Origin of the sequence: Parapedobacter sp. SGR-10 (genome assembly GCF_011030405.1) — a bacterium.
Classification (GTDB): domain Bacteria; phylum Bacteroidota; class Bacteroidia; order Sphingobacteriales; family Sphingobacteriaceae; genus Sphingobacterium.
The window spans coordinates 1-57671 of sequence record NZ_JAAJTJ010000016.1; the positions used below are offsets into that span (position 1 = coordinate 1).

The 57671-nt window shown below is 42.7% G+C and carries 53 protein-coding genes and 1 pseudogene; 10 read left to right on the forward strand and 44 right to left on the reverse strand.

Features of this window, described 5'->3' with window-relative positions:
• Nucleotides 1-82: 82 nt before the first annotated feature.
• The 8 genes from G5B00_RS11830 to G5B00_RS11865 all read right to left on the reverse strand — a co-directional run bounded on the left by G5B00_RS11830 (nt 83) and on the right by G5B00_RS11865 (nt 7897).
• The gene (locus G5B00_RS11830; RefSeq protein WP_240894475.1) at nt 83-1867 is read right to left on the reverse strand and encodes a tetratricopeptide repeat protein; all 1785 of its coding nucleotides are present in this window, start codon (nt 1865-1867) and stop codon (nt 83-85) included.
• Between the two features lie 22 nt (nt 1868-1889).
• The gene (locus G5B00_RS11835; protein WP_163875420.1) at nt 1890-2801 is read right to left on the reverse strand and encodes a PstS family phosphate ABC transporter substrate-binding protein; all 912 of its coding nucleotides are present in this window, start codon (nt 2799-2801) and stop codon (nt 1890-1892) included.
• Nucleotides 2802-3093: 292 nt separating this feature from the next.
• Entirely contained in the window at nt 3094-3972 is an 879-nt protein-coding gene (locus G5B00_RS11840) for an energy transducer TonB (protein WP_163875423.1), read from the reverse strand.
• Between the two features lie 33 nt (nt 3973-4005).
• Nucleotides 4006-4563 (reverse strand): ExbD/TolR family protein, encoded by a 558-nt coding sequence (locus G5B00_RS11845; RefSeq protein WP_163875426.1) that lies wholly within the window; start codon nt 4561-4563, stop codon nt 4006-4008.
• Nucleotides 4564-4575: 12 nt separating this feature from the next.
• Nucleotides 4576-5235 carry an ExbD/TolR family protein gene (locus G5B00_RS11850; protein ID WP_163875428.1) on the reverse strand — a complete coding sequence of 220 codons (660 nt, stop codon included), beginning with the start codon at nt 5233-5235 and terminating at the stop codon, nt 4576-4578.
• Nucleotides 5236-5343: 108 nt separating this feature from the next.
• Nucleotides 5344-6174: a MotA/TolQ/ExbB proton channel family protein gene (locus G5B00_RS11855; RefSeq protein WP_163875432.1), complete on the reverse strand. Its 831-nt coding sequence runs from the start codon at nt 6172-6174 to the stop codon at nt 5344-5346.
• Nucleotides 6175-6585: 411 nt separating this feature from the next.
• Nucleotides 6586-6933 carry a translation initiation factor gene (locus G5B00_RS11860; protein WP_163875434.1) on the reverse strand — a complete coding sequence of 116 codons (348 nt, stop codon included), beginning with the start codon at nt 6931-6933 and terminating at the stop codon, nt 6586-6588.
• Nucleotides 6934-7018: 85 nt separating this feature from the next.
• The gene (locus tag G5B00_RS11865; protein ID WP_163875437.1) at nt 7019-7897 is read right to left on the reverse strand and encodes a diacylglycerol/lipid kinase family protein; all 879 of its coding nucleotides are present in this window, start codon (nt 7895-7897) and stop codon (nt 7019-7021) included.
• 227 nt (nt 7898-8124) lie between these two features.
• On the opposite strand from G5B00_RS11865, the gene metK reads away from it, so the two are divergent.
• Nucleotides 8125-9378, forward strand: coding sequence for a methionine adenosyltransferase (gene metK, locus G5B00_RS11870; protein ID WP_163875441.1), 1254 nt, complete (start codon nt 8125-8127; stop codon nt 9376-9378).
• 73 nt (nt 9379-9451) lie between these two features.
• Here metK and G5B00_RS11875 read toward each other — a convergent pair whose 3' ends face one another.
• From G5B00_RS11875 to G5B00_RS11905, 7 genes are all read right to left on the reverse strand, one after another.
• Nucleotides 9452-10384 carry an N-acetylmuramoyl-L-alanine amidase gene (locus tag G5B00_RS11875; protein WP_205966807.1) on the reverse strand — a complete coding sequence of 311 codons (933 nt, stop codon included), beginning with the start codon at nt 10382-10384 and terminating at the stop codon, nt 9452-9454.
• A 15-nt stretch (nt 10385-10399) separates the two neighbouring features.
• Nucleotides 10400-11500 carry a DUF3078 domain-containing protein gene (locus tag G5B00_RS11880; RefSeq protein ID WP_163875444.1) on the reverse strand — a complete coding sequence of 367 codons (1101 nt, stop codon included), beginning with the start codon at nt 11498-11500 and terminating at the stop codon, nt 10400-10402.
• Nucleotides 11490-12245, reverse strand: coding sequence for a hypothetical protein (locus G5B00_RS11885; RefSeq protein ID WP_163875447.1), 756 nt, complete (start codon nt 12243-12245; stop codon nt 11490-11492). The genes G5B00_RS11880 and G5B00_RS11885 overlap by 11 nt, the downstream gene beginning before the upstream one ends.
• 57 nt (nt 12246-12302) lie before the next feature.
• Nucleotides 12303-13121: a glucosaminidase domain-containing protein gene (locus tag G5B00_RS11890; protein ID WP_163875450.1), complete on the reverse strand. Its 819-nt coding sequence runs from the start codon at nt 13119-13121 to the stop codon at nt 12303-12305.
• A gap of 12 nt (nt 13122-13133) precedes the next feature.
• Nucleotides 13134-13640, reverse strand: coding sequence for a glucosaminidase domain-containing protein (locus G5B00_RS11895; protein ID WP_163875453.1), 507 nt, complete (start codon nt 13638-13640; stop codon nt 13134-13136).
• A gap of 21 nt (nt 13641-13661) precedes the next feature.
• Nucleotides 13662-14297, reverse strand: coding sequence for an O-methyltransferase (locus tag G5B00_RS11900; RefSeq protein ID WP_163875456.1), 636 nt, complete (start codon nt 14295-14297; stop codon nt 13662-13664).
• A gap of 107 nt (nt 14298-14404) precedes the next feature.
• Nucleotides 14405-15334, reverse strand: a complete 930-nt coding sequence (locus G5B00_RS11905; protein WP_163875459.1) for a GDP-L-fucose synthase family protein — start codon at nt 15332-15334, stop codon at nt 14405-14407.
• A 166-nt stretch (nt 15335-15500) separates the two neighbouring features.
• Here G5B00_RS11905 and trmB point away from each other — a divergent pair, with 166 nt between their 5' ends.
• Nucleotides 15501-16157 carry a tRNA (guanosine(46)-N7)-methyltransferase TrmB gene (trmB, locus tag G5B00_RS11910; RefSeq protein ID WP_163875462.1) on the forward strand — a complete coding sequence of 219 codons (657 nt, stop codon included), beginning with the start codon at nt 15501-15503 and terminating at the stop codon, nt 16155-16157.
• A 35-nt stretch (nt 16158-16192) separates the two neighbouring features.
• Here trmB and G5B00_RS11915 read toward each other — a convergent pair whose 3' ends face one another.
• From G5B00_RS11915 to G5B00_RS11945, 7 genes are all read right to left on the reverse strand, one after another.
• Entirely contained in the window at nt 16193-17665 is a 1473-nt protein-coding gene (locus G5B00_RS11915; RefSeq protein WP_163875464.1) for an efflux transporter outer membrane subunit, read from the reverse strand.
• Nucleotides 17666-20824 (reverse strand): efflux RND transporter permease subunit, encoded by a 3159-nt coding sequence (locus G5B00_RS11920; protein ID WP_163875466.1) that lies wholly within the window; start codon nt 20822-20824, stop codon nt 17666-17668.
• Between the two features lie 96 nt (nt 20825-20920).
• Nucleotides 20921-22081, reverse strand: coding sequence for an efflux RND transporter periplasmic adaptor subunit (locus G5B00_RS11925; RefSeq protein WP_163875469.1), 1161 nt, complete (start codon nt 22079-22081; stop codon nt 20921-20923).
• A 344-nt stretch (nt 22082-22425) separates the two neighbouring features.
• Nucleotides 22426-23394, reverse strand: a complete 969-nt coding sequence (locus tag G5B00_RS11930) for a rhodanese-related sulfurtransferase (protein ID WP_163875472.1) — start codon at nt 23392-23394, stop codon at nt 22426-22428.
• Between the two features lie 90 nt (nt 23395-23484).
• Nucleotides 23485-23721, reverse strand: coding sequence for a DUF3820 family protein (locus G5B00_RS11935; RefSeq protein ID WP_163875475.1), 237 nt, complete (start codon nt 23719-23721; stop codon nt 23485-23487).
• Entirely contained in the window at nt 23702-24454 is a 753-nt protein-coding gene (locus G5B00_RS11940; RefSeq protein ID WP_163875478.1) for a glycosyltransferase family 2 protein, read from the reverse strand. Before G5B00_RS11940 ends, G5B00_RS11935 begins: the two co-directional genes overlap by 20 nt.
• 2 nt (nt 24455-24456) lie before the next feature.
• Nucleotides 24457-25365, reverse strand: a complete 909-nt coding sequence (locus tag G5B00_RS11945) for a glycosyltransferase (RefSeq protein ID WP_163875481.1) — start codon at nt 25363-25365, stop codon at nt 24457-24459.
• A gap of 125 nt (nt 25366-25490) precedes the next feature.
• Here G5B00_RS11945 and G5B00_RS11950 point away from each other — a divergent pair, with 125 nt between their 5' ends.
• The 4 genes from G5B00_RS11950 (at nt 25491) to G5B00_RS11965 (ending at nt 30189) form a co-directional block, all read left to right on the forward strand.
• A complete protein-coding gene (locus tag G5B00_RS11950; protein ID WP_163875484.1) occupies nt 25491-26933 on the forward strand; it encodes a lipopolysaccharide biosynthesis protein in 1443 nt (480 codons plus the stop codon).
• A 12-nt stretch (nt 26934-26945) separates the two neighbouring features.
• Nucleotides 26946-28319 carry a hypothetical protein gene (locus G5B00_RS11955; protein WP_163875487.1) on the forward strand — a complete coding sequence of 458 codons (1374 nt, stop codon included), beginning with the start codon at nt 26946-26948 and terminating at the stop codon, nt 28317-28319.
• A complete protein-coding gene (locus G5B00_RS11960; protein ID WP_163875490.1) occupies nt 28303-29418 on the forward strand; it encodes a CapA family protein in 1116 nt (371 codons plus the stop codon). Before G5B00_RS11955 ends, G5B00_RS11960 begins: the two co-directional genes overlap by 17 nt.
• 66 nt (nt 29419-29484) lie before the next feature.
• Nucleotides 29485-30189, forward strand: a complete 705-nt coding sequence (locus G5B00_RS11965) for an FkbM family methyltransferase (RefSeq protein ID WP_163875493.1) — start codon at nt 29485-29487, stop codon at nt 30187-30189.
• Here G5B00_RS11965 and G5B00_RS11970 read toward each other — a convergent pair.
• From G5B00_RS11970 to G5B00_RS11990, 5 genes are all read right to left on the reverse strand, one after another.
• A complete protein-coding gene (locus G5B00_RS11970) occupies nt 30186-30929 on the reverse strand; it encodes a DeoR/GlpR family DNA-binding transcription regulator (protein WP_163875496.1) in 744 nt (247 codons plus the stop codon). The genes G5B00_RS11965 and G5B00_RS11970 overlap by 4 nt on opposite strands.
• 30 nt (nt 30930-30959) lie before the next feature.
• Entirely contained in the window at nt 30960-31724 is a 765-nt protein-coding gene (locus tag G5B00_RS11975) for a hypothetical protein (RefSeq protein WP_163875499.1), read from the reverse strand.
• Between the two features lie 61 nt (nt 31725-31785).
• Nucleotides 31786-32511 carry a YebC/PmpR family DNA-binding transcriptional regulator gene (locus G5B00_RS11980; protein ID WP_163875502.1) on the reverse strand — a complete coding sequence of 242 codons (726 nt, stop codon included), beginning with the start codon at nt 32509-32511 and terminating at the stop codon, nt 31786-31788.
• A 3-nt stretch (nt 32512-32514) separates the two neighbouring features.
• Entirely contained in the window at nt 32515-33462 is a 948-nt protein-coding gene (locus tag G5B00_RS11985) for an NAD-dependent epimerase/dehydratase family protein (protein WP_163875505.1), read from the reverse strand.
• A 32-nt stretch (nt 33463-33494) separates the two neighbouring features.
• Nucleotides 33495-35159: a lamin tail domain-containing protein gene (locus G5B00_RS11990; protein ID WP_163875507.1), complete on the reverse strand. Its 1665-nt coding sequence runs from the start codon at nt 35157-35159 to the stop codon at nt 33495-33497.
• Between the two features lie 639 nt (nt 35160-35798).
• Here G5B00_RS11990 and G5B00_RS11995 point away from each other — a divergent pair.
• The 4 genes from G5B00_RS11995 to G5B00_RS12010 all read left to right on the forward strand — a co-directional run bounded on the left by G5B00_RS11995 (nt 35799) and on the right by G5B00_RS12010 (nt 40747).
• A complete protein-coding gene (locus G5B00_RS11995; RefSeq protein ID WP_163875510.1) occupies nt 35799-36449 on the forward strand; it encodes a hypothetical protein in 651 nt (216 codons plus the stop codon).
• A gap of 271 nt (nt 36450-36720) precedes the next feature.
• Nucleotides 36721-37029: a helix-turn-helix domain-containing protein gene (locus G5B00_RS12000; protein WP_013632691.1), complete on the forward strand. Its 309-nt coding sequence runs from the start codon at nt 36721-36723 to the stop codon at nt 37027-37029.
• 87 nt (nt 37030-37116) lie between these two features.
• Nucleotides 37117-38559, forward strand: coding sequence for a DUF4099 domain-containing protein (locus tag G5B00_RS12005; RefSeq protein WP_163875513.1), 1443 nt, complete (start codon nt 37117-37119; stop codon nt 38557-38559).
• 103 nt (nt 38560-38662) lie between these two features.
• Nucleotides 38663-40747: a type IA DNA topoisomerase gene (locus tag G5B00_RS12010; protein WP_163875515.1), complete on the forward strand. Its 2085-nt coding sequence runs from the start codon at nt 38663-38665 to the stop codon at nt 40745-40747.
• A gap of 159 nt (nt 40748-40906) precedes the next feature.
• On the opposite strand, the gene G5B00_RS12015 is transcribed toward G5B00_RS12010, so the two are convergent.
• The 17 genes and pseudogenes from G5B00_RS12015 to G5B00_RS12100 all read right to left on the reverse strand — a co-directional run.
• Nucleotides 40907-41734 (reverse strand): RteC domain-containing protein, encoded by an 828-nt coding sequence (locus tag G5B00_RS12015; RefSeq protein ID WP_028069431.1) that lies wholly within the window; start codon nt 41732-41734, stop codon nt 40907-40909.
• Nucleotides 41735-41979: 245 nt separating this feature from the next.
• On the reverse strand, nt 41980-44253 hold the full coding sequence (locus G5B00_RS12020) for a multicopper oxidase family protein (RefSeq protein ID WP_163875517.1): 2274 nt from the start codon (nt 44251-44253) through the stop codon (nt 41980-41982).
• A 13-nt stretch (nt 44254-44266) separates the two neighbouring features.
• Entirely contained in the window at nt 44267-44722 is a 456-nt protein-coding gene (locus tag G5B00_RS12025) for a heme-binding domain-containing protein (RefSeq protein ID WP_070566710.1), read from the reverse strand.
• A gap of 32 nt (nt 44723-44754) precedes the next feature.
• On the reverse strand, nt 44755-45174 hold the full coding sequence (locus G5B00_RS12030) for a hypothetical protein (protein ID WP_070566707.1): 420 nt from the start codon (nt 45172-45174) through the stop codon (nt 44755-44757).
• Nucleotides 45175-45200: 26 nt separating this feature from the next.
• On the reverse strand, nt 45201-45725 hold the full coding sequence (locus tag G5B00_RS12035) for a DUF305 domain-containing protein (RefSeq protein WP_002993268.1): 525 nt from the start codon (nt 45723-45725) through the stop codon (nt 45201-45203).
• 11 nt (nt 45726-45736) lie between these two features.
• On the reverse strand, nt 45737-46402 hold the full coding sequence (locus tag G5B00_RS12040) for a DUF3347 domain-containing protein (RefSeq protein WP_163875520.1): 666 nt from the start codon (nt 46400-46402) through the stop codon (nt 45737-45739).
• A gap of 6 nt (nt 46403-46408) precedes the next feature.
• On the reverse strand, nt 46409-48529 hold the full coding sequence (locus G5B00_RS12045) for a heavy metal translocating P-type ATPase (RefSeq protein WP_163875523.1): 2121 nt from the start codon (nt 48527-48529) through the stop codon (nt 46409-46411).
• An 18-nt stretch (nt 48530-48547) separates the two neighbouring features.
• On the reverse strand, nt 48548-48853 hold the full coding sequence (locus G5B00_RS12050) for a hypothetical protein (protein WP_002981094.1): 306 nt from the start codon (nt 48851-48853) through the stop codon (nt 48548-48550).
• A 14-nt stretch (nt 48854-48867) separates the two neighbouring features.
• Nucleotides 48868-49749 (reverse strand): DUF3347 domain-containing protein, encoded by an 882-nt coding sequence (locus G5B00_RS12055; RefSeq protein WP_163875526.1) that lies wholly within the window; start codon nt 49747-49749, stop codon nt 48868-48870.
• A 712-nt stretch (nt 49750-50461) separates the two neighbouring features.
• Nucleotides 50462-51256, reverse strand: coding sequence for a cation transporter (locus tag G5B00_RS12065; protein WP_163875529.1), 795 nt, complete (start codon nt 51254-51256; stop codon nt 50462-50464).
• Between the two features lie 3 nt (nt 51257-51259).
• Nucleotides 51260-53431, reverse strand: a complete 2172-nt coding sequence (locus tag G5B00_RS12070) for a TonB-dependent receptor (RefSeq protein ID WP_163875532.1) — start codon at nt 53429-53431, stop codon at nt 51260-51262.
• A gap of 85 nt (nt 53432-53516) precedes the next feature.
• Nucleotides 53517-53828 carry a hypothetical protein gene (locus tag G5B00_RS12075; RefSeq protein ID WP_163875535.1) on the reverse strand — a complete coding sequence of 104 codons (312 nt, stop codon included), beginning with the start codon at nt 53826-53828 and terminating at the stop codon, nt 53517-53519.
• Nucleotides 53829-53895: 67 nt separating this feature from the next.
• On the reverse strand, nt 53896-54927 hold the full coding sequence (gene arsB, locus G5B00_RS12080; protein ID WP_163875538.1) for an ACR3 family arsenite efflux transporter: 1032 nt from the start codon (nt 54925-54927) through the stop codon (nt 53896-53898).
• Nucleotides 54928-54930: 3 nt separating this feature from the next.
• Entirely contained in the window at nt 54931-55545 is a 615-nt protein-coding gene (locus G5B00_RS12085; protein WP_163875541.1) for a low molecular weight phosphatase family protein, read from the reverse strand.
• 19 nt (nt 55546-55564) lie between these two features.
• Nucleotides 55565-56029 carry a DUF6428 family protein gene (locus G5B00_RS12090; protein WP_163875544.1) on the reverse strand — a complete coding sequence of 155 codons (465 nt, stop codon included), beginning with the start codon at nt 56027-56029 and terminating at the stop codon, nt 55565-55567.
• Between the two features lie 75 nt (nt 56030-56104).
• Nucleotides 56105-56437, reverse strand: coding sequence for an ArsR/SmtB family transcription factor (locus tag G5B00_RS12095; RefSeq protein WP_163875623.1), 333 nt, complete (start codon nt 56435-56437; stop codon nt 56105-56107).
• A 65-nt stretch (nt 56438-56502) separates the two neighbouring features.
• Nucleotides 56503-57279 (reverse strand): annotated as a pseudogene (locus G5B00_RS12100) (TraM recognition domain-containing protein); the annotation flags it as partial.
• Nucleotides 57280-57671: the final 392 nt, after the last annotated feature.

A 57671-nucleotide genomic window follows, 5' to 3' on the forward strand; every position in this document is an offset into this window, starting at 1 on the left:
AAGAAATATATAATTACCTAAAAAAGCAATAGCCCGAGGTTTTGACCCTGGGCTATTGCTTTTTTAGCTATTAAGCTTTATGCTAGCTCTTCAGATATTCGATATATGCTTTCGCAAATTCGTCGTCTGGAGCTATTTTTACAGTCTCTTCGAAAGAAGCCAAAGCACTCTTGTAGTCTTCTTTGGTCACATGGAAATAACCAATATAGTTATAAGCATCTACCAAATATCCTCTTTCTGCTTCGGTCAATTCTTTGCCTTGCAATTGCTTGTCTTTCAACAATTGGGTCAACTGTGTGAAAGCCGGAACAAACAAGCCCTTGCACAATTCAGGAGTTTCTGGATTGACATTGTCCAGTGAAATATTGACATAACCTGTCAAATACAACGCTCCGGCTAGATATTCATCATAAACTTTCTGGTCGTTGGATTTGATGATGATATCAAATACCTTCAACGCATTCCTGAAATAAGGCATATAGGAAGCGGTATCTACCGGGGCAACATTTGCAGAATCAGCTCCTGCCGCCGCTGTTGCAGCATCTTTCTTCGCTACACCTGAGCGGAAGTTAGCGTTGCCCAATACATAGTTCGCCTCGTAGTAGTAATCCGTACCTTGCTGCTGTGCAGGCACACTCAAGATCGCCGCCGCTACCTCGTAGTTGCCTTGTTGGAAGGCCAACATACCGGCAGAACCGATCTCGGGCATAACTTCTGGATTTTTCTCTAATGCTTTTTTCAAATACGGAATACCTTTGTCCTGCTTACCGGTTTGGATATTAGCAAAACCTGCAAACAAATAGTCCAGATCAATCAAGCGGCTTGTATCAGCTTCTGCAAACAGTTTATCAAAATACTCGACCCCTTTTTCAAAGTCACCATCCTGATTCACTGCGATCAAGCCCAAGTAACGGTATACTTTTGCATCGACACCTGGTACATTGGACAATTGAAGAGCAACGCTTTTCAGCTCATCATACTGCTGTCCCCATACCAAGAAGTCAGCATAGCGAACATTTGCTTCAACAGATTTATCTCCCGTTACCTCAAGATACTTTTTGTAATAATCTACTGCTTTCTTGATTTCAGCTTCATACTTTGCCTTTTCCTCATCGCTATTGTCTGGAAACGTCTTTGCAAACTGCAATTGTGTCTCCGCCAATTCACGGTAGATCGGCCCAAAATTAGGATACTCGGTTGCTTTTTCCGTTAAGTTTTCCAAAGCCACATCGTATGCCTGTGCCCGACGCTGGATGACAGCCTGACCAACGTGTGCTCTTACCAGATTTGGATTGATATTCAATGCATCACGATAATTGACGTATGCCTGGCTCGCCTCATTTGGAATCCCACTGTAGGCATCACCAAGGGCTACCAAAATGTCCGGATCTTTCTGATTTTTGGCTCTAGCCTGTGTCAGGTAATCAATAGCCTTTGCATAGTCCGGCTTAGGCGCATCAATATAGGCACGTCCCACATAATACAATGGAAGGTAGTCTTTTTTGCCTAGTGTAGATGTAGCTGCCGTAAACTTTTGCTCAGCTTCAGCTGCATTACCCTTCTCCAGATCCACAATACCCAAACCGATCTGATTTAATTTTTCCTTCGGTGCATTGGTAACCCCTTGGTTAAATATAGTCGCTGCCGAATCAACTTTCTCGTTGATCAGATATATTTGACCTAGATAAAAGTAACTCTCTCCATCCTTTGGTTTTTTGGTTACCAAATTCTGCAGCATGTCTTTTGCCTTGTCATACTGCTCGGCCTCAATCGCTGCTTTTGCATCTTTCAAGCTCTGGGCATTTGCCGAACCGACAATTGCTCCGGCCATGAATAGACTCAAAAATAATTTACTTTTTGTCATCATCTTATTTACAATCTTATGTTATTTACAAATTTATTTCATCTCTAATGATAATCTCCCTACCCGGCATGGTCGCGGGCAAAAGACCTGATTTCAACACGATGCGTTGTCCTCTATCTCCGGTCATAAAGGCCGAAAAACCTATCCCAAGTCCCATATTGGGTTGGTAGTTCAACACATATATCGTTCGCTTCAATGGATACTCATCTGTCGAAAGGTTCGCCTGCGAAGGCAACACGTACCGTGATCTGCCACCTTCCTCGTTTAGCACGCTTAAGATACGAATTTTATCCATTTCTGTAAAAGAACTTTTCAAAGATAAGTATTGATTGTAACTTATAAAACCAATTTTATCTATTGTTTTTGCTACCTCTGTCAATACTTCTTCACTGCTGCTCAACGTCTCTACGTATGTGTTGGCCACCTTTTCGATCTTACCTCCCTCGACAAAATATCGAAGGATACTTGAGTTTAGATTGTCAAACACCAGCCTGACATTCTTTACCTTATTCCCTTTTAGTAATTCGATGACCTCGTCCACACGCATGCTTGTGTCCGCACTGCCCGTATTGGTCACAAGGACAATCCCGTCATAAGCTACAGGATAGATCCTCCCCGAGATAGACTTCTTTTTGAAGTGCTCCTTTTCCTCCTGCGAAAGCTCCCTAGCCATAAAAGCGATATGTGCTTCGCCTTTGAGCAGGGTGTTCACCGCCTGTACCTCCGGATTGGCCAATGTATTGATCTTGGCGTTGTAATACGAACTTTCAAAGACCTCTTTCTGCTCCAAAAACAAAGGTAGGATGGTCTCGTCCACACTGACCGGGAGCACTCCTGATAGGATATCGTCCTTTTTTTCCTTTTTCTGATTAGAATTACATCCTATCATCAAAAGGAAAACGAATAAAAGAACAATCGCATTCCATCCAACCTTCATGTCAATATGATTATTTTTTTTGTAAAAGGATTAAGACTTAACACTTTTTAACGCATGAAATTGTTCTGCCATAATCGTGCAAAGCGCATAAACGAATAAACGATCAATAAAATACCAAACATGTTTTTGTAAGCAGGATTAATCTCCAATGGAAAATTTTTCCAAAAGATAATCAAGAGCCCAAGCACAAAATAAAACAAGAACATGCACAGCCCCAAAATGGACAAAAATCGCTGTGTAGGCGATTTCTGTCCAAATTTATTATTTCTTGAGTTGGTACTAAACCCCATTCTTACATTTGCGTTAAGTCCAAACGAATAGGCAGGGTATAAGCGACACGTACCGGTCGTCCGTTCTGTATCCCCGGATTCCATTTCTCCGCTTTCTTCAACAGATTGATGGCCGCCTGACCCGTACCATAGGACAAATCCTTCAGCACTTTGATATCAGTCAATTCGCCATTTCTCTCTACGACAAATGAAACCGTGATCGTTCCTTTCACTCCGGCATCGATCGCTCCGGAAGGATATTGATAGTTATCAGCAATCCATTTTCTAAATGCGTCCATACCTTTTTTGGGTGATGGGTTGATCTCCACAGACTCGAATATACGGTCCCCTTCTCCTGTACCACCTTCTACACCTTTGGTACTACCCGTAGCCGAACCGGCCACATCTTTAGTACCCCATTTTCCTTCGGTCGTGATGCTTCCACCCTTCATCCCCTTCATGGCCACAGGACCAATCAGTTTCTTCTTATCCGTAGCTTCTTCCGTAGTAGCTACTTCCACCTCTTCCACGACCTTTTCTTTGGGCACTGGTTTGATCTCGGGCAAGGCCACGACATCCAGTGCAGGCTTAGACTCGGCAATCCGCGGAGCCTCTTCCTGTACAGGTGGCTTTTCTTCTTCTTCAGGAAGCTCTGGCAAGTCCTCCAAGGTCAGCTCTTCGGTGAAAGCAATCTCTTCCTTGGGAGGTTCTGAGCTCTTGAACAGCTTCAAGTTAAATGCCTGCGGAATACTGAACGCTGCTACGGCTACCGTAACGATAAGTAGCGCCGTATTCGTAGCTTTGGGGCCCAGCTTGCGCAACTCGTACGCACCATAGTCCTTATTCCTGTTTTCGAAGACCACATCAAGCCACTCGCTCTTGAATATATTTAATTTAGACATATCTTTTCTATTTTATGACAATACGTATAACCATTAATCGTTATATATATTCTCTTTTTCCAATAGCTCAACCTCTTCTTTCATGATGCGGTTTGATATCATATAGCGCTTGATGTCTGCGATTTTCATTTCGTCTAGTGCATCGATGATATTCCTGGTAACGGACTTTTCACTTGGACGGATGACCACGATGACATCTTTACCGCCTGTTTGTTGGGGTACCTGAGCTTTTACCTGTAATAAAACGGCCCGCAAACCATCCTTGCCATAATCCACCACTGTAGGACCTTGGAGCGGATTGGTTACGACTCCTTGATACCACACCATCTTATTATCAGAGCCTAGTACTAGTGTGACACTCCGGCGCTCATCGATATCTACCTCATCCTTTCTGTCTGTCTCCACATTCTTGTCCGGCATGGCCACGTCCATGGCTTGCGGTTTGTTCAAGGAAGTGGTCAACATAAAGAAAGTGATCAATAAGAATGCCAAATCCACCATCGCTGTAAGGTCGACCTTACCACCATTCTTCTTGGCTCTTACTTTCCCGCCTTTGCCTTGTTTACCGGAATCTTGATTTAATTCTGCCATTTGCTTTTAATGTTATTGATCAGCCGATTTAAGTCCAGTCACAAAACTAAACTTATTCTGCTTCTGGTTACGTAACGTTTCGATGATCAAGTTCAAACTTGGAAACTTCTCATTCGCGTCTGCTTTAATTGCTACAGTCAGCAAATCGATATCGTCCGGATCCTTCCCTAGCTCAATTGCTCTGTTCTTCAATATCTTAGCAGACGATAGCCTTGCTTGTTTCACCCAAGAAGACAACTCGTTCGTCAGATTCGTAGTTGAATCCACCGGAATTCCCTTCTGAACCGTAGCCCTTGTGGCAGGATCCATCTTCAAAAGTTCCTTCATATTACGGATAGGAACTCCGAAGTCTTCCATACCTTGGAATTGGGTTTGTTCTTCAGGCGTAAACTCTATACCGTAGATACTACCCATACTTCTCAATGTCTCTACACGAACGTTTTGGTCACTCATGCTGAAGAATACCTTCCCCTCGTCACCTACCGTAATAATAGCCAGGTTGGCATCGGGAAGCTTCGCTTGGGAATACGAGGGTGCCGTATCGACAGTCAATGTCTCGGGTTGTCTCGCTGTTGCTGTAAGAACGAAGAACGTAAGAAGCAAGAAAGATACGTCACACATCGCCGTCATATCGATCGATGTACTGGCTCTTTTTACTTTTGCTTTTCCCATTTCTTTTAATCTTTATAAAATGAACAACTCTATTCTCTTTCCTTAATGATGCTCTGCCGAATCACTTTCCATAAAAAAAGTGAGATTATTTTTTCGGCAGCAACGATCTTACTTGTGGTTTGCCGCGTACGTCTGTACGATAGAGAAGCCGGCTTCGTCGATAGAGTAAGTCAATTTGTCGATCTTGGCGGTCAAAATATTGTAGAATACGATCGCAAAGGTTGAAGTTGCGATACCTGTAGCCGTATTGATAAGGGCCTCAGAGATACCGTTTGCCAACTTAGCTGAATCGGGAGCACCACCTGTCGCCAAGGCCGAGAACGCCCGAATCATACCTGTTACCGTACCCAATAGACCTGTCAATGTACCGATAGAAACCAATGTAGCCAGTACGTTAAGGTTTTTCTCCAACATAGGCATCTCCAATGCTGTAGTCTCTTCGATCTCCTTTTGGATAGCCAAGGCTGATTTTTCTGCATCTAAGCCAGGGTTAGCCTCTACGTCTTTGTATTTCAACAAGCCTGCCTTGATGACGTTGGCAACCGAACCTTTTTGTTTGTCGCACTCTGCGATAGCTGTATCGATACCTCCTGTCTTCAACAATGACTGTACCTTTCTGACGAAGTTGCCTACATTACCGGTACCTGAGGCCTTGTTGATCACGATAAAACGCTCGATAGAGAAAACAAATACCATCAAGAATAAACCGAGAAGAACAGGCACGATGGCTCCTGCATGATAAACCATCCCTAAATAGTTACCTGGTAATGGTTGGTTTTCTGGATTATTGTCGATAAAGTTTGATGGATTACCCATTACAAATTTATACACGATAAAACCGATCACTAGACAAATAATGATTGCTAAACTCGCAAATAAATTACCTGAATTGCCACTTTCTTTTTTTGCTGGGCTGTTAGTTTTTGGTGCGTTTGCCATTTTACTAATTTTTAGATTTTTACTTTGTTTAAATTATTATTGTTAATCCTGTTTATATGCAAAAACTGTTACTTAAAAACTGACGTTTCCATAACAAATATACCATTTTGGAATAAAAGTCAAATTTTTTTGTAATTAATTTGAAAGCATTCTCTACATTTTTTCAAAAGAGGATGAGCATCAGCGGCAATCATATCCTCCCTGTACGTCTTTGGACTCATAGCTCTCATTTCCGTACCAAATATTATGCAATAAAAACCATTTTTTTTCTGATATGCAAATTAATGAATCGTTAAATGTTAAAAATAAGTAAGCATTCACTCATATTGAAGTGCGACACAAAAACGACATAGACCTCAATTTTCCCTCATAAAACGCTCGGAACGACCTCTTTAGTATCAGATAAAAAATTTATCCATGCATTTTGACTCCATATCCATTGATTTTCAAGTAGTCAAATATTTTTTGTTTGAAGTCTCCTTGTATCAAAATCTCCCCTTCTTTGGCACTTCCCCCTACGCCACATTTCTGCTTCAATATTTTTGCTAATGCTTGTAGATCTTCATCCGAACCCACAAATCCTTCTACAATAGTCACTGTTTTACCTTTCCGCGCCTTTCTGTCCAACAGTACTTTGAGCTTTTGTTTTTCGTTAGGGATCGTTTCTGTCTCGATATATTCTTCGGCCTCTTGGTAAGAAAAGTCAGCATCAGTAGAAAATACGATACCCTCAAAGCGTTGTTTTTTTTGTTTTGCCATGTTTTTAGTTGTCAGTAGTAAGTTGTCAGTGGTCAGTAGTAAATTGAAAGCCTATTGCCTGGAGCTTAAAGCCTACTGCCTACAATTAACAAATAATCTTTAACGACCCCGGCTGTACCCGGATATGCAAATCTCCTTCAATATTCAGAGGCTCTCCATCGACATGCACCGGACCGTGATCCGTTCTTCTGATCTTTATATCCTTGCCGGGAATGATTTCCACATATTCGGACTGATCTACCGAACGATTGAACAAGTGGAATACCATCATCGGTAAGATATACAAGGGGAATTTCTTGACAATACACACATCCAACACGCCATCGTTGACCGAAGCATTGGGTGCAATATAAGCATTGTTGCCATATTGCGGTGAATTGGCAACACTGATCATAAAGGCTTCTCGCTCACACTCGTCTCCGTCTATGGTCAGCTGGTATCGACATGGTTTGTATTTGCCCAATACATTGATGACCGTCCGAAGATAGCCTACAGGACCCCGCAACTGCTCATTGGCAAACTTGTCACTCACAGAAGCATCAAAGCCCAGACCGGCAATATTGAAAAATGGATGTTCATTGATTATACCGGAATCAACCTCCTGTACATCAAACCGATTAATACGTCTCAGTGCAGCAGTCTCATTCAGCGGAATCCCCAGATAGAGGGCGAGTCCATTGCCCGAGCCTTCGGGGATGATACCTAAGGGTATATCACTACCAAGCAGAGCCGAACCAAGTTCATTGATCGTGCCATCTCCCCCCACAGCCACCACAGCATCGTAACCATCCGCTATGGCCTGCTTGCCAATTTCATAGGCATGGTTTGGTCCCGTGGTCTGTTGAAAAGTCGGATGAAACCTCTCCAAATCCAATACCTCCAACACGGTCTTCTTAAAAGCCGTTTTCTTTTTGCCGCCCGAAATAGGGTTGATGACAAACAGTATTTTCTTCTGCTCCTGCATGGATATTCACTGACTAAAATGTAAAGATATAATTAACTTTTATTAATTCAGAAAGAGTTGTAGCTTTGTGGCGACAAAAAGTGGATTGATTTGCATTTTACTGCAAAAAGTAAAGAAGGAGATTGCAACCACGAAAAAAAAGTGCTAAAAACCGCTACAAACATCTGTTTTTCACTTGTTACGCTCGTACGCGCTCTCCATCCTTCTATAATTTTTTAAACATTCTTATGGCATACTTATTTACTTCCGAATCTGTATCTGAAGGACACCCTGACAAAATCGCCGATCAAATATCGGATGCACTGATAGACAATTTTCTGGCTTGGGACGAAGATTCCCGCGTAGCCATCGAAACCTTGGTAACGACCGGTCAGGTCGTCCTTGCTGGAGAGGTCAAGTCTAATATTTACCTTGACGTACAAAAGATTGCCCGTTCGGTGATAGAAAGAATAGGCTATACTAAGTCTGAATATATGTTTGAAGCCAATTCCTGTGGCGTGCTTTCGGCTATACACGAGCAGTCAGCGGACATTAACCAAGGTGTGGATCGCAAAACAAAACAAGATCAAGGTGCCGGAGATCAAGGCATCATGTTTGGCTATGCCAACAACGAAACAGACAACTATATGCCATTGGCCTTGGATCTATCACACAGGTTGCTGTACGAACTAGCAGCCATCCGACGTGAAAATAAGGAAATCACCTATTTGCGGCCTGATGCAAAATCGCAGGTCACACTGGAATACAGTGATGACCATAAGCCTATCCGTATCGATACCATTGTCATCTCTACACAGCACGACGAGTTCGGTTCGGAAGAGGAAATGCAGAAAAAAATTGCCGAAGATATCAAGAGCATTTTAATTCCTCGCGTCAAAGCACAGCTAAAACCTGAATTGCAAGCGCTATTCAACGATCAGATCAAATACCATATCAATCCTACGGGCAAGTTCGTCATAGGGGGGCCACACGGGGACACCGGACTGACAGGTCGCAAGATCATCGTGGATACTTATGGAGGCAAAGGAGCTCACGGAGGCGGGGCCTTCTCGGGCAAAGATCCTTCAAAAGTAGATCGTTCGGCAGCATATGCTACCCGGCACATCGCCAAAAACCTCGTGGCCGCAGGTATAGCCGACGAGATCCTCGTGCAAATTTCCTACGCTATCGGTGTCAAAGATCCAATGGGTATCTATGTGAATACCTACGGCACGAATAAAGTTGGTTATTCGGACAGCGAAATAGCAAAAAAAATAGGTGAACTGTTTGACATGACTCCTTATAGTATCGAAAACCGTCTAAAACTGCGTCAACCCATATATTCGGAAACAGCTGCATATGGACACATGGGTCGTACACCACGTACGGTCGTCAAAACGTTTGAAAGCTCTACAGGAGAACAAAAGCAAATGGAAGTGGAATTGTTTACATGGGAGAAACTGGACTATGTAGACAAGATCAAAGAAGCTTTTGAAAAGTAGATTATTTGTTATAATTATGAATTACCAATTAGGAAATTATTCATTCTCAATTCGTAATTCATAATTTTCCTTATTAATAATACTTTCGATACAGGTCGTACAAAACAGCCCTGTCGTACGAAGTCAATATGGTATCGACCTCCTTGTTAACAATAAACTTACGCTTGAAGGCACGAATAGCTGCCCCAAGATTGCTGGTGTCATATCCTATGATCTTAAGAGCATCCACTGGGTTAAAATTAGCAGGGGGCTCCAATAGGTAATCTTCATTATACCATATCCCAAAGCCCCTCTCGGCAAGCTTCTTCCACGGGAAAAAAGCATTGGGGTCATCTTTGCGCGTTGGAGCGACATCAGCATGACCTATAAAATTCAGTTGTGGAATGTTATACCGTGTCTTTAGGGTATCCAAAAGCACCAATAAAGCTCCAATCTGTTGCTCCGGAAAAGGCTCCCTTCCGTTATTGTCCAATTCAATACCTATGGATACCGAATTGAGATCGGTGACTGCTCCCCATTTTGAACGTCCGGCATGCCAAGCACGTTCATAATCATTAAGCATTTGGACGATCTGGCCGTCCTTTCCTACGACATAATGTGCACTGACCTGTGTATGTTCCAATTGGAATGTACGTATGGTCTGGGCTACACTATTTTGTGAGGTATGATGGATAATGACAAAATTAGGTTTGCGCAGATCATAATGAATAGCACTGGCCCAATCAGCCTGTTTGTATATCCCGCTTCTCTTTTGCTCAGCAAGTCGCTCTTCCGGCGTCAATAGGGGAGCAATTGGTATCAAAGAGGTATCCAACAGTGGTATGTCTGGTTTTATCGTATCCTTTACGACTTCTTGTACAGCCTGTTGGAGAACAGCTGTATCGACAATAATCCGTCCGGGCAGTGGTTCCTTTCCCTTCAGCTCCACAGTCGTCGTCTTCCTGGACACACAACTTGCCATGAAGAGCAACAAACCAACGACCACAAGAAAGGAAAAATTTCTCATTATATCCAACTACTACTATCTTGGTAGGGCAAACACCATGCCCAATGCCAATGCCTGGCTCCACTGTACCTTCGCTTTGGGTGCATCATCCGGCTTCCAACCATTGTCGTATAGCATGATACCTGTCAAAGTCACGTTTACCAATTTCGTCACTTTTGCCGACAATGTGACGTCGAGACGATGATCTGGATTTTTCAGCTCCTTGTAGTCGGCAAACATATTGTAACGGGATTTGAGATTCAGATTGTCCGACAGATTTCTGTCAAGATTGGCTGTAATCTGAAAAGCCAGATCATTTCGGATAGTATAACCGGGATCAAGGCCAAACTTCTTCTGGTCAGCAGTTATCGGTGGATTGTCGGGGTAACGCTCAGCATATTCATCTATCGTCAAAGGCTTGGATTTGGAGTTGATCATCAAGGTCTGACGAGCTGTACCGGTACCGAGCCGTAGCGAAAAGGTCTTGTCAGGCTTGTACTCCAAACCAAACGATTCGGTGAAATATCCGGGCCCCATAAAAGCGGTTTGAACATCTTTTACCCTTTCCTTGGTTTCTTCTTCTCCGGTCTCCGGATTGGTTTCCTTGTAGGACATATACGCATACCCTACATCAAACTGCGACTCGAAAGTAAGGGAAAAGAACAAAGCCCATTTGGCCGAAATCTTGTGGGATAGCTTATTGTCCCAAAAAATCCGGTCGACATTTTTTTTCGCCAGCTGCTTATCGTTCTTGATTTTACCGTATTTCAGATCCACTTCCGACACGAAATTGAAATTATTGCGGGTATAATCGGACTTGTGCCATAAAGTACCTCCCAACGAAAATGAATTGACTCCCCCCGCACTCCAGTTTTCGCTAAACGAGGCTTGATTGGCATTGATCCCAAACTTGGTCCAATGTTTCCAATAATTGACCTCCAAACCCAATTTGGGTATAGGTACCTGAATAGGGTTGACCTGTATTTTAGAGACGGTATCCTGCTTAGTCAATGTGGTCTGAGGTTTGTCGCGAAGATCTCGCAGATTCTCCTGAGCGTATACACCACAAGCAAAGCAAAGTCCTAAAAAGACACCTAGTACGTGTTTATAGTCAATCAATTCTATTTTATTTTTCATCAATTTCTATTTTCATTAAGTCCGGCAACGGCTTATAGTACGGATTTATCTTAAACTGTTCGTATTTTGAAAGAATATATCCTGTCATCTGATAAGAATTTGCCATCTGTACAAAGGTATAGGATGGTCTGTACCTCAACATAAAATTGTCCAACAATTCGCCATCCAATCCTGTGACATTTTTGACCAACATTCTTGAAAACTTCAGATCGATCATATTCTCCTCATATTCTTTCTGAAAATAAGCCGTCAGCTTTCGCGCATTTTTTCCCTCCTTACTCAGCAAATTATATATTGTGCCGATACTCAGGCCTGCTCCATTGGGCCCTACCGAAAAATAATCTCCCGGATCGGCAAGTTTATACGCTTTTGCATAATCGATCCGCCGTTGTGCCAGTATCTGATCGGGACTTTTTTTCGCAACAACCGTGACCGGCTCAATGTATATCGATGTTTTCTCCAAATAAACCACCATCACCTGCTCACCCTCGTATACTAAGGTGTCGCTTTTATATTCTTCCCGCTTGGCAATCAACACATCCCCTTTTTTCATCGCAAGGTGAAACTCCCCTTTCGCATTATTGAAGACATTTGCCCCGGATGTATTGTTTACCAACAAGACTTTGGCTACACGCTGACGGGTATCCTTGTCCAAAACCAAGCCGGCCACTTTCTGCTGTCCCATTGCAACAGCACTCAGCAAAAATAAAAAGAATGCACAGAAAAAGCCGACAATTGTGTTCACAATTGTAAAACTACATTATAGATTGATGACTTGAATACTATTTAACAACTTTTAAAGCTATTTTGTGATGACCAATAGCTGTCCTATGGACAGATTATCACTTTCCAGACCGTTTAGCTGCTTGATTTGTTCGATTGTAACATTGTATTGACGACTGATACCATACAAGGTTTGCGATGCCTTTACCTCATGGATGACCATCGCCACCGGAGGCTTTATTTCTTCGGTCTTGGCGACCTGCTGGGTCTCTTCTTTTACTTCGATGATGTTTTCTACAACCTCTTCTCGCTTTTCTTTCTCCACAATCGTCTCTCCCCGGTCGTATCGGTACAGTTCGTATCTTTCGATAAGATCAACCAATAGGTCGGGATAGCGGGGATTGGTGGCATACCCGGCTTCTTTCAAGCCTTTGGCCCATCCTCTATAGTCATTTTTGTCCAATGTGAATAACTTTTCGTACCGTTTTCTCAACAGAAATTGAGAATGATCCTTAAAGGACTGCTCTGCATTATCGTACACCCGAAAACAATCGTTTGGGTTGTCATCGGCGCGCCTGACACTCCTTCCATTCCAAACTCCGCCACACTTTATCCCAAAATGGTTGTTTGCCTCTCTGGCCAGGTAGCTATTACCATTGCCTGATTCCAATAGGGCCTGTGCCAGCTTGATACTGGCCGGTATGCCATATTGGTTCATCTCACGGATGGCAATATCTTTATATTGATTGATGTAGGCCTGCCCCGAAAGGGATACACCAGAGGAAGAGTTTCGCTGTGTGGAGGTCTTAGACGGTGGATTGGACGTCCTTCCTCGCTTGGTCGCACAGGAGGAGAACAATGTAAGCGCTACCAATAATGCGAATAATGATTTTACCATAAATTATGAATACTAGTTGACCGCCTCCTTATCATACTCATCCAGATTGTACCTGTCTATAGTAGAAAGTACTTTATGTCTCCAATCCTTTGTGACCGAATAGCCCGACCTGGCTATGGCCAAGGTCCACGCCTTGTAATCTGTCGCGGACTTTTCATTAAACAAGGGTTGTGTGGTTCTCTTTCTTCTCAGCAGGCCAACAAAATCCCTATAAGAAGCCAATGTAGACTCGTAGCCTTTGTATGCCGACCGGATTGCCTTACTGTTGTTTTTACCTTTGATGCCGAAATGATTGTTCAGATGTCTAGCGATCCGGCTATTGCCATAGGCACTCTCATGGATCGCTACGGCTAATATGACTGACGCCGGAACACCGGTCTCCTGCATGAGCTGTTGTGCAACACTTCGGTACTCCTCAATATAGCTGGATGGCGTAAATTTCTTTTGCCCAAATCCCAACATGACTGCACATACACAACATAGGAAAGTCAACAATAGCTTACATAACGATTTCTGCATATTCTTTTTTTTAGTTCAACCTTACTTTTTGCGTAATACAAAAAGCCCATCTCTAATCGGGAGGATCAATTTTTCCATACGCTTGTCCTCCGCCAATGCATGATTTAATTCCAAGACCTGTTTAGTCTGATTATCCGGGTTACTATCAAAAACCTTGCCTTTCCACAAAACATTGTCTACCAACACTACACCTCCGGGGGGGATACGATCTATCAGCATATTATAATAGGTCAGATTTCGTTTCTTGTCTGCATCGATAAAGACCAAATCAAACATTCCTGCTATCGTCGGGATGACCGTTATAGCATCACCAATGTGATAGTGTATCCTGGAGCCATAAGGTGACTCCGCAAAATAAGCTGAAACCCGTTCTTCCTGCTCTTCGTTGATATCTATCGTATGAATCGTACCATCTTCCTGCAAGCCTTCCGCCAGACATAATGTAGCATAGCCCGTAAATGTACCGATTTCCAAAATCTGTTTTGGCCGAACAAGCTTACTGACCATGGACAGCACCCTTCCCTGGTAATGTCCGGACAGCATGTGCGGCATGGTCTCTTTCAGATAGGTCTCCCTATGTATCTTTTTCAGCAACCCGTTCTCCTCATCACATGTCTCTTCCAAATAGGTACTTAGCTGATTTTCACACTGAATCATAACGCAAAAATAAGCAACTTATTTTAAAATGTCAGATTTCGTTTTTTGTCTAGGGTTTAAAATGTCGGCATCAAAAGACGTAAGCTCTTACGTCTCTACATTATTTTCTATAAATTCTTGATCTTAAAATCCTCATACGCCAATCGGATGCCTTCTTCCAAAGGGATTTTATGTCTCCAGCCTAGACTGTGGATCTTGGACACATCCATCAGTTTGCGCGGTGTACCATCCGGCTTGCTACGGTCAAAGGAAATGTCCCCTTCATACCCGACGACCTGTTTGATCAGCAAGGCCAAATCTTTGATAGGGATATCCTCGCCAACACCTATATTGACAAATTGGGGTTCATCATAATACTGCATCAAAAATACGCAGGCATCCGCCAGATCGGACGAGAAGAGAAACTCTCTAAGCGGCGTACCTGTACCCCAAATCACCACTTCGGACACACCGTTTTCTTTAGCCTCATGAAACCGACGGATAAGTGCGGGCAACACATGCGAATTTTGAGGATGGTAGTTGTCGTTGTAACCATACAGGTTGGTCGGCATGACCGATATAAAATTACAAGCATACTGTGCACGATAGGCTTCGCACATTTTAATACCTGCGATCTTTGCGATGGCATAAGGTTCGTTCGTGGGTTCCAGCGTGCCGGTCAAGAGATATTCCTCTTTCAAGGGCTGCGGGGCCATCTTGGGATAGATACAGGAAGAACCCAAGAACATCAATTTCTTGACACCATGAACGTAAGATTGGTGTATGACATTGTTTTGTATAGCCAGATTTTCGTAGATAAAATCGGCCCGATAGGTATTATTTGCGACTATTCCGCCCACCTTTGCTGCTGCAAGGAACACATATTGAGGTTTTTCTGATTTGAAAAATTCCGCTACAGCAGCCTGATCCCGGAGATCCAACTCCTGGGATGTACGGGTTACGAGATTTTTAAATCCTTCTTCTTGAAGTTTTTTCAAAATAGCAGAACCGACCATCCCTCTATGACCGGCAACATATATCTTATCTTCCTTTTCCACGGATTAAGTGTATTGATTGTTGCAAACTTAGATAAAATCGGACAAACTTCCGAAGTCTTGAAACAGCGAAACCCTCAACTTTGCCTTTAAAAATATAAAAATAAAGTTAAACTTCAGAAGTCTTTGAACAGAAAAAATAACCTATTTTTGCAGCTCAATATGGATTATGGGCAAGGATAAACTAAGGAAATTTGCAGAGGTGGCTACATTCAAAAATGTAGTCCAACTAGACGCCGGAAAAGAATACAAAGGACGGTGGGCTTCTACGTTTTTTGGAAACAACAAGCCTTTGGTCCTCGAACTGGCTTGTGGAAAGGGTGAGTACACGATCAATCTGGCCAAGATGTTTCCCGAAAAGAACTTTATCGGCATCGACTTCAAAGGCAACAGGATATGGCGCGGTGCAAAGACAGCCTTGGAAGAAGGGATTGACAATGTCGGTTTTTTACGTATTCAGATCGAGACCATTCTCGAGCATTTTGCCGAAAACGAGGTGTCTGAGATATGGATTACTTTTCCCGATCCACAACCACAGGATAGCCGGGAGAAAAAAAGATTGACGAATCCGAGCTTTTTGGCAAAATATAATCGCATTCTTCAAGGGGGTGGCATTATGCACCTCAAGACGGACAACGATGGCTTCTACGCCTATACGTTGGAACAAATCGCGTTACAAGAACTCCCCAAACTAAAGGAAACAACTGACCTATACCAATCAGATTTAGTGAACGATGTCCTTGCTATCAAGACATACTACGAGCGTAAATATCTGGCGGAGGACAAGAACATCAACTACGTGCAATGGAAGTTTGATAAATTATGAATAAATAATATCATAATTCTATAATTCGTAATTATCTACTCCCATCCCCCACCCAAAGCACGGTACAGGTCGACAAAGGCTTCGAGTTGTTCGCGTTTGAGTTCGACCAGTGCAAGGTCGCTGTTGAGGGCGTTACCCTGTGCAGTGATGACTTCCAGATATGTTGCATACCCACTTCTAAATAATAGGTTGGCATTGCGGACGGCGAGCTGGGCATTGTCCACCCTTTGTTGGGCAAGAGCCAGTTGCTCACGTTGCTTGTCCACGGTGACAATAGCGTTCGACACTTCGTTGACGGCTTCCAATACCTGCTTTTGAAGGCTTATTTCAGCCTTATCCCGCTCCAATTTGGCCACTTCGTATTGTGTTCGGAGTGTTTTGTTTCGAAAGATCGGAGCTGTCAATCCTGCACTGACATTCCCAAGCAACGCACCAGGAATATTGAACCAATTTTGTGGCAACATGGAATTTACACCCAATGCTCCTCCTAAGCTCAATGAAGGATAGCGCATCGTTTGCTGAATATTCACTTTTGCGTTAGCCGCAATAAGCTGAAACTCTGCACTGCGTATATCCGGACGATTGCGAAGAATGTCCAATGGCGCACCTAGGGATATAGGTGGTTCGCCCGTAGTGCCAAAGATATGTTCCACATCGCGACTGCGATTGACAGCATCGGGCAACTTTCCGGACAGGATACGCAATGCATTCTCCTGCAATATGATCTCTTTTTCCAGCTCGGGAACAAGGGAGGCGGCCAAAAGCCGTTGGGATTCAGTCTGTTGAATGGCCAGCGCTGTAATTTCTCCCGCATCATATTGCAATTTGATCATACGAATGGTACTGTCATTGAGCATGACATTTCGCTTGGCCACCTCTATTTTTGCATCCAAAATCAGTAGATTAAAATAGCCCTTGGCCACCTGCGCAATGAGATTGGTCTGTATAGCTTTTCGTGCTTCGTCGGTATCCAGATACTCGGCCAATAGCTGGTCTTTCCTATTACTGATCTTGCCCCAGATATCCAGTTCCCAACTGAAGTTGAGCTGTGTCCCAAACTGGGACACATAGGTAAACCAATCATCAGGTGCATCTGTCTGCTTTCGATCATACCATCTGGAAGCAGGGTTAGAGCCAAAGTCTCTAGATCGCCATTGTTTATTGACCGTGGCAATGTCCATATCGACCGAAGGTAGGTAGTTTGCTTTATTTTGCAACAATTGACGGTTGGCGATCTGTAAGTTGAGTAAGGCCGTCTTTACATCATTGTTGTTTTGCAGAGCCGTATCGATAAGATCTTTCAATATAGAATCTTGAAAAAAATCCCCCCAATGTACATGTGCCATTCCGGCCGTATCTGCTGTGCTGTCGATAACGTCTCCCCTATACTTTTCGGGAAGATCCAGATCTGGCCTGCTATACCGATGACCAACCTTACAGCCCTGCACGACAAGGAGGACAAAAACAGCTCCTACGGCCAATCCTTGAATACTTTTCCATTTTATCATTTAATCTTCCTCCTTATTTAACATGGCTTTCACTTTTTCGTCAAGAGTCTTAAATACCACAAACAAGACGGGAATAATAAATACGCCAAAGGTCACACCAAACAGCATACCGCCTGCTGCACTGTAGCTGATCGAGTGGTTGCCGATAGCAGAAGGGCCCACGGTCCACATCAACGGGATCAAGCCCGCGACAAAAGCCAAACTGGTCATCAATATAGGACGCAGCCTAAGTTTGGCTCCATTGACCGCAGCATATACAATAGTCTGTCCCCTCCGACGTTCCTGTACAGCAAACTCCACAATCAGTATAGCATTCTTGGCCAATAATCCGATCAGCATGATAAGACCTACTTGTACATAAATATTATTTTGTAATCCAACCAGAGCAATGCTCAAGTATACACCTATCAACCCGACAGGTACAGACAGCAGTACTGCCCATGGCAAGATATAGCTTTCATATTGAGCGGCAAGCAGAAAATAAACAAACAAGATGCTCAATGCAAAAATAAGCACAGTCTGGGATCCTGAACGACTTTCTTCAAAACTGATTCCTGTCCATTCATAGCCGTAATTACCGGGAAGCCTGTCTTCAGCCAACTGCTGTATAGCTTCCATAGCATCGCCGGAACTATATCCTTTCGCCGGTGTAATATTGACCGAAATAGCATTGTATAGATTATAGCGGGATACGGTTTCAGGGCCGACGACTTTTTCTAGTGTCAGCACCGTACTGACAGGGACCATCTTGCCTTCATTGTTACGGACAAAAATCGAATTGAACGATTCCGGATCCTTTCTAAAGTCAAAATCAGACTGTACATACACCCTGTATTGACGGCCAAACCGACTAAAATCCCCTGCTTGCACACGGGCAAAGTAAGTACGGATCGTGGACATCAGTGCATTGATGCTCACACCCAAGGATTTAGCTTTGACTACATCGATATTGACTTCATATTGTGGGAAGTTGGCTTTGAAACTGGTATATGCTGTTGCTATTTCCGGCAACTCGTTGAGTTGATTGATAAAGGTGTCCGCTATCGTATTGAAATCACGGATATCTCCACCCATACGATCCTGCAAGACCATCTCTACCCCGGCAAAATCTCCAAATCCCTGCACGGTAGGCCTTGGATACACAGAAAAACGGGCCTCGTTGATTTGCGAAAGATCTGATCGTACGCTATCCATAAAAGCCTTGATATCTTTTGTCTTTTTCCTATCGGCATGGGGCAGCAGGTTGATATAACCTGTAGCAAAAGCCGAACTGGAACTTCCTTCCAATGCATTATAGCCCGATACAGTGGTCATACCCAAGATGTCTGCACGGTGTTTTAATATACTGTCTGCACGATGAAGCACTTCGGTGGTACGAGCCAACGAAGCTCCGGGAGGCATGGCCAACACATAGGTAACAAAGCCATCATCTTCTGTAGGAATGAAACTCTTGGGCGCTCTGAGCATCAAAATCACGCCAATAACTGTTATCACACCCAATCCTAACCAGGCTATTGTTTTACGTTGGATCAAAAAGTTGACCGCAACAAGATACTTGGAGGTCACCCGCTCAAAAGAGGTATTGAAGTTTTCGAAAAAAGCGATCTTAAATCGTTGAAATTTACTGTGATTTTTCTTTTCTTCTTTTCTACGAGCTGTAGGACTTTTGAGCAACAAGGCACATAATGCGGGGCTAAGTGTCAAGGCATTCAGTGCCGAAATAAGGATAGCCGTAGCTAATGTATAAGCAAACTGTCGGAAAAATATCCCCGCCGGACCTTCCATAAACCCTACCGGAAGAAACACAGCGGCCATGACCATCGTAATGGAAAGTATAGCGCTTGTGATTTCGGACATGGTGGACAAAGTAGCCTCTTTTGCCTTCATGCCCGTACTTTGCATTTTATGGTATATCGCCTCCACGACGACAATCGCATCATCCACAACGATACCGATGGCCAGTACAAGAGCAAACATGGTCAGTACATTGAGCGAAAACCCAAACAGCTGCAAAAAGAAAAATGTACCGATCAAAGATACCGGAATGGCTATCGCTGGTATCAAGGTAGCTCTCACGTCCTGTAGAAAGATAAAGACAATGATAAAAACCAGTATAAATGCTTCAAATAAAGTGTGCTTGACCTGATTGATCGATTCATCGATCTGATCCCGTACAGAATATGTGATTTCGTAATGAATACCTCTGGGAAAAGACTTGGCCTGTTCTTCCAACACCTTACGCACAGCGACATCAATATCATGGGCATTGGATCCGCTTGTCTGTGTGATATTGAGCGTAAGTCCCGGATACCCATTGACCTTATTGTCGCTGCTCAGATTCGTTGCACCGAATTCAATCCTTGCAATATCCCTTAGATACAGGACCGATCCATCTTTATTGGTTTTGACAACGATATTCTGAAACTCCTCCGGCTGGGTCAAGCGCCCCTTGTGCTTGATGACGGTTTCAAAAGCCTCTCCCGAGGTCTCCCCAAATCTTCCCGGAGCAATCTCAAAATTCTGATCCTTGATGGCATCCATGACATCCTTGGGGATCAAGTTATAAAGTGCCAGTTTTTCGGGATTGAGCCACAGCCGCATAGCGTAATCCCTGGCTCCCAACCGAGATACCTGAGCCACTCCGTCTACCCGCAGCAGGGGACGCATGAGATTGATCTGTGCATAGGCCTGTAGAAAGGTCTCGTCATAGATCGTGTCTTGATGATCCGAATAGAGGTTGATCGTCATGATCACACCACTCTGCCGGGGCATGACGGTGATGCCCGATTCATTGACTTCAGCAGGAATGGCGCTGGTAGCCTTGGATATCCGGGTCTGTACATTTACAGAAGCAATTTCAGGATTGGTTCCCGTCTTGAAGAAGACCTGTACCGAACCTGATCCGGAATTGGAGGAAGAAGACTTGATATAAGTCATGTTTTCAACCCCATTGATAGCTTCCTCTATGGGCAAAAGCACACTGGTAGCCACTGTTTCCGCATTGGCTCCCGGATAACTCAATGAAACAATAACGCTAGGCGGTGCTATTTCGGGAAACCGGGAAACCGGGAGCATGACAAGGCTCACGAGCCCCAATATGACCAGTAGAATAGATACGACTGTAGCGAGGACAGGTCGGCTGATAAATTGTTTGAGCATAGTAATGAATAAGTAGTACTGCCGTTCGTCGGATAAGTTTAAAAAACCAGACAAACAACACCTGCAAAAAAATTATGTATCCGTTTTTTGAGAATACTAAATAGGTGTAATAACCGATCCGTCTGTCAATTTATCAAAGCCACTGACTAGGATACGCTCTCCTGCACTTAACCCTTCCGAGACAATGTAGTTGGCCTTACTCTTACCCGAGATCGTAATATTTCGGCGCTGTACGGTATTATCTTTATTGACGACAAATACAAAAGTCTTATCCTGTAAATCGCTAATGGCAACCTGTGGTATTTGGATAACTTGTTTTTTGACCTCGGTTACCTTGAGCGTTCCGCTGCTTCCTGATCGCAACATATTTCCCTGATTAGGAAATGTGGCACGTAATGAGATGGCGCCGGTCGTCCGATCTACCTGTCCATTGACAGCATCGACAATCCCTTTTTTCGGATACTCTTCACCATCGGCAAGCACGAGCGTGACGTCTGGGAATGTCAATTTCTTGTTTTCATTGTATTGCACACCATGGATACTATCTTGATGGGCCTGCATCTTGGAAAAATACAGATAATCCGACTCACTCATGGAAAAATAAACATAGACTTCCTGCACATCGGACAGATAGGTCAGCGGCTCTTTGTCTCCTTTGCCGACCAGATTACCGACCCTTTTGGGTATGCGTCCGATATATCCACTGACTGGTGCGGTGATGGTCGTAAAATCCTTGTTGATCTGTGCACTTCTTACCGCAGCCGAAGCTTGATCCAGTGTAGCTTTGGCCACTTCATAATCGGATTGTGCAGCAGCCAATTTGACTCCCGAAATAACATCGTTCTCTACCAGAGGCTTCAGACGGTCTATTTCGAGCTTGGCATTTTTGAGCTTTGCCTTGGCCACTTGTTCCGTAGCGATCATGTTATTGAGATTTTCCTGATATGTAGAAGGGTCGATCTTAAACAGCTTTTGCCCCTTTTCGACATACTCACCTTCGTCGACATAGATCTCCTGCAACAGCCCTTCTACTTGGGGACGTATCTCTACATTGACTTTACCCTCGATATTACCGATATAGTCTTTGACCGTGACCGCATCCGAATACGCTACTTCATGGACGGGAAGGGCCAGTGGTTTTGTTGTATTTTCTTTTTCTCTTGATACGCCCGATAAACAATTGGTCAATAAAATGGATGTTCCTAGCACGCCTACAATGCCTATGATGATGGTTATTCTCTTCTTCACTTTATACATGTATCTCTCCTTATTTTCCTTACTTCTTTTGCAACTTTTTTGTTACTGTTAACGTGTTACAACAGACAATTATTATGCCACTTAACAAAATTTAAGGTTTTTTAGGAACTACAGGTAGATAGCGTAGATAATAGAGGGTGTCTCAAAAGGTCTGGCAATTCATATAATCGTCATTTCGAACGAAGAGAGAACCGAGTGAAACGAGCTCTCCGCAGGAAAATCTATGGATGAATTAGAATTAACTAATTTTCAACAAGTTGAAAAGCTGCTTAGCCATAGATTTCTCCTCGTACCTCGTCGAAATGACGGTATGATTGGCTTTTTAGACACTCTCGTTCAGAAGTCTAGTTTACAAACTTCTTGTGCTTCCGTTTCGATATTTTCTCTACGTTTACCGGTTGTGGCAACTTCACATAATAGCCTGTTCCGTCGTAGGGTCGTTTGCGTGGGTGTGATTTACATTCTTCCGAACAGCAACCGTCCATTTTCCAACCGCACTCGTCACACTGGGTGAAATGTTCATTGCACTCCGGATTGGCGCAGTTGATCATCTTTTTAGTGGTTGTACCACAATTTTTACAGGTAGAAACGACTGTTGGATTGACGGAGTTAACCGGAACAGTGACACGATTGTCAAAAACATAGCATTCGCCTTCGAAATCCTTCCCCCCCGCTTCCTTTCCATACTTGATGATCCCCCCATGGAGCTGATAAACCTCTTCAAAACCTTCTTTCAACAATAGGGCCGAAGCTTTTTCGCATTTGATGCCACCCGTACAATAGGTCAATATTTTCTTTCCTTTATATTTTTCAAGCTCTTTGACCTTTTCCGGAAATTCACGGAAGTTTTCGATATCCAATGTTACCGCGTTTTTGAAACGGCCAACACTATGTTCATAGTTCGAACGCACATCCAATACCACGACATCATCACGGTCTTTCATTTCCATGAATTCTTTTGGCTCGAGATGCTTTCCCGTTTGTTTGTTCGGATCGATCACTTCGGGGTTTCGCAAACCCGAATGTACGATCTCAGGTTTGTAACGACAATGCATCTTAATAAAGGAGAGCTCGTCCACATTGTCAATCTTAAAATCTGTCTTGGCAAATCTTGGATCGGCGTGTACGGCATCCATATAGGCTTTACAGGCTTCCGATGTACCCGATACTGTACCATTCAAGCCTTCGTTGGCAACGATGATACGTCCGACCAAACCCAGTGATTTGCAAAATTCCAAATGATCAGCGGCAAACTGTTCCGCATTTTCGATAGGGCTGTAGCAATAGTACAGCAATGTTTGATATTCTGCCATAAGTCATTGATACCGCTGCAAACGGCGTTTAATGTTAAAATTTCGATGGGCAAAGATACGAAAAAAGAAAGAGACAAAAATTGATGGGCATCACTTTTTGACAAGAGGTTTCAATAAATATTCCAATCCGTTGATCTTGATCTCATATAACGTAGCAAGTTGCATACCCAATTTTCCCGGAGGGAAGCCCTTATTGTGAAACCAGGCCAGATAAGGTTCGGGTAGACGGTACAAAGGCCAATCCTTATATTTACCGAAAGGCATTTTGTTGTTTGCCAATTCGATCAGTATCTCGGGGTTGAATAGATCATTCTCTTGTTTTGCCATGTGAAATGCGGTGTTTGATCAATCGAAATGCAATAATGATATGGTTGAAAAAGTTTGGCAGAAAGCCGTAATATTTGTTAAATATCTGATATCTTTCTTTGAGACTTAGGCGATGTCTTTTTTGCGACATGCCGCCTACGAGATACCTCACGATGTAGGCATGCACATTTTGGGTTGTTTGAGCTTTTTTTGCCGCCCGAATGACCCAATCTATATCTGCACTCAATTGGTATCGCAGATCGTACGGTTCGGCAATACTTCGGCGGATATATATAGCTTGATGGCAGATATTCATGCCATACCGAAACGATTTCCAGTTAAATGTCTTAGGGGCTTTGTGCCTTCTATCGCCTATGATACGGCGTTGTTCGTCGACTAACTTGGTCTCGCCATAGATGATATCGGCACCCTTGCCCTTGTCTACCACGTACTGTATGGTGTCTTTGTCAAACAATTCGTCCCCCGAATTCAAAAAGAGCACATAATCCCCCGTCGCTACGGCCAGTCCCTTGTTCATCGCATCGTAGATTCCCTTGTCTTTTTCGGAAATCAGCATAGTAATATGCTCTTTGTAGCGCTCGATAACGTCTAGCGTACCATCCGTGGAAGCTCCGTCAATAATAATGTATTCTATAAACGGATAAGTTTGGCCAACGACCGATTGGATGGTGTATTCGATATCTCTGACATTGTTATAGACGATGGTGATAATGGATATTTTGGGGTCTTTCACTATTATTTTCTTTTATTACGCCACAATTTCAAGCCAAAACGCACAGCTCTTTGCAAAATATTGCCTTTTCGATGCCTGTAAAAATGTTTAATGGACTCATAAGCCACTCTGTGTTCTTCAATCTTGTCGGGAAAATATGTAACGGCTTCTTCTGCCAGCATCACACGGTACATACTGTCATTGTCCGAATGTGTTCCGGAGCCATCTGTTCCGATATTCTGTATCATGGAATGCCGTGGATACAATACCAACCCTCCCTGATTGAAGATGGAAAGATACCAGCGTATAGCCCATGAATTGATCTTTCCGGCTTTGAATGCATTGATCTGCTTCCAGAAATTTTCGCTGTGGTCAATGCTAAAGCGTTTGATATCTTGCTTTGAAAAATCAGCTGTGAGCGCGTAGATATCGGCATTGAAGTCTGCCCAAGCCCTTTTCCACGTAGCCCACCCCCAACTGTTGGCAACCCGAAAGAAAAAAGTTTCGGGCAGTTTCTCCACATTTTTGACAGGGTACATATAGCCGCTGATCTCCATGACCCGCGCTTCCTGCTCGTACCGATCCAATCCATCATTAAAATAGCGTAAGCCATAGGGGGAGATTTCCAGATCGTCTTCCAACACGATGGCCCGTCCATACGCATTGACCACCTTGGTGACTCCGTCGATGATATTTGCAGCAAGCCCCCAATTTTTCTCTCTTTCGACAATAGTGATCGTCTTGAAAGCCCAGGGTTCTCTCAAAATCGCCCGCACCTCATTGACCTTGGCAATAGCCTCTGCATCTTTGGCTCCATCGGAGAAAACAACCAACTCAGACTCAGCAGCCTGTTCGGCTTTTTCCAGCGCTTCTATTGTTCTCCGCGTGTGGAATGGCCTATTGTAAACAAAAAGGGCTATTGGAGCAATCATATAAGACCGATGCTGAATGTTTTTTTAACAAAGATAATGAGTATATACCTAAAAGGCCATGGTATCTTGCTTTTTTATTATACACAGCGAAAAACTTTTCTAACTTTGAGTGATCGATTTGATATATGAGTGATAATGCCAAACATTTGACCCTTAAGGGCTTATTCTGGAATGCCATCGATAGATTTGGCAATCAGGCTATAGTGACTATTGTGGGAATCGTGACGGCACGCGTCCTCTCTGTCGAAGATTTTGCAGTCGTAGCTGTATTAACGATTTTTTCAACGGTAGCAACTTCCTTTATAGACAGTGGCTTAGGAACATCATTGGTCCGTACTAAGGTTGTCGAAGAGAAAGACTACTCCAGCATGTTTGTGTTCAATCTAGCAATCAGCAGCCTTCTCTATCTGATTCTTTTCTTTGCCGCACCATTTATCGAAGACTTCTATCACATCAAAGGCTTGACGCTATATGCGCGTGTCCTATTCTTACAACTGCTCATTCATGCTTTTGGTATAGTCCAATATATCAAAACCTTGAAAAATATGCAGTTTAATATCACGGCGCGTGTAAATATACTGTCCATCTTCCTGTCCGGCGCAATTGCCATAGTGATGACCTTTCTGAGTTTCGGTGCTTGGGTATTGGTTTTGTTGCCGGTTCTTAATTCGGTTTTTCGGACAACTTTCTTTTGGATCTGGGGGGATTGGAGGCTGGATATGCGTGTGAGCAAAAGTTCCCTAAAAAAACACATGGGATTCTCGCTCTCTTTTATGGTTGCCAATCTATTCGGCAAAACCATATCCCCCTTGTACAACTCTATCATCGGAAAATATTATAATACCCTCCAAACGGGTTATTATTATCAGGCCAATAAATGGGGCGAAACCCCAAATCTACTTATTTCCTCCGTGGTTCAAGGCACAACTCTTTCCACGTTGACATTGCTTCAGGATGATCCTCCCCGGTTCCTCAATGCCTGTAGAAAGACCATGTCTACACTGTCGTTTGTCTTGTTTCCCGTGAGCTTATTTGCTATCAGTGCGGCTGAGCCGGGATTTGTATGGGTACTAACCGACAAGTATCTCCATGCAGTAGGGTACTTCCAATTGCTCTGCTTTGCCGGACTGTTTATTTCATTGACCGAGCTGAACGTCAATTTTATCAATATCAAAGGCCAATCAAAATATGCCTTGCAGCTGGAAATTGTGAAGATCGGCTTGGCCTGTTTATTATTGTTCCTGACTTACGACAAGGGTATCCTGTACATTATCTGGGGGCAGATGACGGTTCGGATTATTTGTTTTATCATCTCTACATTGTTTAGCCGACGTGTATATGGCTATCATCTGGGCTTACAGTTGAGGGATGCACTGCCTTCATTTCTGATGGGTGCAGCGGCAGCCTTTATTTGTTATATGCCACAATATTTTTCTATATTGAACAATCCCTTTGCCATGCTTATTTTGCAAGGGATTATTTTTCTACTGATTTATAGTGGACTTAGCCATCTTACCCGCAATACCATTTGGACGGATGTGCTCGAGTTGGTAAAAAGGCGTTTTTAAAAAAAGACTTACATGGAAATAGCTAGAGGGAATTGGATCGGTTTTCAAACAGTATTCTATCACGAACGCACGGGAAATTACGGCACGAATATCCATGATGTTATTGATTACGGAAATTTTGAGATAGACCTATTGGGATTGGCGGCTTATCTGGATTACGGTTACTGTGTATTTGCCCATACGCCTGTCAAACATGTACGGTATCTTCTGCCCCACCAGAGCTTACATCTCGCGGATGGAAAAATCTACATTCAGGATAATCCGGACACCACATTGGATCTTCTTGACAAGACGACGCATGAAGAAGACGTACTACAGATGATCAGCAAAGACGTCAACAAATGGGCATCTTCTCTTGAAGGGGACATTCTAATCCCTACCAGCGGCGGATTTGACTCGAGGCTGCTGAATGTAGTATTGGAGGACAAAACACGTGTGCATGCCTATACCTATGGCACTTCCCAAAACCAAAGTGATTCCAGAGAGGTCGTCTATGCACGTGAACTGTCCAAGAGGTTAGGCACAAAATGGCAACGTATAGAACTCGGTAGGTTTAATGCTTATCAGGACGAATGGTTTGCACAATTTGGTTGCTCTGTAGGCTCATTCGGAACCTACCATATTGAATTTTTTGATAAAATAAAAGCAGTCGAAAACCAAAATAAATTGGGGCTGTTGAGTGGAATCATCGGTGATGCTTGGGCGGGTGCAGTGCATGTAAAGCCAATAGAGCATGTTGGAGAATATCGGTCAATAGGGCATACCCACCAAATGACTGCCGATGCCAAAAAAGCGATGACCGCAGATTATACCGGTCTCGTGGAACACGTTTTTTCGGCACAAAAAGATTTATTAAAAGATCCTAAATACCGCATCATCACCGCCATGCGAACCAAAATGATGCTTTTGCAATCGTTGATGTCTATTCCTGCCCATTTTGGATTTGCAGGCCATTCTCCGTTCCTGGATGAAAAAATAGCCCTAAGCATGCTCAATATTGTGGATGAAAGACGAATGAATCGGGTCTGGCAAAGAGATTATTTTCGAAAGAACAATATTCTTTTTGAAGAAGAAAAACATTCATATACCTATCAAAATTCACTCAATTACTATGCGTTATTGCATCATGAGTTGGAACCTTTGAACATTGAAGTACTACGAGAGGTAATCAAACCTTCCTATCTTGCATGGATAAACAGAAAATTACAGCATATCCATACCAAACAACGGATATTCCAGACATTGATGCACACACCTAAAGTAAAAGGAGTCATGAAATTGTTGGGATTCAAAAACGATCTTATGGAGGCATATTTTGCCTACACGACAATCAAACCTTTGGAAAAGCTACTATTAAAAAGAAACCATCATGTCCATATCCCATAAATTATTGTTTGTTGGGGATGTTGTACTGCATTCCAAGCCTCAGTTTTCAACAGAAATCCAGCAACTGTTTCGTGCTTCAATCATGCGTTGCTGTAATGTGGAAGCCCCTCTGCAAGGTGCCGGAAAGTCTGTAGACAAGACCGGGCCATTGGTGTATCAAGCCGCACGTGCGGCGGAATGGCTACAAGAGTTAGGTTTTAATTTATTTGCTTTGGCCAATAACCATATACACGATTATGGAGATGAGGGATTATTGGCGACGCGAAATTCCTTTCCTTTAGATAGTATTGTGGGAGCTGGACGTGAAGAGGATGCTTACGGCATGTGCGCAAAGACTATTGATGGTATAAAATATGGCTTTGTGGCTTATGGGGAGAATGGCTACGGAGCGTTGAACGGAGACAGAAACGTAGGCTATGCGTGGGTAAATCACCCAAGAGTAGATCGTGATATTGCAAGATTCAAAGCGCAAGTAGATGTACTGATCGTACAGGTGCATGCCGGTGTAGAAATGTTGGACGTACCTCTTCCCGAATGGAGAAAACGCTTTTACGAAATAATGGATCAAGGGGCGGATATATTGATTGCCCATCATCCACATGTGTTGCAAGGGATAGAGCTTTATAAAGACAAACCCATCTGTTACAGCCTGGGAAATTTTTATTTTGAGTACCCAAGTGATCATCCCCAATGGAATATAGGTGGCCTTTTGGAGATAGAGCTAAAGGATGCCAAATTCCACCACTGTAATCTGCATGTCGTGGAGAAAAAAGATGTATCCGTCGTTTTATGGGACAAGGAGCGCGCAAACACATTACTCGAACGCTTGAACGATAAACTATCGGGATCGACGTATGAACAGTATGTGGATCGAGAAGCGGTGACTCTCTGGAAAAAGCATCATGCTCAATATTATGCAAAGGCTGTCAATGGCATGGTCGATTATTCTTTTAAGGGTATACTCAAATCCATTAAAAGAATGGTATCCAGCAGAAAAGTTGATTACAATATGATGTGGCACAATTTGTGTATTGAAAGTAATCTCTGGCTCGTAAAAAGAGCCATTCATCGACTAAAAAAAGGCCATGACACTCCATAACACAACCCTACAATTCTCATCAAAAGGTAGTTGAATTGTTTTTAATGTATTATATTTCCATGGATTATGGACAAAATAAAAAAACTCATCTTAAAATATCTTCCTATTCATAAATTTTTAAGCTTTCGGTCTTATTCTCAAGATGGTGAAGATATGGTCATCCGAAGCTTTTACCAACATCTTAAAAGATATAAAGGTTTTTATGTGGATGTTGGTGCGCATCACCCTTTTAGATTCTCCAATACCAAATACTTTTATAATAAGGGGTGGAGAGGCATAAATATTGAGCCTTCTCCTGAAGTAATGCCATTATTCCGGTTGTTTAGGCGACGGGATGTCAATTTAAATTTAGGGATAGCCGAACGCGAAGATGAATTGACTTACTATTGTTTCAACGAGCCTGCATTAAACGGTTTCTCCAAAGAATTGTCGGAAAAACGAGATACGGAAAACTCACCTTACCGACTTTTGAAAGCGATTTCGGTCAAAACAATGCCCCTTAAAAAAGTATTGGATGAATATCTTCCTAAGGGGCAACACATAGATTTTTTGAGTATAGACGCAGAGGGATTTGATCTCATCGTTCTCAAATCCAATGATTGGCAGCATTATAGGCCTTCATTTGTACTGGTCGAGGACGATATCGATCTATCCGAGATGATGGAGTCCGAAATATATAAACAGATGTCAGCCCTCCACTATAAATTGGTTGCGAAAACTTCCCGCACATTGATATTTCAAGACGATGCAAACAGCATACAAAATGATTAAATCACCGTAATGCTATTGGCAAAATCTTTCAATGCTCTATCCTTCGGATCCATATCGGTAATCAAATAGGTGACTTCTTTCAAAGGAGCTACCCGCATCTTTTGATTAGAGTTTAGCTTTTCGACAATGCTGAGGATAGCAAGGCTCTTCGAGCATTTGATCATCGCCCGCTTGATCTGTACGACTTCCCAGTCTGAATCGGTAATACCTTCCTCTATCGACAAACTGTTCGTTCCCAAAAGGCACAGATCTACCCGAAGATCGGAAAGTTCATTGATCACTTGCGAACCTGTCACGATATTTGTGTTCCTGGAAAGTTTGCCACCCAAAAGAATGACTTCCAGGTTTTCTTTTTCAGCCAATTCCAAAGCAACCAATGGGCTGATCGTAAAGAAAGTGCACTGCAAATCGTTGGGAATCAGTCTCGCAAGCTCTATCATAGTGGTGCCACCACCGATAAGGACGGTCATACCACTTTGGAGCAATGAAATGGCTTTGCCGGCGATTTCCTTCTTGCCTTCCTTGGCATATACATCGCCATTCTGGAACGGAAACTGAAAAGACTTGGACAATGCACCACCATACACCTTGATAAGCTTGCCATTTTCGGCCAATTCGTTTAGATCTCTCCTTATCGTGTCTTCGGATACATTCAATTGTAAGCTTAGGTCAGTCGAAAGTACCTTATTGTGTAGGTTGATCTGATGGATAATATATGCTTGTCTTTCCTCTTTTAACATAATGAACGTATTTGGGTATAAAAAAGCCTTCTACTGGCCGGAAGAGTCTGGATCAATTTTGTTGGTTTTGGTTACACCTGCTTTGAATCGAGGCTTGAAGCCCGATGGTTTACTCGCTTGATCCGGCTCAGGTTGCTCATCGCTTGCCGTGGCTTCAGGTTCTTCTTTGATAACGGATTTTGTTACACCAGCCTTAAAGCGAGGCTTGAAGCCTGCGGGTTTTTGTACAGTATCTTCATTTGATGCCGAGGATGGAGGAACTTCAACCACTTTATCCTCTGTCTTAGTCACACCGGCTTTAAAGCGAGGTTTGAAACCTGCGGGCTTTGATACAGCCTCTTCGTTTGATTCTGACGGTGAAGGAGCTTCAACCGCTTTATCCTCTGTCTTGGTCACACCGGCCTTAAAACGGGGCTTGAAGCCTGCGGGTTTATTTTCCTGCGCAGTAACAGTAGGATTGGTATCGGCCGTAGGTTCTGATTTTTCGGGCTCTATAGGCTTGGTCACATTGGCTCTGAATTTGGGTTTAAAACCTAAAGCTTTGTTGGTGCCACTAGATGTAGTTACAGCTTGTTCTGGTGCAGCGGTTTCGATTTTCTGAACCGGTGCTTCCTCCTCATGTAGCCTATAGCTTTTTCGAAGTTTGTTGAACCAAAATTTCTTCGTATGGTCAAAACTCTTTTCGCCCATAGCATGGTAATGCCGATGGAATTCGGTATAGAGTTCCGGCTTCGCATTCCTCAATGCCTGAAGGTCTATTTTCTTTTTAGCAAAAAACTCTTCGAAAGTTGCCATGTACAAATGTAAGGATAATAAGAAAGAGGGCAAAGCCCTCTTTCTTATTATCCTCTACCAATTATTCCATATTGTGATATACAGCCTGTACATCGTCATCTTCTTCGATCTTATCGATCAGTTTTAAGACATCGGCAGCTTGTTCTTCACTCAAAGCGGTGTGGGAAAGGGCGATTCGTTCTAATTTTGCGGAAGTCACTTCGACACCTTTCTCTTCCAAAAGACGCTGCATGTTTCCAAAGTCTTCAAAAGAAGTCTGGACGACGACTTGGTCATTGCCCTCCTCATCAGCTTCTACATACAACTCTTCCAATCCCCCATCGATCAGCTCCAATTCCAATTCATCCATATCCAAATCATCGTTTGCAGGAAAGCGGAAAATGGATTTGCGTTGAAAAATAAAGTCCAACGATCCTGTTTTTCCCAGTGACCCGCCTGCTTTGGTAAAATAGCTACGGATATTGGCCACCGTACGATTGGTATTGTCTGTCGCCGTCTCTATCAGCACAGGCACACCATGTGGGCCGTAGCCCTCGTACACATACTCTTCATAACCTTTGGCGTCCTTCTCCGATGCTCTTTTGATAGCAGCTTCTACCCTATCTTTAGGCATATTGACTGCCTTGGCATTCTGTATAGCCGTCCGTAGCCTAGAGTTGTTCTCTGGGTGCGGCCCACCCTCTTTTACAGCGATGGCTATCTCTTTTCCCAATCGGGTAAACTGAACCGCCATCTTGGCCCAGCGTTTAAATTTTCTTTCCTTTCTGAATTCAAAAGCTCTACCCATTCTCTACTGTTTGTTTTTAAGGTTGTTGATCATATCTTCTGCCATCTTAGGTAGATCAAAAGCTAAGGACCAGTTCCAATCTTTACGGGCATATTCGTCATCGATACTCTCTGGCCATGTATCCGCTATCGCTTGGCGCGGATCTCCTTCAATGTAAGACATTTCAAAATTAGGAAGAATTTTTTTAATTTCAGTGGCAATCATTGCCGGTGTGAACGAAATTCCACCCAAATTATAACTGGAACGTACGCGGATATTTTCTGCGGGTGCATCCATCAATTGAAGGGTTGCCCTGACCGCATCATCCATATACATCATCGGCAAAGCCGTATCTGCAGAAAGAAAGCAAGCATAAGAGCCTTTGGCCAGCGCCTCGAAGAAAATGTGTATGGCATAATCCGTCGTACCTCCTCCGGGTGCTGTCTTCCAGGAAATAACACCCGGATAGCGGATGCTCCGGACATCCAGACCATATTTGGCATGATAATATTCACACAGCCGCTCTCCCGCCAGCTTGCTGATGCCATATATGCTGTTGGGATCCATGGTACAATATTGCGGTGCCGCCGTTTTGGGCGAGTGAGGACCAAACACAGCAATAGAGCTTGGCCAAAAGACCTTTTTAATACCCAATTCGAGGCATAGATCCAATACATTCAGTAGACCGTTCATATTCAGATCCCATGCTTTCTGCGGATATTGCTCTCCTACGGCCGAGAGCATGGCTGCCAGCAAATAGACCTGTGTGGGTTTATGTTTTACAAAGAGTTTTTTCAACCCCTCTTTATCCAAGACATTTATCGTTTCGAAGATCTCGTCACTTCCTCTATGCTGAGGCTCTCTGATATCAGAAGTGATGACATTGGATACCCCAAATTTTTTGCGCAGGGCGATGGCCAATTCTGTGCCGATCTGACCATTCGATCCAATGATTATTATGGTGTCTTTCATCAAGCAAAGATAGTTTATTTATTTGCTAATTGTCAATAGGCCAACGTCTGACGGGTCACAACAAAACCGCCTTTTTGCAGCTCTCGAACACCTTTTGCAGTATATATCTCGACGGAAAAAATGTATATCCCAGAGGGTACAAAAGTGCCGGATTCGGCACGGCAATCCCAGGTGACCTTGCCCATTGAACCTGCACTCTGCTGTCGAATCAATCGGCTGATTAATCGTCCGCTTTCTGAGAAAATATGCACATTCATCATATAGTCCGAAGCATTCAATTCATAGTTTATTTCCAAAAAATCTTCGAATCCATCTTGATCCGGAGATACGGTTTTGGAACTTAAAAAAATTTTATTTTTTTTCAAAATAAGGTCGTTTTGTACAGAATTTTTGTAACCCGGTGTAGCCCCTCCGCTCCAAGTGGAGGCCGAGCGGAAGTTGTCGTGCGCATTGGTCGGGTTATCCGGTGATTGGCGCTCGAGCGAAATCCCTTTTTCATTCTTGAGAAAAGGCTGGTGCATATCCGCATGGTAAGATAGCGAATCAATCATCTTGTCGGGAGAAAATAAAGTAACTATACCTTTTTGGTTGGCATAAGCCGGCAAACGGGGCATAGCATGGACAAATTGGTTTTCATCCGTTTTATAATGAGTGTACAGGACGGTCGGATCGGTTGTCAGTGCCAAGTGCTGGCCGGGATGGATGAAAAGCTTTTCCGTACTGATTACTCTCGTTCCTAACTTCCAGTCCTGTAAGTTGACGGGATGATCGCTTCTATTCAGTATTTCCACAAAATCTACTCCACCAGGCCTAGGATTGAACAAGACCTCATTGATCACAATATCGTTGTACTGGATATCGCCTTGTTGGAATAGGGTCATGTCCTCCACATCCATATCGTACCCACACCACCGCACACCCTTACTTTTCAATGTATAAATGAGGTTCTTTTCAAAGTCCCGATTAAAGTAAAGGTAAAGTGTATCTTTGGAAGAGGAGATTTCAATACGCTCAGGAATACCCATATGCGGAGCTACCTCAAAATTCTCCACATGGAAATCCATATCTTCAACTGTTGTATTCCAAGAAAGAGCAAGTTTGTTGTTTTCTATTCCGGCGGAGTTGACAAAGATTTGCGGCATACGATACAAATCGTAGACGGAATTAGACACACAAGGTGTGCCTCCTAACGGATGATCAGAGGCAATCCAATTGAAAGAAACATTACAGCGGATATTCGGATTGATCCGTTCCAAACTCCATCCGCCATTTCTTTTGGCCGTACTTCCATACCAACGATTCGAATACTCTACCCGATCAATAAGTTCCTCATCACGAGTCAGCGAAATGATTGCCCCTGTATTGTTGAGTGCTGGCCATCGGCTCAATGCTAACGCATCTCCAAAAGGCTCAAACTGGGGCAAAGCTGCACTGCTGCATAGGACGACAAATTGTTGTGGAGATAGGCTGTAAGACGGCAGATCGACGAGGGTATTGCCGATCCCAATTCGGTATGCTGCCAATTCGATGGTCTCCGTACTGTTGTTGAACAGCTCAATATATTCGTACGGCGGCAACTGTCCATTATTAGGATTCGCCATGATCTCATTGATGACCAATGTCGTTTGGGCCAATATTCCACATGAAATAAGGTTCATCCCAAACATCAATACCATATGACGTAATGGATACAGCATACTCTTGGCTAGCATAGGCAAAGGGCAGACTACAAGGTCTGCAACCCCTCGCTATTTAATCGCAAGATAACAAATATTCGTGAAAAAATAAAATATTCCGAGAACTACTGTAAGTGGGTATATTCAACAATTGCTTTTATTTATCAGAATAATGAACTATCCACCGATAAAGCCATTAAAGAAGGTCGATCATACTTATTTCTTTCATTTCTTTCAAAGTGATCGATGCAGGAAAAAGATGTCAATTCTTTTGTTTAGGATTATAGCACAATAACGGTGTTTTAAATTATATTTACGGAATTATATTTTATTTCAACGTCGGTTTATATTAAACTAACGCTTATAAATTATTTTATACCGTTATTTTATTTATTAATTACGTTAATTAGACATATTTTTCTATTATTTTAATCTATAATGCTGTTGATATAATATACTATTACGTATTTATATTTTATAATATTGTAATATAAATATATTTTAACGTTTATTTATATTAAAAATACGTTGTTATATTTTTAAATACCGTTAATACTAATTCTATTAACGCTATATTTGTATATAATTACATTATGTTGCCTCACAATGAGTGTCATTATTTAATCCAAAATATAAACAAGTACATCTAAAATTTTAGTTATGAGCTATATACGTGTATTAGGAGGCTTTGGTCAGCATAGAGATAGCGTGTTATTAGTAGAAGCGGATATTGTGCTTACTGCAATGGAAGGGAATCCTCACTTTCCGGATCCCACTCCATCGCTTTCAGAACTGGAAAGTGCCTATAATGAGTATTTGATGAATTTGGCGCGAGTCAACTGGACACGCGGACGTGTCGACAGGGAGCTCAAACGGGAGAGTAAGGCAAGATTAGCCACTTTATTGGGCGAGCTGGCAGCCCATGTCAATTTTGTGGCCAAAGGGAAATTGTCCATCCTGTATACATCGGGGTTTCCCGTGTTTACAGGACGCAAGAAAGGCATGGTACCGGGAGTACCTACGGGCGGGCGGCTTTCTGATGGGCGACTCCTCGACGAAATCCGCTTCGATTTTAATCCGTTGGGCAGAGATCTGACCTATGAGTGCAGGTATGCGGTATGGACGTCATATGATGAAGTTGAACCCCATTCGCCTAAACTCCAGTGGGAGAATTCACTTTTTACTACCCGATCCCGGAATAACGTGATTAAAGGAATGCCGTCTCGATCAACAGTTTTCATTAAGGTACGTGCGATAAATAGCCATGGAACTGGGGACTGGAGCGATATTGTGAGTTTGAGGATACGGTAGTGTTTTGATTATCTTAAAACAGAAAAGGGGCTGTATCAAAATGAACGATACAGCCCCTTTTTTTGCCCGTTTGCCTATATGTGTCTATCGGCAAATCCATTGATTTGGATGCCGACCGATTGACCAAAAGTGCGAAAAGCTCCTAAAAACAGCACTTTACATGAATTGTAAAAAAATGAAAAAAGTGCCTTTTTGATAGACACGTATCGGAAGACAGCCTGCGCCAATCGCTCCAATTTTGTGGTGTTAGAAATCATTAAAAGTATTTGTTATGAACATCGACAGAATGGAATTTATCGCATGGATGGAACGTATAATGGAGCGTTTCGATATTTTGAAAGAGTACGTCCTAAACATCAAGAAAGAACGGCACAGCATAGACGGCGAGGAACTACTGGACAACCAAGACCTGCTCCTCATGCTGAAAATCAGCCACCGTTCCCTGCAACGATACCGCTCCACGGGCAAGCTACCGTATTACACCATCAGCGGAAAACTGTACTACAAACTATCTGATGTACACCAGTTCATCAGGGAAAGTTTCAAAGCACCTATACGGCGTACAAAAGAAAACCGATGACAAACCCTACCACGAAAAGACAGGTACGGCATAGCCGTACCTGCTTCGCCTACTTTCGGGCAATATAATCTTTAAATAATCAATATCATGAGCGAACAGACAATTGAAAATCCACAGCAATATCCCGAACAGCTTTCGGATGTGCTGTTGGTGATGGACAAGGAAAAAAAGAAAATCCAAGCGGTCACGGGTGTTGACGAAAACGGCAATCTGAAAACTGTTGATGCCACCAAGAAGAACCAAAGCCAATTTATGCGGGTTGAGAGAGCCGGAGATTTATTTACAAATTTCTTCTCCAACTTTTGGCGACAGCTTAAAGACCCGACCCATTTTTCATTCTTCAAAGTACCTGCAAAGGAAGCGGTCGAAACCGCCAAAGAAATGCAGAAACAGCTAGATGCACCCACCAAAGAGGGCGAGGCTGTCATGGCAAAGCATGAGGTCAAAGAGCCAAAGGAGCAACAACAGGAAACCAAAAAGGATGTGGAAGCACCACAGGCGACACTGGAAGCGCAGCAATCACAGGAAAAAAGCGAATACCGCTATAAGGCGGAAGATGTGGACTGGAATTATTTAGCGCAATTTGGGATAAACAAAGAGAGGCTTGACAAAGACGGGCAATTGGATTTGCTGTTAAAGGGCTATAAGACCAATAAGGTATATCCCACAAGCGTCAATTTCGGTGCGGTTATCATGCGCTCGGATGCAAGGCTCGGTTTTCAAGACGGTGAAGACGGAAAACCTGTACTTATGATGTACGGTGTACGGCATGAACCCAACCTCAAAGCCCCTTTCTTTGGTCACGAGTTTACCAAAGAGGACAGGGAAAACCTGCTCAAAACCGGAAACATGGGGCGTGTGGTGGAATTGACCAACCGCAAGACAGGCGAAAAGATACCGTCCATTATCAGTATCGACCACCTAACGAACGAGGTTATCGCATTCCGGCAGGATAGGATAAAAGTACCCGATGAGATTAAGGGCGTAAAACTGACCGAAGACCAAAAACGGGATTTGAAAGATGGGAAAGCCATTTATTTAGAGGGGTTGGATTTTAAGAACAGTACGAACAAAAATGCCCATGTGCAGTTCAACGCCGACAAAAAATATACGGAGTTTCTCTTTGGTGATAAAGCCCCCAAACAGACACAGGAAAACGACCCGAAATACTACCGTGGCAAAACGTTCTCCGATGAACAATACAAGCAACTCACCGAGGGCAAGACGATTTACGTTTCGGATTTCAAGGATGGAAAAGGAAACCCGTATAAAGGATATGTCACGCTTAACAAAGAGACGGGAAATTATGATTTCAGCTTTAAAAACCCCAATGCGTTGAAAAATAAGGCACAGCCTACCGAGGCGCACAAAACACAGGTTGCCGTAAACTCCAACGGGAAAACCAACGAGGCTACCAAGAACATCAACGAGCCTCTGAAACCGGAGCAACAAAAGCCGAAAAATCAAACACAACAGCAACGGCAGAATGAACACAACCGTCCGGCTAAATCCAAAGGGGTAAGGAGATAACACCATTAAAAAAACATTTCTCTTTGGAAATCCCCTCTCACAGAAAACGGAGGGGTTTCTCAAAGAGAAATCTAACATTCAACCATTCAAATGAGATAGTATTATGAAAGCAATCATTGCAGAAAAGCCAAGTGTGGCGAGGGAAATAGCTACCCTATTGGGAGCGACCGAAAAACGGGATGGCTACCTCGCAGGGAACGGCTATCAGGTTACGTGGGCATTGGGGCATTTGGTCGGACTGGCGATGCCCGAAGATTACGGGGTGTCGGGCTTCCAAAGGGAAGCCCTGCCCATATTGCCCGACCCTTTTATCCTTACGGTACGGAAGATAAAAAAGGACAAAAGTTATGTTCCCGATAACGGAGCGTTAAAACAGTTGAAGATTATCGAACAGGTCATCGGTAGATGCGATAGTATTATCGTGGCTACTGATGCCGGACGTGAGGGGGAACTCATCTTTAGGTACATCTATGAATACCTAAAATGCCGTAAACCCTTTGAACGTCTATGGATAAGCTCGCTCACAGAAAAGGCAATTAAACAGGGTTTTGACAACCTAAAAGCCGGAAGCGATTTTGATGGGCTATACAGAGCCGGACAAGGAAGGAGCAAAGCCGATTGGCTTGTGGGCATCAATGCCTCGCAGGCGTTGAGCATTTCGGCAGGGCGTGGCGTTTACTCGCTTGGTAGAGTACAAACACCAACGCTTGCCCTTATCTGTAAGCGGTATTTGGAAAACAAAGACTTTGCCGTCAAGAAATACTTTCAAATCCAGTTGGAACACCGTAAAGAATTTGTGGACTTTAAGAGCCTTTCTAAGACCAAATGGGATGACAAAAAACTCGCTGACGATACGCTGAAATCTATTCAGCGTAACGGAACAGCGACCGTTACGGCGGTGGAAACCAAAATGCTGTCGGAGCAACCGCCTTTGCTGTTCGACCTTACGGGATTGCAGAAAGAAGCAAACAAAAGGGCTTCCTACACTGCCGAAGAAACATTGAACATTGCCCAAAGTCTGTATGAAAAGAAGTTTATCACCTACCCCCGTACAGGGAGCAAGTACATCCTCGGAGGTATGTGGTCGGAAATCCCTGCACTGGTAAGAAATTTGGAAGCACGGGCTTCCTGCAAAAAAGCGGTCGGAAAAGTGAAATGGGGTCGTTTCAATAAGCGCATCGTGAATGACGTAAAGGTCACAGACCACCACGGTCTGCTGATTACCGAGAAAATCCCGTCCGAACTGTCCGCACACGAAAATGTTATCTATGATATGATTGCGCACCGCCTACTGGAAACCCTTTCACCTGCCTGTACCAAAGAAATAACCGACATCGGATTGCAGGCTTTACACTATGATTTCACACTGAAAGGATGTAAAGTTACCGAAGCCGGATGGCGTGGCATCAAAGAAAAATTTTTAGATGAGGACAGCGAGCCTGTGCAGGAACTGCCGGAATTAAAGGTCGGCGATGAGCTGAAAATCAAAGAGGCATCCGTACTGGAAAAGAAAACCAAACCGCCTGTGCTTTACACCGAGGCAGGTCTGTTGTCCGCAATGGAAAATGCCGGAAAGGAAACCCATAACGAGGACGAACGGAAAGCCCTAAAAGACATCGGTATCGGTACACCTGCTACAAGAGCCTCTATTATAGAAACGCTTTTTAAGAGGGATTACATTAGGCGTGAAAAGAAATCCCTTATTCCTACCCATAAGGGATTGCAGGTTTACGGGACTGTAAAGGACAAAAAGATTGCCGATGTAGCCATGACCGCCGAATGGGAAATGGCATTGCAGAAAATTGAAAACAACGAGGCGGATGCAGGTGTTTTTCACCGTGAAATGGAAGCCTATGCCACTTCCATTACACGGGAACTTTTGGACACTGGCATTGCCAATGAAAAACAACCGGAACTGACCTGCCCTAAATGCAAGAGCCGTCAGCTATTGATTTGGAACAAGGTTGTAAAATGCCCCGATGAGGCTTGTGGTTGGCTTCAATTCCGTATTGTTTGCGGAGTGCCGTTAAGCCTTGCCGATATAGAAAGTCTTTTGACCAAAGGAAAGACCAACCTTATCAAAGGCATGAAAAGCAATTCGGGCAATAAATTCAATGCCTATATCGTCATGAACGATAAAGCCGAAACCTCCTTTGAGTTTGATAACAGGAAACCAAAAAGGAAATAAATGTTTTGTTTTTTGGACGGCATACAGCGTGAGGGATAGAAGCGACATCCTTTTGCGGTCCTCGCAGATCCGCAAAAGATATAGCGGATAGCCCGACCCGTCTGCATTTTTTTTAGCCTGGGCATGGGGATAAAATGCAGACGGTGGCACGCCCAAAGCCTACTTTTCATCCTGCTCGTCCATTCTCCGTATAAGTTCCTCCCGAAGCGCATCAAGGAATTTAGTACGGTTCATCTTCCGGTTTCTCAGCTCCAAATAGGTCTGATAGAAATTGCCCAAGTCAATGCCAAAGGCACTTTCAAAATATTGGGCTACTTCCCTTATATCATTGTTCCCGTTGTCAAACACGTTTTGATAATGCAGGGCATAAATCAGTTCTATCAACGCCACTTTGCTACCTGTCCATTTCAGCTTCTTTTGGGCTTTCGATTTATTTTTTTTGAATTTGTGATACAACTGGTCTTCGATGTAGACCTGTATCAAATCGTTGGCTATTATCTTGGCGACCTTGTAGTCGTGAGAGGTTGAAAAGGACTGGTCGGACTGGAAATAATAGGTATCCAACCACAGCTTTATATCATGCCTGCCACGAACAAAATATTTCTCGTCAAGGAGCGAGTTATTGCTACGGTAATACTTGTAAAAATCAAGGTTGTTGTCAAAGAACCTCTTTAGCTTTTTCAGTTCTTTGTTGAGGTATTTCCTTATGGGCTTTGCACCATAGGGTTTCTTTGTCTCGATTTTGTAAATGGCGTTGTAGTAAATGAGTTTTGACAGGATTACGGGTTTCTGATATTTAAAAAATCTGATTTCTTCTTCGATGTTCTTAAATCCTCTTTTCAGAACATGTTCTTTTACTTCGGACAGGCATTCGAGAATGAGATGTATAACCGCTTCCATACGTTGTATGGAGCAATCGGCTTCAATTTCTAATTCATTGATTGCTGTTTCCAGTTTATGTAGGGTTTCATTATAGAATTTATTCATCTGTTTATTTTGAAATAGATGTTATTGATTAATACAGAAAAGCTAATACTATTCATATTAGCTTCCTTATGCAATTACGGCAACGTATATCGTGTTGATGATGGAACGATGGAGAGATTTTGTTACATATTTTAATGGTTGTAATTTGATGCAGGCCAATTTTTAGAAAATTTCACCTGCATCAAAAACTGCATTTCATACCGATGTTTCTGCGATTTGCATTTTACAACCTTAATTATTTATTTTTAATAAGTCAAAGCAAGTCCTACGCCAAAACCCATATCACTATCGTAGTGAGTACGTATGCCGATGTTCTTATTAATGATATACCTGAACTCTCCCATATATTCTAAGTCGGTATTCACCATAAAACCTGCTCTTAATCTTTTTGAAATTGGTATATCTTCACGCATTAACTGAAATCTCACAATTCCGTCGTGATATACTTCAGCCTGAAAATTGACGAGCATCGGTAATGTGTACATAAACCCTAAGCTGAACGCTCTCCGAGTATCTTTCTTATTGGTTTGTCCAAATAGGTTCTTTTCGTGTTCATCTTCTCCCATTTTCCGGTAGCGATAATCAAAACCTACAAAGGGCATAAACCACTGCATCTTTCCAATGTAGCGACCTAAATGCGTTTCTATTTCATAGCCATGCATACTATTATAACCTAAACGCCATTCTGTTCCTAATTGATAGCGTGCATTCATCAGCATAGCTTCTCCATCATTACCATTAGTTGCAAAATCGTTTTGTGCCATAAAGTGGGGCATATTACTTTCTCTTTGTAATTCTTTATAGGCTTTTGCCTTATCTGGTAGATAGGGGTTATTGTAATCCCCAACTTCGAAAACCCTATTCATTCCCGCCATCATGTGGTACAGGATATGGCAGTGAAAGAACCAATCGCCCTCCTCATTGGCGGCAAACTCGATGGTGTCCGTTTCCATCGGCATAATGTCAATGATATTTTTCATAGGTGCATTTTCACCTTTGCCGTTCAGTACCCGGAAATCAAATCCATGCAGGTGCATCGGGTGGCGCATCATGGAGTTGTTATAAATAGTGATGCGCAGTACTTCGCCTTTCTTAACGGGTATTTTGTCCGTTTCAGAAAGTATCCTGTTGTCCATGCTCCAAACGTAGCGGTTCATATTTCCGGTAAGGGTAAATTTTATGTCCTTTACGGGCGCATCTTTGGGAAGCGTAGTATTGTAGGGAGATTTGAGCATGGCATAGTTTAAGGTAACAATATCTCCCAAAGCATTTGCATTGTAACGGTTGGGGTCGCTGTCCATATTCATACCCTCGTGCTTGCTATGGTCTGCTTTCTTTCCTGCTTCCCCGGTTATTTCGGGGTACATGACCACGTTCATATCCATTTGGTTCAGGCTCATCTTCATGCCCATATCGTCCAAATCGCCGTTCATCTTCATCATGTCGTTCATCATCTTCATCCCCTCGAAATACTTCAGTCGTGGCAGCGGAGAAATAAGCTGTTTGACACCGTTACCGATAAAGTAGCTCGCCGATTGTGTCCTATCCTCGGTGGTCGCCAAAAACTCATACGCCAATCCGTCTTCGGGGATGGTAATGACCACATCATAGGTTTCCGATACGGCAATGATTAACCTGTCCACTTCGACAGGCTCCACATCGTTACCATCACTGGCGACCACGGTAATCTTACCTCCGGCATAGCGCAGCCAGAAATAGGAAGATGCACCGCCGTTGGATATGCGAAGCCGTACTTTGTCCCCTGCCTTTAAGGTTTTGCCGTCAACCGTTTTTAGCTCCGGTGCATTGCTGCCATTGATAAGGATTTTATCATAATATACATCGCTCACATCCATTGCCAGCATCCGCTTCCACTCATTGGTCACTTTCACGCCAAATTTTCCCTCTTTAATGGCTTCAACGTATGACTGCGTAGCGTTCTTTTTGATAGCCGCCCAATCGTTGGCATTGTGCAGCATCCGGTTGATGTTGTTGGGGTTGTAATTTGTCCATTCGCTTAGGATAAGGGGTACGGTCGGCAAATCGTCAATCCCTTTTCTAAATGTCTTGTCATCCTCCCGTTTCTTCATGATAAAACTTCCGTACATGCCAATCTGCTCCTGCAATCCTGAGTGGGAATGGTACCAGTGCGTACCATGCTGGATAATCGGAAAACGGTAGGTGTAGGTTGTGCCCGGTGCGATGGGTTTTTGTGTAAGCCAGGGCACACCGTCTTCTTTATTGGGCAGGAACACACCATGCCAGTGAAGTGATGTGCTTTCTTTCAATTGGTTGTGCACCACTATTTCGGCAGTGTCGCCCTCGGTAAAGGTAAGGGTGGGCATGGGGATTTGCCCGTTTACGGCAATTGCCCTTTTTTGCTTACCTGCATAGTTGACAAGCGTATCTTTTACATACAGCTCGTAATGCACCACTCTCTGTGCAAACAGCGTTTGCGTGCAAAGCAGTATCAGCACTGTTTGCAAAATTCTTATAGGTATTTTATTATATCTGTTCATGATTTGAAAAATTTTATTTAATGCTGTCTTCCATTGTGCTAAACCACGCTATCAAAACCTGCTTATCCTCCGGTGACAATACTGCATTGCGATGAATTAGTGTGTATGATGACAACGGCATTTCCCCGTCCTTAACCTGCCCGGCCATAGCCCTGAACTTGTTTCGCTGCCTGCGGACAGAATAGTCGCCAAATTCGCTAAAGTTGAGTTCCTCTTTCCCCTTTTTTATATGCTCTGCCATGTACCATGCGCCGGGCTGGATACGGCTGTACCACGGATAATGGGTATTGTTGCTATGGCAGTCATAACAGGACTGAACAAGGATAGCCTTTACATTTTGGGGTACGGCGTACACCCTTTCGATATGGGTGGCTGGCACTTCAACCGCCTGGTTCCGTAAGGGCTGAAAGAACTGTATGGCAATCAGGACGACAGCCAGCCCCAATATGATTTTCTTCTTTATGGTCATAATTATTTTATTGTGGCTTCATCTTTTTGTGTCTACTGTTTTTTCACATACTTGGCATAATTCTCCTTGTTTTCAAAATAAGAAACTTCACCGTTATTTCCTGTCACAGCAATCACCGCATTAGCTTTGTCTACCTGCTTATGGGAATAGGGGTCTATCGCCATCCGCACGGTCGCATCTTTTGGAATACGTTCCTTACACATTTCGCAACATCCGTAATAGGTTTTACCATCAAATTTTACTTCAAACTGCTTTTTGCCGATATAGGCATCGTTGACCATGCAGACTTCATCCGATGGAACCAATTCACCTATTTGGGTAGTATGTCCGTTGCTTTCCGGAGTTGCCTGCGAATGCTGCTGTTCCGCTTCATCCTTATTTGACCCCGCCTGACCGCAAGCGGTGAATAGCAGGGTTAATAAGGAAATAAAGCCAATTATTATTTTGTTCATGTCCAAACTTGTTTTTTTAAATTTTATTATTTACTTTCTTCAAACTCTTTTAGCTTGCGCTTCATTAGTTCAATTTCTTCCGCTTGGGTTTTAAGTATATTTTTTTGCAGCTCTATCAGTTCCGGGTCGGTCAGGTGTGCCTTTTCGGACATCAATATGGCTGCTGCGTGATGGGGTATCATACCCTTTGCAAACTGCTTGTCCCCGACATTGATTTGTTCCCTGATACCAAACCATGAAAAGATGCCAACAGCAACCGAGATGATGGCTATCGCCCAATTCATCTTCCTGTTGGGGTACATTACTTTCATTATCGCTAATTCGATAAGCAGCATTGCCGAGGTCATCAGCAGGGTCATGTACAAATTGTTGATATTGGGTATCAGGTTCTGCCACCCGTCAATCATGGCGTACATGATAAAATACATCACTGCGAACATTGCGACAGCCATCACCGCAAAGCGTTTGTACATGGCCGAAGCATGTTTTGTATTGTGCGTGCCATGCTCCGAGGAATGACCCGCATGGTGACTGTTTTGCATATTTTCCATAACCCTGAATTTTATTTGCTGTTAATTGTTTTTTCCACCTTACCGCAGGTCAGCATTTTAGAACCGTAGTAAGGGTTTTTGATTTCCTTGTTTTCGCTGAACCAAACAGCACCCTTACCGTCATTGAACATCGGGCAATGGTCCTGATACAATGTTTGCGATGTACCGAACAAATCAATCAGGTCTTTCAAATCTTCGCCAAGCGAGGCCAAATGTTCCCGCTGGTGGTGGATGTTGCCGACATTTTCCCCGATATGTTCTGCGTGTTCTTTAGCATCGTCCGCTATGTCCATGTACTTTTTGTGCTTATCGGCAGGAACGGCTTTCATGTCCACTTTATTCAGGGTAGCTAACAGCTTTTTCCCTGAACTGGCGGCAGCTTTGTCATCGTCCGAAACAAGGGCGTTCTTTAAGGACAGATAATCGGTAACTATGGGCGCAATAGAAAAGTTTTTTGCTTCTTCTTTTCCTGTTGCTTTTGCTTCCTGACCGCTCGGAGTTTCACTCACAACGGGCGCAGCTACCGTATCATCCTCTTTTGGTTGGGAAGCTGACTGTTCAAGTGATACAACAGCAGTATCACTTGAAGACTGCTCGTTTTTGTTGGATGCCTGATTGCATGATACTGTTACAAATGCCATGATAACAGCAATGATTGATAATGTTAGATTTTTCATTTTTATTTATTTTTTGATTTTTAAAAAACTTGCGTTAATAGCCACTACAATGGTGCTTACACTCATAAGCACAGCACCCATAGCGGGACTTAAAACAAAATTCGGATAGAGTACGCCTGCCGCAAGCGGTATTGCCACCACGTTGTAGCCAACCGCCCATATCAGGTTCTGTACCATCTTTTTGTAGGTAAGTTTGCCGAAGTCAATCAGTTTGACCACATCCCTCGGGTCGCTGTCTACCAATATGATATCCGCTGTTTCGGCAGCCACGTCCGTACCGGAACCCACGGCAATGCCCACATCTGCCTGTGCCAGTGCAGGTGCATCATTTACACCATCACCAGTCATTGCTACGATTTCGCCTTTTGCCTGAAACTCCTTTACTTTCTCCTGCTTGTTGTGCGGAAGCACATTAGCCAAATACCCGTCCATACCCAATTTTCCGGCTACGGCAGCAGCAATCCTGTCGTTGTCCCCGGTGAGCAGAAAGGACTTGATGCCCATTTTTTTGAGTTCCTCAATCGCCTGTGCCGAACCCTCACGGATGCTGTCTGCCAAAGTAAAGATGCCGATTACCCGGTCATCAATGAGGACAAAGTTGACCGTTTCGGCCTCTTGATTGATTTCGTTTGGAATTTCAGGCAGGGAAAGGTGGTTTTCGGTGAAATAATTCGGGCCGCCAGCTACGACATTTTTCCCGTTCACAACACCTTTAACACCTATGCCCTGCATATAGCTGAAGTTTTCAGACTTCCATAAGGCAAGGCTCTTTTCTTTCAATGTAGCCATAATGCCTTTGGCGATATGGTGTTCCGAATTTTGCTGTACTGCGGCAGCATACTGGATAACCTCATCGGCATTATATTCGTCTGTTAACGGTATAACCTTTTCTACGGCATGGGAACCTTTGGTGAGCGTTCCGGTCTTATCAAAAATGACAGTGGAAAGTTTTCGGGTGGTTTCAAATGCTGTGCGGTTGCGGATGAGCAGACCATTGGTCGCCGATAGCGTTGTGGAAATGGCGACCACCAACGGGATAGCCACGCCCAATGCGTGCGGGCAGGCCGTTACCATTACCGTCACCATTCTTTCAAGCGCAAAGGCAATATCTCCACTGCTTGCATACCAATAGGCAAATGTGCCTATGCCAACGGCAATGGCAATAAAGGTGAGCCATTTGGCAACTTTGTCCGCAAGGTTTTGCGTATTGGACTTAGTAGCTTGTGCCTCCTGCACAAGATTGATAACCCTGTTCAGGTAGCTGTCTTTTCCAACGGCTGTTACCTTAACTTTCAGCGCACCATCGCCATTGATAGAGCCTGCGATGACCTTTCCGTCCTTTTCCTTTTTCACGGGAATACTTTCTCCGGTAAGCATGCTCTCGTTGATATACGAAAGCCCCTCCAGTACCAATCCATCGGCTGGAATTTTTTCACCCGGTTTTATGATAGCCGTTTCACCGCTTTGCAGGTCTTCAAGCTTTATTTTTACCGCTTCTCCGTTTCGCTCCACCGTGACATCGTTAGGCAGCAAAGCAACCAATGATTGCAAAGCCCGTGAAGCAGCCATTTGGGAACGCATTTCCAGCCAATGCCCTAACAGCATGATGTCGATAAGCGTAGCCAGTTCCCAAAAGAAGTCCATGCCCTGCAAGCCAAATACAACGGCTACGGAATAGACATAGGCTACGGATATAGCGATAGCAACAAGTGTCATCATCCCTATGGCTTTGGCGTTCACCTCGCCAATCATTCCCTTTAGGAACGGCAAGCCTCCATAGCTATAAATCACTGTACCCAATGCCAGCAGCACATATTTATCTCCATTGAAAGCAAGGCTGAAACCCAACCATTGCTGTATCATGTGTGACAGGAGCAGGATAGGGATTGTAATGACGAGGCTTATCCAAAAACGAGCGAGAAAATCGCCTGTATGATGCCCCTCATGTTTGTTAAAGCTATCTCTGGCTTGGTTATGATGAGAATGCCCGGAATGCCCATGTCCTGATTTTTGTACATGAGAAACTGAGCTACCGCCAACGGGAACCAGTGCCATGCCACAAAGCGGGCATTTGCCTGGTTCGTCTTTTAGCACCTGCGGGTGCATGGGACACGTGTATTTTTTCATAATAAGGGGTTTTAAAAGTTATGTTGCACTTAATTTTTTTGCCATCTCATGGGTCATTTCTTCGGCATAAGCACCATAGGCATCCACAAGTACGCCTTTATTCTTACCATCATTGGACGATATGGCATAAATCACGGCATTGTTATCAGGACTGCTGTCGAGGCTTTCAAACCTATGGGTTTCCGTAACCGTAAAATCCTCCGGTTTTAGTTTCAGGCTCCTTGACGCACAGTACAGGCAGTCCGGCAACAGACTAAAGTCCATACTGTATCCACGCTGTCTTAGGTCTTTAAGCGCCTGCACCATGTCATTGTACTGTACCATAGCTTTCAGACCTGTTATTTAATGGTTTCGACCGTACTGCCGCAGGTAAGCATCTGTGAGCCGTAATATGGGTTTTTAACAGCATTCTCTTTACTTAGCCAATTGGCTCCCTTACCTCCATTGTACATAGGGCAGTGCTGGTAATAAACGGGAGTATCCTGTTTAGACACTTTGGCCAGTGTGTAGATGCTTCCCGAAAGTGCCGCAAAAGCACTTCTTTGTTTTGCAACATCTTTTGATTTTGAAATGCTTTCCGCATTGGCCGTCAAGTCCTGCATCACTTTCATCCAAGCCGTATGTTCCTCTGCCGATAGCTTATTCATATCGACTGCTTTAAGGGATGCAGCCAATTCAGCGGCTTTGGCAGATGCGGTCGCCGCATCGGTTTTTATCAAAGCATCTTTCACTGAAAAGTAGTTGTCAAATACAGCTTTTAGCTGTGATTGGTTTTGGGCTGCATCTTTGTTAGCGGATGCTGCCATTTGGCCATGGTCGTGATTGCCATGTCCGGCATTCATGTCCATTCCCGCCTCTTTGTTTTTGGCAACCGTCTTCACGGGTCTATCATACTGGCAGCAACCAGCCAGTTTAGCATATACGTCATCCGGCGCACGGAACTTCTCACTGTCATAACCAGCCAAAGCAATACGTTTCAGGATTTCATCCTGATTTGTTTTGTCGCCGTCATAGGTGAGCGTAGCCATCTTGGTATCTTTGTTCCAGTCCACGCTGGCTACCTTTTTTACGTTACCTGCTTTTTCGATGGTGGTTTTGCACATACCACAATTGCCGTAAATCTTTACGGTTTCTGTTTTCGCATTCTTGATTTGTGCGAAGCCGTTTATTGATGATAGTAACACGGCGATTACCATCACTATTTTTGATAATGATTTCATAATAATTACATTTTGAGAAACGGGGGATTGATAAACCCGTTTCTGTTTTAAATTTTAAGTAAATGATACAAATAGGGGATTTGCAAAAGCCGGAACAGCTTCTGACAGGACACACCTATGGCTATCAGGCCATAGTTTTAGCTTATTTTAGGCGGTAGCCAAATGGAGAAAAAGCCCGAAGAATAGTAGGCTTCTTTGAAACCGAATTTTTGCTTTTTAGCTGCTGCTAAGTGATTTTTTGCCTTTAATTCGATTATGGTTGGGACATTTAGGGAAGTGGTTGAAGCACCGCACCTGCAAGAGCTGTGTGAACAGCCGCCCCCGCATTTGTCACTTTTGCATTTTTTACAGGATTTGCCCTTGCAACCTTTTTTATGTTCTGATTTTTTGGATTTCTCCTTTGAGCAGGAAGACTGCTCGGTCTTTGTTGAATTTTTGGAACAGGCATAGCTCTGACTTGGCATCATAAAGAAAACCAAACAGAACAATGTCAAAATGCCTATATGTATTCTATAATTTTTCAACGCAACAAAGTTACAAATTAGATTGGTTTTTTATGTGATTTTTAAGATTTTTTTGCTTATCTGAGCAAAACCACCTATCCACTTTTCCAGGATTTACAAAATACCCTTTTTCGCCAACCACAATAAAAAATTGGCCGGAAAAAGGGCATTTCTAAAACAGCTTGCTTATCACTTGAAAATATAACGACTTATTCTACTAACTTCAATATCCTATATGCCCCTCTTGCCACAATTACAAATACAATTGCTCCGATAATCAAATCGGGGTAGCTTGAATTAAGCCAATGAACCAAGAGACCTGCAACGATAACGCCCGAATTGATAATGACATCGTTCGATGTGAAAATCATACTTGCCTGCATGTGGGCTTCCTTACTTTTGTTCTTTTGTAACAGGTAAAGACAAAGCACATTTGCCATTAGTGCCAAAACTGAAACGATAATCATCGTTTGAAAATCGGGCATCTTTTCAAAACCTAAAAAACGTCTTATTACTTCCACAAAACCGATAACAGCCAACAAGATTTGGAAGTACCCTGCAAATTTGGCTATGTTGTTTTTTCTTGCGACCGTACCCCCTACAGCAAACAGAGCCAAAGCGTAGACGATACTATCGGCAAGCATATCCAAGCTATCCGCTACCAATCCCATTGAGTTGGAAAAAATACCGAACAACATTTCCACTCCAAAGAAAACGAAGTTGATAACCAGTACCATCCAAAGTAGCCTCCGTTGTCTATTGCTTGTATCCGTTTCAATAACTGTACTGCTTGCTTCGGTTGAAATCAACGTTGTATTTAGGTTCAAAGTTTCCAAAGCCGATAAAATCGGCTCTGGGTTTCCTTTATGATAAACGTTCAGCTTTCTGTTTGGAATATCAAATTCCAATGACTTTACCGTATCAAAATCCTGCAATTTCATACGGATTAATTGCTCCTCACTGGGGCAATCCATTTTGGTAATATTGAATATGGTTTTGTTCATATTTTAAAGTTTAAATTTTATTCCACCATTAATTACAAATCCGTCCAACGGTGCATAGATGTCTCTAAAAACAGGGTTGGTTATTGTGCCTGTATAGATGTTGTCAAAACGTGTCTGCCTTGTATCAAGGAAGTTTTCAAAGTTGATATACAAAGAGAACCGTTCCCAAATCTTTTCAGCCATAAAGCCACACATCCAATAGTCCTTTCCAGTTGTACCGTCATTCAACTTTTGAGGGCTGAAATAATAGGCTTCCAAACCAATCTTCCATTTATCCTCTATTTCGTACATCAGTACGGAATTAACACGGTGTTTTGGGGTCAATGGATTTTCGGTACTTGTTCCGTTTTCCAGCAATCGGGTATCGGTAAATGTGTAGCCCAAAAATAGTTTCAAATCATCATAGCCGATTTTCACATTGGTTTCTGTTCCCTTGGTATGGATGTAACCCGATGAATTGATAAACTGATAAGTATTTGTTGCCATATTTTGAAGCAACAATGGATTGTCTAAATAGGTGTAAAAGAATAAATGGTTGATGCTGAACGTCCAGTCATCGCCCATATTCGTGCGGTAATTGATGTCTGCATTTGCACCGTAGCTCTTTTCTAATTTATTGGTATTATCATCAATAGGCATAACGTTTTGATATTGTATGCGTTCGCTTTCTTCGGTAAAAATGGTTGGTGTTTTATACCCAAATCCACCCCCGATGCGTGAAGTCAATCCGTTTGCAATATGGAACAATGCCGATACTCTTGGTAGAAAAACAGCCCCGTAATCCACCACGTAATCCGTTCTTAAACCTGTTTCCAATTGAAACCAGTCCGTAGCCCTAAAAGAATTTTGAACGAAAGCCCCGAATGTCGTTTGATTGTAATCCCTTAACGGAAATGAGGTAATTTGTTTTTCTTTGAAGTTATCCGTCCAAATATTAACACCTGTTATCCATTCAGACTTTTCTTTGCTGTGGGTATAGCTCGCTTCCGTAAAAGTGGCTGTTTGCGTTCCCTCAAACTCGTAATTGGGAATAGCTGTATTACGGTTAAAATAACTTACGCTGTTTTTGACTTGGACAAAACTGTTTTCATTTACTGTATGGTCAAAAACAAATTGTGTGGAATAACGCTGTGTTTTGTTTTCCTCGAAAAACTGGTGTGTGTTGTCCGCTTTGCCCTTTATATAAAGCATGTCGCCACCCAAACGGTTTTCAATGGTGGCGTTGATGCCAAAGTTCATTTTAGTTTTATCATTGAAGTAAACAAATAACTTGGGGTTCAATACATACCTTTCAAATTGGGGAATGGCAGAAAGTCCGATTTGTGCAGGGTCGTAAGCTACGTTTCGGTTGTGCGAAGCGAATATTGTTGTTCCGATTTTATTAAACTTTTGTCCGTAAAAACCGTTGATGTCCAATCCTCTGCCCGATGTTCCGTTTAAATGAAAACGCAAATCCCTTTCTTCCGTTGGTGTCTTGGAAATTAAGTTTACCAAGCCTGCTATTGCTCCACCACCGTACAGCGTAGATGTTGAACCCTTAATAACTTCAACCTGCTTTAAGTCAAGCGGTGGAATTTGCAACAAACCTAACCCACTTGAAGCACCGGAATAAATCGGGAAACCGTCTTTTAAAATTTGCGTATATCGCCCGTCAAGTCCTTGAATACGAATACTTGCATTGGCACTTGTGGGTGAGGTAGTTTGGACATGAATACCTGTACTCTCGCTCAAAAGCATACGAATATCCCCTGCTTTCATATTTCCTTTTTCGTCCAATTCTTCACCTCCGATAAATTCAATACGGGTAGGAATATTTTGTATGCTTCTCGTGCTTCTGGTAGAGGATATGACAATTTCGTCTAACTCCTCTGAACTTTCTTTGAGTAGGATTTCAATAACACTGGTGTCCTTTAATGGAAATTCTAATGTATCAATACGTTCATTGAAGCCTATATAACTAAAATGTATTTCCTGTAATCCATTAGGAATATTGAATAATGTAATTTGTCCGTTCTCGTTAGATGTTGCTCCAATTGAAGTGCCTTTTATAGATGCCGTTACGCCAATTAAAGGTTCTTTCTTTCCACTGCTTTTTACGACAGCGGTTAATGTATTTTGTGCATATACACAAAGGTTTAGTGCCATGAAAAATGACACAATGAGTATTTTTTTCATTGTAAAAATGATGCTTAATGTGAAGAAATAAACAATTACGATGCAAAGCATCGTTACTAACTAACTTGTGCCGAAGCACTATACATTAAGCGATTTGTGGTGGATGCCAAATAGAATAGGGGAAGTCAGAAATAGGTGACGTAGTTATTACTCCTAATTTCTTTTCAGGTAATTGGAAAGAGTTAGCAATTGAAAAATAAAATGACGTTATTACAAACCCCGTACAGGTATTACATTTAGAAAAAGGGGAGCAACAATCCATACCGCAATCATCATTGTCTTGTTCTTGACTGTCTGTTGTTTGTTGTGCGAGGTCAAGGCATTTATCTTCCACAAAGCAAGGTGCTGTTGATAACACCAACACCATTAAAGCTAATATGAATGATAAATATTTCATTATGCAAAGGTAAAAAAAATTAGTTTTCAAATATCTACTCTTGTTTCATCCCTTAAAAATACCTATTCTATGTGTAATACTTTCCCTTTAACCATAAACTTGCTCTTACCAATAATATCAATACCGGAACTTCCACAAGTGGGCCGATAACGCCCACAAATGCCTGTGGTGAATGAATGCCAAAAACAGCTATTGCTACGGCTATTGCCAATTCAAAATTATTTCCTGTGGCTGTAAATGCGATGGATGCGTTTTTGTCGTAAGGAACATTTAAGAATTTGCTGATAAAGAAGCTCACGAAAAACATCAGTACAAAATAGATGATAAGCGGTATAGCTACTTTTACTACATCCATTGGCAACTCCAATATTTTATCACCTTTCAGACTGAACATCAATACTATGGTAAACAATAAAGCATATAATGTAATGGGTGATATTTTGGGAACGAATTTGCGGTTATACCATTCTATACCTTTTGACTTTACAAGTGCGTAACGGCTTATAAAACCTGCTAAGAAAGGAATACCTAAGTATATCAATACGCTTTCGGTTACATCTTTCATTGATACGGTTACGTTGAAATCGGCTAAGCCTAATTTATTGGGCAGAACATTGATGAACAGCCAAACAAAGAAGCTGTACGTCAATATCTGAAAGATACTGTTCAATGCTACCAATAATGCCGTATATTCTCTATTACCCTTTGCCAAGTCACTCCATACGATGACCATTGCGATACACCTTGCCAAGCCAATCAGTATCAGACCTGTCATATAATCCGGTTCGTTCCGTAAGAACAGAACGGCTAAACCGAACATCAATAGTGTGCCGATAACCCAATTCAGCAATAAAGATATGCCGATTACTTTGGTGTTTTTAAGGGCTTTGGGCAACAATGAATAATCCACCTTAGCCAACGGGGGGTACATCATCAATATAAGCCCTATCGCCAAAGGAATATTGGTAGTGCCTGCGGATAAAGCATTTGTAATATTGGAAATGCTCGGGAAGAAATACCCTAATCCTATTCCTGTCGCCATTGCAAGGAATATCCATAACGTTAGGTAACGGTCAAGAAATTTTAGTTTTGGTTGCATCGGCTAACTTTTAATCATTGAAAAAACATAGAACATCTCCTGCGCTATCTGTAAACTCCTTTCAGCATATACCTGTGCCTGTTCGGGTGAGCCGTCCGAAATCTTGGGGTCTTCAAATGTGATGGGTATTCTCTTTTCCGCTCCGGCAATGAATGGGCATCCACCGTCCGCCTGCGAACAGGTCATAATGGCGACAAATGCCGATGCAGGGTTGAAAGGGCTATCGTATTGTTTGGAAAACCCAATAATAGGCAACGCATTATCCCCGTATTTTATGGCATATACAGGATTATCGGTCTCTGTTATCTTGAAAATAGTAAAGCCTTGATGGATCAATGTTTCTGCCACTTTCGGGAATAGTGCCGTTTCCTCCGTACCGCCCGAATAACAATGTACGTTCGGGATATTGAAGTATGCACTTGCCAACTGCGCCCATACCTGTGCTAAATGGCTTCTTCGTGAATTATGGGTACAGATAAAATTGAGGTTTATATCCTCACCGTTGTTTGCTTTTTGCCGTACAAAATCTATCAGCGGTTGCAGTGTGGTTTTACGTTCCTCTTTTACGGTTTGGAAGTCAATAATCCCGTTTATGGTTTCAGCTAAATTTTTATACATTACGATTGGTCTTTAGTTTTTAGCAACATCCCGAATTAGGTGTACAACAAGTGCTGTTCAGTTCTGATAAGTTTATTTTTTGCTTCTCGACAGAAATGCCACAGGCATCGCTTGCCAAACAAGCCGTCTGTTTGTTCTTTAGGATGAAATGCTGACCGTTAAAGTCCAAGTCAAATTTGCCAATCGTTTCGCTTTGATATTCTACTTCGATTTCGGCATCTTCCATTCCCAATTTTTCTTCTGATAACTTGATAATGTTCAATAGTTTGGTGGGTTTTAACCTGTGTTCATAGTCGTTGGCATCCCACAGTTGAAAGTTTACCGCTTTCTCTATACGGACTACACCACCGCAATCAATAAAATGTTTGGTGATTTGCCCTATTTCCGTAACGTGGAAATGTTCGGGAACAAATGTTCCGCTCTCTAATTGAAATTCAACATTGTCCAATGTTGGCAAGATTTCTTTGATTTTTGATAGTTTCATAATAACTGAATTTAAAAAAAATGAAAAAAGTAAACTATATATTGCAATATAACGATGTTATATCCTAAAAAAACACTACGTACAGCACTTGGTTACTTGTACTTCTTGATTAAAAAAAGTGTTCAATTCGGCTTGAATTTCTTTCCATATATTTTCATCAATGCAATAGCAAACGGATTTACCCTCAATAGTTCCCTGTATGATACCGATGTTCTTTAACTCTTTTAAATGCTGTGAAATGGTTGCCTGCGCCAAACCTAATTCCTCAACCAAATCATTACAAATACAGGCTTTTTGATTGATGATATATTGAAGTATAGCAATCCTTGCCGGATGTGCCAAAACCTTAAATAGCGAAGACAGCCTATTCTGTTCGTCCGAAAATATTTCTGATTTGGTAAGCCCCATAACCTTTTCTTTATATCGCAATATTACGATGTATATTTTAATCACACAAGAAATTTATAAAAAAATTATTCCTGTTGCACTAAATACTGTAAATCGGGGTCATTCTTGATGCGCTCCATTTCGCTTTCGACAATCTGCATAACGTCCGCTTTGACCTGCCTGTAATTGGCTTCAATGACCTGCTTCATGTTGTCGTTGCCGTTTTCATCGGTAAAGGATAATATGTGCGGTATCTTCTTATAGGCTTTGGTTTCGGCAGAAACCTTTTCGTTATCCACCACGATTTCGGCATGAAAGATTTTCTGCTCGATGCGTTCATCGAAGTTATCTGAAACAGACCCAACGAACATTCCCTGTGTTAAGGTAGATATTTTGGATGCAGGTATAAGGGTGTCCAATTGGGTGGATATGGATGTGGATTTATCATTGCGGTTAATGGTGATGCTCTGACGTTTCTGCAATACCTTTCCGAACCGTTCAGAAAGTGTTTTTGCTGTCTCTCCAACGACCTGTCCACTAAAGATATTACCGACCAGATTTTGAATTACCTTACTTTCTTTATCGCCGTAATCCCTCGTTAACTGCGAATAGTCTTGGATGCCAAAAAGTGACGAAATCCGATTGGAACGTGCTGTACTGATAAAATCCAAACCCCTAAAATAAATTGTGGGCAACTCATCTATGACAATGGAACTTTGAAGCTGTCCTTTCTTATTGATGAGTTTTACAATCCTTGAATTGTACAATCCCAAAGCGGAGGAATAGATGTTTTGACGGTCGGGGTTATTCCCGACACATAGTATCTTCGGCTCTTGGGGGTTGTTGATGTCTAGTGAAAAATCATCACCCAATGAAGCTATGATTTTATTGCTCATTAGATGTTCAACTAATTAATAGAGTTCTACTTAAAAAGCTGTAGCCTGTTACACCAAATAAAAAAATGTGACAGGTTTCTCTTACTTAATGTATTGAAATGGAATATTTTATATGGAGAAGGAATCAAACTTGTGTAAACACCCTTATTTGAAAAGACCAAATAGTTGTTTTGGCCATTTCCTATGAAAACGTTGTCTATGAATTCGCTAGTAATCTTCGTAAAACAAACATCGCGAAAGTCTAACAAAACGATACAATTACATTTTTGAATGATTTGCTCATAGCTAGTTTTTTGGTAATTGGTACTGATATACACTTCATTACCGTTATTCCAGAAAAAGTCAATAATTTCATCAGT

What these genes read in the sequence shown, in the direction of transcription:
- G5B00_RS11990 (WP_163875507.1), bottom strand. Translation starts at nt 35,159, where the DNA reads ATGCTGTATCCATTACGTCATATGGTATTGATGTTTGGGATGAACCTT.
- G5B00_RS12015 (WP_028069431.1), bottom strand. Translation starts at nt 41,734, where the DNA reads ATGAATAAATTCTATAATGAAACCCTACATAAACTGGAAACAGCAATC.
- G5B00_RS11865 (WP_163875437.1), bottom strand. Translation starts at nt 7,897, where the DNA reads ATGCAGGAGCAGAAGAAAATACTGTTTGTCATCAACCCTATTTCGGGC.
- G5B00_RS12050 (WP_002981094.1), bottom strand. Translation starts at nt 48,853, where the DNA reads ATGGTACAGTACAATGACATGGTGCAGGCGCTTAAAGACCTAAGACAG.
- G5B00_RS11970 (WP_163875496.1), bottom strand. Translation starts at nt 30,929, where the DNA reads ATGTTAAAAGAGGAAAGACAAGCATATATTATCCATCAGATCAACCTA.
- G5B00_RS11855 (WP_163875432.1), bottom strand. Translation starts at nt 6,174, where the DNA reads ATGGCAAACGCACCAAAAACTAACAGCCCAGCAAAAAAAGAAAGTGGC.
- G5B00_RS11900 (WP_163875456.1), bottom strand. Translation starts at nt 14,297, where the DNA reads ATGATTCAGTGTGAAAATCAGCTAAGTACCTATTTGGAAGAGACATGT.
- G5B00_RS11875 (WP_205966807.1), bottom strand. Translation starts at nt 10,384, where the DNA reads ATGAGAAATTTTTCCTTTCTTGTGGTCGTTGGTTTGTTGCTCTTCATG.
- G5B00_RS12065 (WP_163875529.1), bottom strand. Translation starts at nt 51,256, where the DNA reads ATGAACAAAACCATATTCAATATTACCAAAATGGATTGCCCCAGTGAG.
- G5B00_RS11835 (WP_163875420.1), bottom strand. Translation starts at nt 2,801, where the DNA reads ATGAAGGTTGGATGGAATGCGATTGTTCTTTTATTCGTTTTCCTTTTG.
- G5B00_RS12025 (WP_070566710.1), bottom strand. Translation starts at nt 44,722, where the DNA reads ATGACCATAAAGAAGAAAATCATATTGGGGCTGGCTGTCGTCCTGATT.
- G5B00_RS11935 (WP_163875475.1), bottom strand. Translation starts at nt 23,721, where the DNA reads ATGGCAAAACAAGAGAATGATCTATTCAACCCCGAGATACTGATCGAA.
- G5B00_RS12090 (WP_163875544.1), bottom strand. Translation starts at nt 56,029, where the DNA reads ATGAAACTATCAAAAATCAAAGAAATCTTGCCAACATTGGACAATGTT.
- metK (WP_163875441.1), top strand. Translation starts at nt 8,125, where the DNA reads ATGGCATACTTATTTACTTCCGAATCTGTATCTGAAGGACACCCTGAC.
- G5B00_RS12075 (WP_163875535.1), bottom strand. Translation starts at nt 53,828, where the DNA reads ATGAAATATTTATCATTCATATTAGCTTTAATGGTGTTGGTGTTATCA.
- G5B00_RS11920 (WP_163875466.1), bottom strand. Translation starts at nt 20,824, where the DNA reads ATGCTCAAACAATTTATCAGCCGACCTGTCCTCGCTACAGTCGTATCT.
- G5B00_RS11945 (WP_163875481.1), bottom strand. Translation starts at nt 25,365, where the DNA reads ATGATTGCTCCAATAGCCCTTTTTGTTTACAATAGGCCATTCCACACG.
- G5B00_RS11925 (WP_163875469.1), bottom strand. Translation starts at nt 22,081, where the DNA reads ATGTATAAAGTGAAGAAGAGAATAACCATCATCATAGGCATTGTAGGC.
- G5B00_RS12005 (WP_163875513.1), top strand. Translation starts at nt 37,117, where the DNA reads ATGAGCGAACAGACAATTGAAAATCCACAGCAATATCCCGAACAGCTT.
- G5B00_RS11830 (WP_240894475.1), bottom strand. Translation starts at nt 1,867, where the DNA reads ATGATGACAAAAAGTAAATTATTTTTGAGTCTATTCATGGCCGGAGCA.
- G5B00_RS11895 (WP_163875453.1), bottom strand. Translation starts at nt 13,640, where the DNA reads ATGCAGAAATCGTTATGTAAGCTATTGTTGACTTTCCTATGTTGTGTA.
- G5B00_RS11960 (WP_163875490.1), top strand. Translation starts at nt 28,303, where the DNA reads ATGTCCATATCCCATAAATTATTGTTTGTTGGGGATGTTGTACTGCAT.
- G5B00_RS11955 (WP_163875487.1), top strand. Translation starts at nt 26,946, where the DNA reads ATGGAAATAGCTAGAGGGAATTGGATCGGTTTTCAAACAGTATTCTAT.
- G5B00_RS11975 (WP_163875499.1), bottom strand. Translation starts at nt 31,724, where the DNA reads ATGGCAACTTTCGAAGAGTTTTTTGCTAAAAAGAAAATAGACCTTCAG.
- G5B00_RS11850 (WP_163875428.1), bottom strand. Translation starts at nt 5,235, where the DNA reads ATGGGAAAAGCAAAAGTAAAAAGAGCCAGTACATCGATCGATATGACG.
- G5B00_RS11980 (WP_163875502.1), bottom strand. Translation starts at nt 32,511, where the DNA reads ATGGGTAGAGCTTTTGAATTCAGAAAGGAAAGAAAATTTAAACGCTGG.
- G5B00_RS11930 (WP_163875472.1), bottom strand. Translation starts at nt 23,394, where the DNA reads ATGGCAGAATATCAAACATTGCTGTACTATTGCTACAGCCCTATCGAA.
- G5B00_RS11860 (WP_163875434.1), bottom strand. Translation starts at nt 6,933, where the DNA reads ATGGCAAAACAAAAAAAACAACGCTTTGAGGGTATCGTATTTTCTACT.
- G5B00_RS12000 (WP_013632691.1), top strand. Translation starts at nt 36,721, where the DNA reads ATGAACATCGACAGAATGGAATTTATCGCATGGATGGAACGTATAATG.
- G5B00_RS11890 (WP_163875450.1), bottom strand. Translation starts at nt 13,121, where the DNA reads ATGGTAAAATCATTATTCGCATTATTGGTAGCGCTTACATTGTTCTCC.
- G5B00_RS11965 (WP_163875493.1), top strand. Translation starts at nt 29,485, where the DNA reads ATGGACAAAATAAAAAAACTCATCTTAAAATATCTTCCTATTCATAAA.
- G5B00_RS12040 (WP_163875520.1), bottom strand. Translation starts at nt 46,402, where the DNA reads ATGAAAAATCTAACATTATCAATCATTGCTGTTATCATGGCATTTGTA.
- G5B00_RS11950 (WP_163875484.1), top strand. Translation starts at nt 25,491, where the DNA reads ATGAGTGATAATGCCAAACATTTGACCCTTAAGGGCTTATTCTGGAAT.
- arsB (WP_163875538.1), bottom strand. Translation starts at nt 54,927, where the DNA reads ATGCAACCAAAACTAAAATTTCTTGACCGTTACCTAACGTTATGGATA.
- G5B00_RS12085 (WP_163875541.1), bottom strand. Translation starts at nt 55,545, where the DNA reads ATGTATAAAAATTTAGCTGAAACCATAAACGGGATTATTGACTTCCAA.
- G5B00_RS11985 (WP_163875505.1), bottom strand. Translation starts at nt 33,462, where the DNA reads ATGAAAGACACCATAATAATCATTGGATCGAATGGTCAGATCGGCACA.
- G5B00_RS11995 (WP_163875510.1), top strand. Translation starts at nt 35,799, where the DNA reads ATGAGCTATATACGTGTATTAGGAGGCTTTGGTCAGCATAGAGATAGC.
- G5B00_RS12035 (WP_002993268.1), bottom strand. Translation starts at nt 45,725, where the DNA reads ATGGAAAATATGCAAAACAGTCACCATGCGGGTCATTCCTCGGAGCAT.
- G5B00_RS12030 (WP_070566707.1), bottom strand. Translation starts at nt 45,174, where the DNA reads ATGAACAAAATAATAATTGGCTTTATTTCCTTATTAACCCTGCTATTC.
- G5B00_RS11845 (WP_163875426.1), bottom strand. Translation starts at nt 4,563, where the DNA reads ATGGCAGAATTAAATCAAGATTCCGGTAAACAAGGCAAAGGCGGGAAA.
- G5B00_RS12010 (WP_163875515.1), top strand. Translation starts at nt 38,663, where the DNA reads ATGAAAGCAATCATTGCAGAAAAGCCAAGTGTGGCGAGGGAAATAGCT.
- G5B00_RS12020 (WP_163875517.1), bottom strand. Translation starts at nt 44,253, where the DNA reads ATGAACAGATATAATAAAATACCTATAAGAATTTTGCAAACAGTGCTG.
- G5B00_RS11880 (WP_163875444.1), bottom strand. Translation starts at nt 11,500, where the DNA reads ATGAAAAATAAAATAGAATTGATTGACTATAAACACGTACTAGGTGTC.
- G5B00_RS12045 (WP_163875523.1), bottom strand. Translation starts at nt 48,529, where the DNA reads ATGAAAAAATACACGTGTCCCATGCACCCGCAGGTGCTAAAAGACGAA.
- G5B00_RS11915 (WP_163875464.1), bottom strand. Translation starts at nt 17,665, where the DNA reads ATGATAAAATGGAAAAGTATTCAAGGATTGGCCGTAGGAGCTGTTTTT.
- G5B00_RS12095 (WP_163875623.1), bottom strand. Translation starts at nt 56,437, where the DNA reads ATGGGGCTTACCAAATCAGAAATATTTTCGGACGAACAGAATAGGCTG.
- trmB (WP_163875462.1), top strand. Translation starts at nt 15,501, where the DNA reads ATGGGCAAGGATAAACTAAGGAAATTTGCAGAGGTGGCTACATTCAAA.
- G5B00_RS11840 (WP_163875423.1), bottom strand. Translation starts at nt 3,972, where the DNA reads ATGTCTAAATTAAATATATTCAAGAGCGAGTGGCTTGATGTGGTCTTC.
- G5B00_RS12055 (WP_163875526.1), bottom strand. Translation starts at nt 49,749, where the DNA reads ATGAAATCATTATCAAAAATAGTGATGGTAATCGCCGTGTTACTATCA.
- G5B00_RS12070 (WP_163875532.1), bottom strand. Translation starts at nt 53,431, where the DNA reads ATGAAAAAAATACTCATTGTGTCATTTTTCATGGCACTAAACCTTTGT.